Genomic DNA, 56,128 nt, shown 5'->3' on the forward strand with positions numbered 1-56,128 from the left:
AACACTTGGAAGATGCCTGCTCGCAAGCGCTGGCTGATGCGGAAAAACTGCTGGCCAAGTTGGAAAAGCAGCGTGGCAAGGCTCAGGAGAAACTGCACAACGGTCGCCTGAAACTGCAAGACGCGGCCAAGGCAGGTAAAGCCAAGGCGCAGACCAAGGCGCAAAAAGCCATTGGCGAACTTGAAGAGCTGCTCGACTCCCTCAAGGAACGTCAAACCCAGACCCGTTCTTATATCCAGCAACTCAAGCGCGATGCCCAGGACAGCCTCAAGCTGGCCCAAGGTGTAGGCAAGGTTCGTGAAGCTGCAGCCAAGGCGCTTGACCAGCGTGCTGCCAAGACTTCCAAACCGGCAGCCGCCAAACTCGTCACCAAGGCTGCTGCAGCCAAGCCAGTTGCCAAGGCCACCGCTGCAGCCAAGCCTGCAGCCAAGCCTGCGGCCAAACCAGTTGCCAAAGCCACTGCTGCTGCCAAGCCGGCTGCCAAGGGCACTGCTGCTGCCAAACCTGCGGCCAAACCAGCTGCCAAAGCCACTGCTGCTGCTAAACCTGCAGCCAAGCCAGCCGCCAAGGCCACTGCTGCAGCCAAGCCAGCCGCCAAGGCCACTGCTGCAGCCAAGCCGGCTGCCAAGGGCACTGCTGCTGCCAAGCCTGCAGCCAAACCAGCTGCCAAAGCCACTGCTGCTAAACCTGCAGCCAAGCCAGCCGCCAAAGCCACTGCTGCTGCCAAACCTGCAGCCAAGCCAGCCGCCAAGGCCACTGCTGCTGCCAAACCTGCAGCCAAGCCAGCCGCCAAGGCCACTACCGCTGCCAAGCCTGCAGCCAAGCCAGCCGCCAAGGCCACTACCGCTGCCAAGCCAGCTGCCGCCAAGGCTCCAACACGTGCGGCCGTCAAGCCCGCAGCTGCCAAGCCTGTTGCCAGCAAGCCAGCCGAAGCCAAACCGGCTACGCCAGCCGCCAGCACTCCGGCCGCCGCGACCAACTCGGCCACCCCGGCAGCCTCGGTAGCATCATCGGCACCTGCCAGCACCCCGGCTCAGGCACCGTCTTCGGCGTCCTGAAGTGCTGCCGCCGCGACGCGCAAATTAACTAGCGCGTCGTGGTGGCGGGCCTGGTCCGGCGCCAGCCGGTCCAGCCAGTCTTCCATGGGTTCATGGGCGCCCACCGGCCACTGTCGCGAACGCTCCTGCAAGCGTTCCAGCAAGGCCTTCTCAGCCTGCAATTCCAATCCCTTCACTTGCTCCCGCAGCACCGCCAGCTGCGCATCACCTTGCGCTGCTGCTCGCCACTGTTGGCGCAAGCTGCGCAACGGGTTGACCACGTCGCGCTGCCAGGGCTCGGCAATCTCGCGCAATGCTGTTACGCGTCCCTCTCGCACGGCCACGCCACGCGCCTGCAGCCAGGTTGCGCACAGCAGCAGACAGACATCGCCACCCAGTGTCTGCAGGTCAAGGCAGGCGGCTTCCACGCCGGGCCTGGCGTACAGGGCCAGGGCGTGATTCCACAGGTCGGTGTGCATGGTTCCACTCGCGCTATGGGCCGAGGAAGCTGGTAGACTCCGCGACCATCATGATCAGACTATCCAACCTCACTTTACAGCGTGGTCCGCAGCGCTTGCTAGAAGGCGCCGAGATGACCCTGCACACCGGTCACAAGGCCGGCCTGATCGGCGCCAACGGCGCCGGAAAATCCAGCCTGTTCGCCTTGCTGCGCGGTGAGCTGTCGCCCGATGCCGGCGATTGTCAGTTGCCTGGTGACTGGCGCATCGCCCACATGCGCCAGGAGGTCGACACCCTTGACCGCCTGGCCGTGGACTATGTGCTCGACGGTGACGTGCGCCTGCGCAAGGTCCAGGCTGAACTGGCCGCAGCCGAGCAGGCTCACGACGGTACCGCCCTGGCGCGCCTGCACATTGAGCTGGATAGCGCCGACGGCTATACCGCCGACGCCCGCGCACGCAAGTTGCTGGCCGGCCTTGGCTTCACCAACGAACAGATGGGCCGTCGCGTCGGCGACTTCTCCGGTGGCTGGCGGATGCGCCTGAACCTGGCCCAGGCCCTGATGTGCCCGTCCGATCTGCTGCTGCTCGACGAGCCCACCAACCACCTGGACCTGGACGCTATCCTGTGGCTGGAGGACTGGCTCAAGGGCTACCCCGGCACGCTGTTGCTGATCTCCCACGACCGCGACTTCCTCGATGCCGTGGTCGACCATGTGCTGCATGTCGAGCAACGCAAGCTGAACCTGTACAAGGGCGGTTACACCGCCTTCGAGCGCACCCGTGCCGAGCGCCTGGCGCAACAGCAGCAGGCCTACGAGAAGCAGCAGGCCCAGCGTGCGCACATGGAAAAGTACATTGCCCGCTTCAAGGCCCAGGCCACCAAGGCCCGCCAGGCCCAGAGCCGGATCAAGGCCCTGGAGCGCATGGAAGAACTGTCGGCGGCGCATGTCGATTCGCCGTTCGATTTCGTCTTCCGCGAGTCGCAGAAAATCTCCAGCCCGCTGCTGAGCCTGTCCGAAGGCCGCCTGGGCTACGGTGACAAGGCAATTCTCGACAAGGTAAAGCTGCAGCTCACCCCCGGTGCGCGCATTGGCCTGCTCGGCCCCAACGGTGCCGGCAAGTCGACCCTGATCAAGAACCTCGCAGGCGAGCTCGAGCCACTGTCGGGCCGCCTGGTGCGGGGAGAGAACCTGGCCGTGGGCTACTTTGCCCAGCACCAGCTGGACTCGCTGGACGACAAGGCCAGCCCGCTGCTGCATCTGCAGCGCATTGCCCCCACCGAGCGTGAGCAGACCCTGCGCGACTTCCTGGGCGGTTTCGACTTCCATGGCGACCGCGTCGACGAGCCGGTGGTGAACTTCTCTGGTGGTGAAAAGGCACGCCTGGCGCTGGCCCTGATTGCCTGGGAGCGGCCGAACCTGCTGCTGCTCGACGAACCGACCAACCACCTCGACCTGGAAATGCGCCTGGCGCTGACCATGGCCCTGCAGGAGTTTGCCGGTGCCGTGGTGGTGGTGTCGCACGACCGTCACCTGCTCAAGAGCACCACCGACGACTTCTTGTTGGTGGCCGACGGCAAGGTCGACATCTTCGATGGTGACCTGGACGACTACAGCCGCTGGCTGGTCGAGTACCGCCAGCGCAGCGCGCCGGCCAGTACCGCCCCGGTCAACCCGGACAAGACCGACAAGAAAGCCCAGCGCCAGGCCGCCGCAGCCTTGCGCCAGCAACTGGCCCCGCACAAGAAGGCCGCCGACAAGCTGGAAGCCGAGCTCAACCAGGTGCATGCGCAACTGGCCGAGATCGAGACCGCGCTAGGTGATGGTGGCCTCTACGACGCGTCGCGCAAGGACGAGTTGCGTGATCTGCTGGCGCGCCAGACCAAGCTGAAGCAGCGCGAAGGGGAACTGGAAGAGGCCTGGATGGAAGCGCTGGAAACTCTTGAAAGCATGCAGGCCGAGCTCGAGGCGCTGTCCTGATGGAGGAACTGCGTTCGCTGCTGCCAGGGCAATGGATGGACACCTTCTGGCTGGGCTTGCAGATCCTGTTGATCCTGGTCGCGGCCTTCGTCCTGCAGCGCATCGTTGCGCGCGGGTTGAGCCGCCTGGGCCAGCGTTACCCGTTGCCAGCGGAGCTGCTGGTGCCGGTGCGTGGCGGCTTGCGCTGGCTGATCATGGGCAGCGCGTTGCTGTTCGTGCTGGAACGCCTGGGTGTCTCGGCGACAGTGCTGTGGACAGCACTGTCCGGCTTCGTCGCGGTGGCGGCAGTGGCCTTCTTCGCCATGTGGAGCGTGCTGTCCAACCTGCTGTGCGCGGTGCTGATCTTCACCGTCGGGCCGTTTCGCATCGGTGACGTGGTCGAACTGGTCGACACCCTGGACAAGCCGGGCGTGAAAGGCCGGGTGATTGCCATCAACCTGCTGTTCACCACGTTGATGGAAATGCCCGAGACGGGCGGGGCGCTGGTGCAGGTGCCCAATAGCCAGTTCTTCCAGAAGTCGGTGCGGCGCTGGCGGGGGGCTGAGGTGCAGTCCATGCACAAAGAGTCGTCCGCCGAGGCTGACTGAACCTGCACCGGCCTCTTCGCGGGTAAACCCGCTCCCACAGGAATTCCACAGCCCTTGGGGACAGCGCGATACCTGTGGGAGCGGGTTTACCCGCGAAGAGGCCGGTACAGGCAGAACAAATCCTGCAGAATTTACTGGTTATTTTTTCACCAAAACCTTAGCTTAACGTTTTGCAACATATGTTCGAGCGAGGTGTGTGATGTCGATGGAAGTGTGGCTGGGCTTCTTTGCCGCCTGTTGGGTTATCAGCCTTTCACCCGGTGCCGGGGCGATTGCCTCGATGTCCAGCGGCCTGCAATACGGCTTCTGGCGTGGCTACTGGAACGCCCTGGGCCTGCAACTGGGTCTGATCCTGCAGATCGCCATCATCGCCGCCGGTGTCGGCGCCGTCCTTGCCGCCTCGGCCACGGCCTTCCAGGTCATCAAATGGTTCGGCGTCGCCTACCTTGTCTATCTGGCCTACAAGCAATGGCGCGCCTTGCCGATGGACATGAGCGACGAATCCGCCGTGCGCCCGATTGGCAAACCGCTGAGCCTGGTGTTCCGTGGCTTCCTGGTCAACGTCAGCAACCCCAAGGCGCTGGTGTTCATGCTGGCGGTGCTGCCGCAGTTCATCAACCCGCATGAACCGCTGTTGCCGCAGTATGTGGCGATCACCGTGACCATGGTCACCGTGGACATGCTGGTAATGGCGGGGTACACCGGGTTGGCGGCGCGGGTTTTGCGCTTGCTGCGTACGCCCAAGCAGCAGAAGCGTTTGAATCGGACGTTCGCCGGGTTGTTCATTGGTGCGGCTACCTTCCTGGCGACTCTGCGCCGCGCGCCTGTCTGATAGGTCCGGGGGCTGCTTTGCAGCCCATCGCGACACAAGGCCGCTCCTACAGGGATTGTGTAGCGGCCACCGCTATTTTTGCTTGTCCACCAACCCCTTGAGCAAATCCACCGGCAGCGGAAAGACGATGGTCGAGCTCTTGTCCCCGGCAATCGTCCCCAGCGTCTGCATATAACGCAACTGCATCGCCCCCGGCTCCTTGCTCAGCATCTGCGCCGCCTGCATCAGCTTCTCCGACGCCTGCAACTCACCCTCGGCATGGATCACCTTGGCCCGCCGTTCACGCTCGGCCTCGGCCTGGCGGGCAATGGCGCGCACCATCGATTCGTTGAGGTCGACGTGCTTGATCTCGACGTTGGCCACCTTGATGCCCCAGGCATCGGTCTGTGCATCCAGCACCTGGCGAATGTCCGAGTTCAGCTGCTCGCGTTCGGCCAACAGTTCATCCAGCTCGTGCTTGCCGAGCACTGCGCGCAGCGTGGTCTGGGCCAGCTGGCTGGTCGCCACGAGGAAATCCTCGACCTGGATGATCGCCTTCTGCGGGTCGAGCACGCGGAAGTAGACCACGGCGTTGACCTTGACCGAGACGTTGTCGCGGGTGATCACATCCTGTGGTGGTACATCCAGCACCACGGTGCGCAGGTCGACCCGCACCATTTGCTGGATCACCGGGATCAACAGGATCAGCCCCGGCCCCTTCACCTGCCAGAAGCGCCCCAGCTGGAACACCACGCCGCGCTCGTATTCACGCAGGATGCGAAACGCCGACAGCAACAGCATCGCCAGCACGATCAGTACCGCGCCGAAGCCCAATTGCATGAACATGGTCATTCTCCTTGCGCCGCGGGCGCGGCGGCGCTCACTTCCAGCATGACGCCATGGCGCGCGGTCACCCGCACGTTCTGGCCCGCTTGCAGTGGCGTTGCACACTGCGCCTGCCATTGCTCGCCCTGGGCTAGCACAAAGCCACAGAACGGGTTGCCCGCCTTCACCTGGGTGACGGTGACCAGGCTGCCGACCAGGCCGGCGTCACCGCTGACCAGGGCCCGTCGGCGGGCCTTGAGGGCCATGCCCAGCACACCGCCGATCAGCAGCGCCGAGAGCAGCGCCAGGGTGCCGATCAGGGCCAGCGGGATGCCGAAACCGGGGGCATCGGTGTCGATCAGGATCAGCGCGCCGACCACGAAAGCGACAATGCCGCCAAAGCCGACCACGCCGAAACTGGGCAGGAAGGCTTCGGCGATCATGAAGGCGATGCCGAGCAATATCAGCGCCACCCCGGCGAAGCTCACCGGCAACAGCTGCAGGGCATACAGCGCCAGCAGCAGGCAGATGCCGCCGACCACGCCGCCCACCGTCGAGCCGGGGTTCATGAACTCGAACAGCAGGCCGTACACACCGATCATGATCAGGATCAGCGCCACGCTGGGGTTGGTGATGACCGCCAGCACCCGGGTGCGCCAGTCCGGCAGGTGCTCGACCAGGCTGGCACCGGCAGTCTGCAGCTGCCGGGGCTGGCCAGCGACATTGAGCGTTTTGCCATCGAGCTTGCGCAACAGGTCGGGTACGTCATCGGCCACCAGGTCGATCACATCGAGCTGCAAGGCCTCGCTGGCGGACAGGCTGACCGCCTCGCGCACAGCCTTTTCCGCCCAGTCGGCATTGCGCCCGCGCAGCAGCGCCAGGCCACGTATGTAGGCCGCCGCATCGTTGACCTGTTTGCGCGCAAGGGTTTCGTCATCGCTGCCTTCGGCCTTGTCGTCCTTGGGCGTGCCTGGCGTGGTGCCTATCTGCACGGGGGTTGCGGCACCCAGGTTGGTACCGGGCGCCATGGCTGCGACATGGCTGGCATAGAGGATATAAGTGCCGGCGCTGGCGGCGCGGGCACCACTGGGGGCGACGAAGGTGGCGACCGGCACGGGGCTGGCGAGAATCGCCTTGATCATCTGGCGCATGGCGCTGTCCAGCCCGCCCGGGGTGTCCATGCGGATCACCACCAGTTGCGCGCCCTGCGCCTGGGCCTGGCTGAGGCTGCGCACCAGGTAGTCGGCGCTGGCAGGGCCGATGGCATCATCGATGCCCAGCACCCACACTGCACCGGGCGCTGCCTGACCGCCTGGCGTCATACCAAGCAGCAACAGCAGCAACAGCCAGCGCCAGCAGCGGGCGATCACCTGTCGTCACCTCGTTTGCCTCTATTGCACAAGTTTAGCCCTGCCTGCTGGTACCCGGCCTAAAATTGGAAATTGGGGGACGAAACCGGAGGTGCATCATGCGTATGGCAAAGACCCTGCAGGATCGCCTGGACAAGGCCAACTGCGACTACGACATCATTCCCCATCCACATTCGGCCACCAGCCTGGAGTCGGCCCGCACGGCCGGCGTGCCCGCCGAGCGGGTCGCCAAGTCGGTGATGCTCGATGACCGTCATGGCAACTACATCATGGCCGTACTACCGGCCAACCGGCATCTGGACATGACCAAGGTGCGCATGTCCGGGGCATGGCAACTGACCCGTGAAAGCGGCCTGCCGAGCCTGTTCGGCGACTGCGAGCGCGGTGCCGTACCGGCGCTGGGCGATGCCTATCAGATAAAGATGCTGCTTGATTCGAGTCTTACCCGCCAAGGCGATGTCTATCTGGAGGCGGGTGATCACGATCATCTGATTCACATGAGCATGGAGCAGTACCTGAAGCTGGTGCCGCGCGCCGAAGTGCGTGAGCTCAGCTGATGCTCTCAACCCATGCCGGGCCGGCATCGTCGACGACCGGTCTGGCGACGAGGAGGAACCATGGATAAGCCGATTCATCCTTTGTCCGAGATTTTCCAACAGCTGGGGTTGCCAGACGATCCGGTCGAAATCGACCGTTTCATCACCACCCATTCGCCGCTCGACGACGATATAAAGCTGGTTGATGCACCTTTCTGGAACGATTCCCAGCGTGCCTTCCTGAAAGAGAAGTACATTGCCGATGACGACTGGATTCCGATGATCGACCAACTGAACGAGGCGCTGCACCCACGCAAAAAATAAAGCGCCGAGTGGTGCCTGACGAGTGATTGGCCGTTGCTATGCTCAGGAAAACAACAAGGGGATAGCGCGATGAAAGATCCCTACGCACCGGGTTTCTGGTGCTCCGTGACGATCCTGGGCACGTTGACGGCCAGTTATTTCTACGGCATCAGGCAAACGCAACAGATGAACCAGGCAGTGCACTTCCTGTATGCCGCTGCCGCCGTCACTGTGGCAGTTGCACTGGTGGCGCTGACCTGGATCGCCTGGCAGCAGCTGCACCTGAACAAGCGTGAGGTGGTGCAGGGGCGAACGTTGCTGACCATCTGGAACACCAAGGTTGCGCTACGCCGCGTCGAGACGGTGTTCGACCGCTATTTCTGGGGCAGCTACTGGCATTCGGGGCGCACCTTCGAAGAGGTCATGGGCGAACTCAAGGGCACGCCGCTGGAGCAGAGCCTGGATGCGTTGAAACGCCAGTGCCGCTTGCTCGACCGCGAAATTCATGACCACCATCACCACTGGCTGGCCAATGCCCGCGACCTGTCCAGCGTGGCCCAGGCCATGGCTCGTGAACGCTACCAGCTGGACCTGGGTGAGCCGACCCGCAGCGGCCATGGCAACACCGCTGTGCTCAACCGGGACCTGGAAGTGCTGGTGTACACCTGGTCGGCGCGCCTGCGCAGCTTTGACCATCAGCTGGACGAACTGGAGCGCGCCTACCATTGAGACGCTTTATTCACCGCGGATGTATTGCTCCAGTTTCAGGATCAGGTTTGCCTGTTCTGCGATGGTTTCCTTGACCAGGTCACCGATCGACAGCAGGCCAAGCAGTTCGCCATTGCTGACCACCGGTAGGTGGCGCAGGTGGCGGTTGGTCATCAGGTTCATGCAGTACTCGAGGTTCTGCTTCGGTTCCACGGTAACCACCGGCGCACTCATGATGTCGCGCACGGGGGTAGCGGCGGACGAACGGCCCTTGAGCACCAGCTTGCGCGCATAGTCCCGTTCACTGACGATACCCACGACCTGGTTACCCTCGACCACCGGTAGCGCACCGACGTTTTTCTCCGCCAGCAGCTTCAGTGCGTCGAGTACCGAGTCATCCGGGCCGATGGTGTACACGGTCTGGTGCTGGGACTTGGTCTTGAGGATTTGTTCGACGGTCTTCATACGGGCCTCTGCGGGTGGAAAAAGCGATGTCTCGGAGTAAATAAAGCATCCGGCACGGCGCTCTGCACGGCAATGCAGGAAACGGCATCGAGTCGATTGAAAAACGTCATGAGTGGTCGCCTGTGCTGGCCTCTTCGCGGCTGAAGCCGCTCCCACAGGGAGCGCACAGCTTTCAAAGGCGGTGCAGTCCCTGTGGGAGCGGCTTCAGCCGCGAAGAGGCCAGCAGAGTTGGCTCAGAGCTTCGGCATCTGCCCGATCCGCGCCACCATCTCGCTCACTACCTGCAAGTCCAGCATGAACTGCTCCACGGTCTTGAACTCGTTGTCGTTGTGCCCGGTGTACTTCACATCCGGCATGGCCAGGCCGAACTGCACGCCGTTAGGCAGGTCGTGTACCGAGGTGGCGCCCGCCGAGGTACCGAACTCGTGCTTCATGCCCAGGTTCTCGGTGGCCACATCAAGCAAGGCTTTGACCCATTCGCCCTCGGGGTTGCGGTACATCGGCTCGTCCAGGCTGTAGTCGAAGGCCACCGAGGTATGGCTCTGCCGGGTCCATTTGCCCAGCTTGTCGGCCAGTTCGTCCTTGATCGTGGCAATTGGCTTGCCTTTCGGAATGCGCAGGTTCACCGCCAGCTTCAGGCCTTTTTCATCCACCCCGACAAAGGTCAGCGAGGCGGTCAGCGGGCCCATGAACGGGTCCTTGAAGGCCACGCCGAGCTTGTTGCCCAGGTAGTCCAGGCCCCAGTTGTCGGCGGCGTAGCGGGCGGCGTCGGTGAAGTGGTTGTGCTTGAGCGGCACATCCTGGCCCAGGCCGTTGATGAAGCCGAGCATGCGCGCTACCGGGTTGACCCCGGATTCCGGCTCCGAAGAGTGGGCGGAAACGCCGGTCACGGTGAGCAATACCTGCTTGCCATCGGCTTTGGCCACGATGCTGAAGTCGCCGCCATTGCGCTTCACGTAATCGGCACCGGCTTTTTCCAGCTGGCTGGCCAGCTTCGCCGGGTTGTCGGTGACCAGGGTCGCAACCGAGGTAGTCGGAATCTGGTTGGTGGCCAGGCCGCCAGTCAGGTTGACGATCTCGGCACCCTTGCCACTGGCCGGGCGCTTGCTGAAGCTTGCCATGATCGTGCCGTAGCCTTTCTCGGCGATGACCACCGGGTAGCCGCCATCGAGGGCCAGGTTGTAGTCGGGCGTGGGGTTGCGCTCGAAGTAGTAGGGGATGGCATCGCCGCTGGTTTCTTCAGTGGTGTCGATCAGCAGCTTGAACTGGCGGGCCAGCGGCAGGTTCTCGTCCTTGGCCACTTTCAGCGCGTACATCGCCACGACAATGCCGTTCTTGTCGTCTTCGGTGCCGCGGCCATACATGCGGTCACCGACCAGGGTGACCTTGAACGGGTCCAGGCGCGTGCCATCGGCCAGCTTCCAGTTGTCCGGGTTGACTGGCACTACGTCGGCGTGAGCATGGATGCCGACCACTTCCTTGCCGCTGCCCAGCGAGATCTCGTACACCCGGTTGTCGATATTGCGGAAAGCCAGGCCGAAGCTGTCAGCCAAGGCCTTGATCTTGTCGGCGATCCTGAGGAACTCGGGGTTCTCGTGCTGCGGCGTGCCCTCGACATTGAAGGTGGGGATGGCCACCAGCTCACGCAGGGTTTCGCTGGCAGCCTTGCCGTACTTGATGCGGGTATACAGGCCGAGCAGGCGGTTGATCTCGTTCTGCTGCTCGGCCGCCAATGGCTTGCCGCCCAGGTAGGCATCCAGGGTTGCCGCAAGGTTGTCGGCCTTGGCCAGGTCGCTGCCTTTGAGCTTGCCGAGGAACTGCTTGAAGTCGCTTGGGTCGCTGCCGTCGAACGCTTTGACGATGGCCGCGGACTGCTGCTGGGTAAGGTTGGCCTGGGCCGGTTGGGTGAACAGGCCGATGCTGGCCAGCAGCAGGGTGGTGGCGGTGAGTTTTTTCAGGTGCATGGTTGTGCGCATTCCTTCGCCAGTCATTGTTGTGGGTTACCCGTCGGGAAACGGGAAGACGCCCACGCTAACACCAATGACCCGTGGCACGGGAGTGCCAGAAACGCGACATGTCGCACAAACGAAAAAGCCCCGGGCAAGTTGCCGGGGCCTTTTCAGTGCTTCGAACGGTGATTACAGCCCGTTGGGCAGGAACCTCGTGGCACCGCTGACATCATCGATCTTCTTGATGCGGAAGGCCTTGATGCAGGTTTCGTTGCGGGTGTTGCTGTCCGGGCAGTACTGCTGGACGAAATCGTTGAAGGCCATGTCCTGGCCATTCACGTTGAGGACGCGCTTGAAGTACTCGCCCTGTATGCCCTGCGCCTGACGCGAGGCGGTCATTTCCTGATCGACGACCAGGCGACCGTGCAGGTCGACGGTGGGGAACTTGGCTTCTTCCTGCAGGCAGCCGCTCAGCAGCAGGCCGGCCGTGGCCAGCATGATCAGACGTAGCATGATGTTGTCTCTGCAACGGGCGGCCCCGGCCGGCGGGCCGGGACTGCACCTGGATGGTTACTCGCCGAACAGGCTGCCGGCGCGTTTCACTTCTGCCTTGCCGGCATCTTCGAGCAGCGACTTGGCGCCCGAGGTGACGTTGCGTGCGGAGTCGGCATTGGACTGGATCACATCGGTGCGTGCTGCGCTGTCGCGCAGTTCGGCGTCGATGTAGTCGTTGGCGCGGGCGACCTTTGCCTTTTTCGCTTGCAGGGCCAGGCGACGCTCTTCCAGCTCCAGCGCGCGAAGGTCGTCCTCGTAGGCTTCTTCACGGGTCTGCACGCGCTTGCGCTCGGCTGCTTGCGCCTGTTGTTTCTCGGCGGCACGCTGCGCGGAGGCACGTTGGGCCGCTGCGCGCTGCTGGCGGGCAGCAGCTTCACGGGCTTCGGCGCGCTGCTCGGCGGCGGCGGCCTGGCGCAGGCGTTCGGCTTCCAGTGCCGCTTCGGATTGCTTGGTCTGCTGTTCGATCTGGTAGAGCTGATCGAACTGGCCCGCAGTGGCAGTGGCCGCAGACAATGCGAGGGCGGTGCCCAGAACAAAGTGTTTCATGTGCTCAGGCCTCAGCTCTTTTTCGGATCTGGGCAGGTCGCATTTGGCTGGATGCGTGTTTCGTTGGAGATGGTCATGACCATCAGCGAGATGCCACCCACTTCGAAATCGCACGGGCGGCCAACCTGGGCGGAGGTGTAGATCTTGCCGTTTTCCGAGTAGCCGATCAGCACACCAGGCACCAGCGAGGTATCGCTGACCAAGGAGCCGGCCAGGGCGCCGGCGCCACCGCCTGCCACGCCGCCAATGATCGCGGTGTCCTTGTTGTGGCCTGCACCCAGCGCCGCGCCACCCAGGGCACCCAGTACACCGCCTACCATCATTGCGGCTTTCTGGTTCTTCTCGTTGCTGACCTTGATCCTGGTCGGCGAGACCGTGATGATTTTCACGGTCTTGGCTTCCTGCTGGGTGTTTACCTGGCTGGCATCGAACACATCGGATTGGTATTGCTCACCGGTCGCCTGGCAACCCACGAGGGTGGCGGCGATAGTCAAGGCCAGACAGTGTTTCAGCGTTTTCATTCCTGATTCCCTGGAGGGTATGGTTAACCTTGCGACGATCCATCTGAAGGATGAGGCATAATGCCACTATTCTAGACAGATGGATCCAATCAGGTAAAGCCATCAGGACTAAAGCCGGCTGCAATAAGCGCCAAACGAAATAACGCGAGCAGGCCGCCACTGGGTTGCAGAAACGACAAAGCCCGCGCAAGGCGGGCTTTGTAAGAGGTATGGCGCACTCGGCGGGATTCGAACCCACGACCCCTGCCTTCGGAGGGCAGTACTCTATCCAGCTGAGCTACGAGTGCAACGCGCACGCATGATACCCATCTGATCCGATGGCGTCCATCGCCTTGATCTGTAGCCGTTTTTACTCCTCTACAGGGGAGGCGGGCAGAGACAATCACAAAACGCATCTATTCATATGCGATATCGATATTTCCATGGCAGTTATTATGCCCTCTATCCTCTGGTCACAACTTGTTATAACAAGTACTCGATCAGCGAAGAGATCCCATGGCCGAACTGCTTCCCCTTTCCCCGGTACCGCTTTACACCCAGCTCAAGGAATTGCTGCGCGAGCGCATCCTCGACGGCACTTATCCATCGCATAGCCGCATGCCCTCTGAAAGCGAACTGGGCAAGGCTTTCGAAGTCAGCCGCATCACCGTGCGCCAGGCGCTGGGCGACCTGCAGAAGGAAGGGCTGATTTTCAAGATCCATGGCAAGGGCACCTTTGTCGCCAAGCCCAAGGCGTTCCAGAACGTCAGCACCCTGCAGGGGTTGGGCGAGTCGATGACGCAAATGGGTTACGAGGTGATCAACCGCCTGCGCAGCTTCCGCCATGTGCCGGCCAATGCACTGGTGGCCGCGCGGCTGCAGGTTGGGGAGGGCAGCTTGGTCACCGAGATCCGCCGGGTGCGGTTGATCAACCGCGAGCCGGTGTCGCTGGAGCTGACCTGGTTGCCCAAGGCCGTCGGCGAGAAGCTGGAAAAGGCCGACCTCGTCACCCGCGACATTTTCCTGCTTCTGGAAAACGACTGCGGCATTGCCCTTGGCCACGCCGACCTGGCCATCGATGCCGTGCTGGCCGACAGCGACCTGACCCAGACCCTGGATGTTGAAGAAGGCTCGCCGATCATGCGCATCGAGCGCCTGACCCATGCCGCTGACGGTACTCCGTTGGACTTCGAACACCTTTACTACCGCGGCGATGCTTTCCAGTACCGCCTGCGCATCGACCGCCAGAAGGGGAGCAAGGCATGAGCATCCAGACTCAGGACTACGACATCATCGTTATCGGTGGCGGTACCGCCGGGCCGATGGCTGCGATCAAGGCCAAGGAGCAGGACAAAAGCCTGCGCGTGCTGCTGCTGGACAAGGCCAACGTCAAGCGCAGCGGTGCCATCAGCATGGGCATGGATGGCCTGAACAACGCGATCATCCCAGGCCACGCCACCCCCGAGCAGTACACCAAGGAAATCACCGTGGCCAATGACGGTATCGTCAACCAGGCCACGGTGCATGCCTACGCTACCCACAGCTTCGAAACCATCGAGCAACTCGACCGCTGGGGCGTGAAATTCGAGAAGGACGAGACCGGCGACTACGCCGTGAAAAAGGTTCACCACATGGGCGCCTACGTGCTGCCCATGCCCGAAGGCCACGACATCAAGAAGGTGTTGTACCGCCAGCTCAAGCGTGCCCGGGTCGAGATCAGCAACCGTATGGTCTGCACCCGTGTGCTGCTCGATGGTGAAGGCGCGGCCGCTGGCGTGCTGGGTTTCGACTGCCGTAGCGGCGAGTTCCGGGTGGTGCGGGCCAAGGCGGTGATCCTTGCCTGCGGCGCGGCCGGGCGCCTGGGCTTGCCGTCGTCGGGTTACTTGATGGGCACCTACGAGAACCCGACCAACGCCGGTGATGGATACGCCATGGCCTACCATGCCGGTGCCGAACTGGCCAACCTCGAGTGCTTCCAGATCAACCCGCTGATCAAGGACTACAACGGCCCGGCCTGCGCCTACGTCACCGGCCCACTGGGTGGATATACCGCCAACAGCAAGGGTGAGCGCTTTATCGAGTGCGACTACTGGAGCGGCCAGATGATGTGGGAGTTCCATCAGGAACTCGAGGGCGGCAATGGCCCGGTGTTCCTCAAGCTCGATCACTTGGCCGAGGAAACCATCCAGAACATCGAAGAAATCTTGCACAGCAACGAGCGCCCCAGTCGTGGCCAGTTCCACGCCGGGCGTGGCACCGATTATCGCCAGCACATGGTCGAGATGCATATCTCGGAGATCGGTTTCTGCTCGGGGCATTCGGCGTCGGGGGTGTGGGTCAATGAAAAGGCCGAGACCAGCGTCAAAGGGCTGTATGCCGCAGGCGATATGGCAGCGGTGCCGCACAACTACATGCTGGGGGCCTTCACCTACGGCTGGTTTGCCGGTGTGAACGCTGCGCATTACGTGACCGGGCGCGAATTCGCCGAGGTTGATGCCGAACAGGTCGAGCGCGAGCGCGCGCGGGTGTTTGCTCCGCTGCAGCGTCAGCATGGCCTGCCGCCAGCGCAGGTCGAGTACAAGCTCAGACGCATGGTCAACGATTACCTGCAGCCGCCGAAGGTGACCAGGAAAATGGAAATCGGCCTGGAGCGCTTTGCCGAGATCGAACGTGACCTGGACCAGATGAAAGCCAGCAACCCTCATGAACTGATGCGTGCGATGGAAGTTTCGGTGATTCGCGATTGCGCCGAGATGGCGGCGCGGGCCTCGCTGTTCCGCGAGGAAAGCCGTTGGGGGTTGTACCACCACCGAGTGGACTTCCCCGAGCGCAACGATGGCGAGTGGTTCTGCCATTGCCATCTGAAAAAGGGCGAGAACGGTGAAATGACCAGCTTCAAGAAGGCCGTCGAACCCTACCTGGTCGCCCTGGATACAGAAGAGCAGACCGCTTATGACCGGTTGCGTGTCAAAGCCGATGCCGCCTAAGCGACACCTCACCTTGTGGGAGCGGGTTTACTCGCGAACACCGGCGAAGCCGGTGCCATCCACCGTGTTGGATTCTTCGCGGGTAAACCCGCTCCCACAGGGAAACGTGCAAGCCTCTAGATAGAAGGGAGCCAATGAAGGCCCCGAGGACTCCGTGAAATGGCCTACCAGCCGCAAGAAATCTTCTTCCGCAGCAGTGCCCCCGTCACCATCGACGAAGACAAGTGCATCGCCGACAAAGGCTGCACCGTATGCGTCGAGGTTTGCCCCATGGACCTGCTGGCGATCAACCCGGCCACGCAGAAGGCCTACATGGCCTTCGACGAATGCTGGTACTGCATGCCCTGCGAAAAGGACTGCCCCACTGGTGCGGTGAAGGTCGATATCCCGTACCTGCTGCGCTGATTCATCCCGCCATCCGGCGCACCACCGGACGCCCTCCTGCTTTGCCCCTCGTTTCCCACCACCCAAGCCGGGCGGCGGAGACGACCCAATTCTTATAACGACTCGAGGGGAAACACCCATGCGCCTTGTTGCAACCGTGGCCGGCCTCGCGCTGGCGCTCACTGGCCTGAATGCCAGTGCCGAAACCATCCGCATCGCCATCGGCACCCAGGACACCACCATCAACTGCGCCACCGGCGGCCTGCTGATACGCGAGCTTGGCCTGTTGGACAAGTACCTGCCGCATGACGGCAAATACAAAGATGCCAAGTATCAGGTTGAGTGGAAGAACTTCACCAGCGGTGCGCCACTGACCAACGAAATGGTCGCTGGCAAGCTCGACTTCGGCGCCATGGCCGACTTCCCCGGCTCGTTCAACGGCGTTGCTCACCTGGATGCCGGCAAACGCAGCCTGTTCATAAGCGTGCTGTCGGGCAGCGTGCACGGCAGCGGCAATGGCATCGTCGTACCTGCGGCGTCCAGCGTGCAATCGTTGGCTGAACTCAAGGGCAGGACCATTTCCGTGCCGTTCGCCTCCACCGCCCATGGCATGCTGCTACGTGCCGTGGCAGCCCAGGGCTGGGACCCGCAGAAGGATGTGCGCATCATCGCCCAGGCGCCGGAAATCGCCGGTTCCGCCCTGCGTAGCAACCGCATCGAAGCCCATGCCGACTTTGTGCCGTTCGCCGAACTGTTCCCCAACCGCGGCTTCGCCCGCAAGATCTATGACGGCGCCCAGGCCAACGCACCGACCTTCCATGGCGCCTTGGTCGATGCCGAATATGCGAAGAAGTACCCGGAAGTGGTCACCGCCTACCTGCGCGCCAGCCTCGAAGCCGATCGGCTGATCGCTGCGGAACCTGAGAAGTACAGCGAGTTGATCGAGAAAGTCACCGGCATCGAAGCCGAGGTCAATTACCTGTTCCACGGCCCGCTCGGCCTGCAGACCCGCGACCTGACCTGGAAGCCTGAATACCGTCAGGCAGTCGCAACCTCCATCGATACGCTCAAGCTGCTCAAAAAGACCGATCGCGGTCTCGACACCGACAAGTTCATCGACGACCAGTACATCCGTGCGGCCTTCAAGGAGGCTGGCCTGGACTACGACAAGGCGCTGAAAGACTACGACCCGCAGCCACTCAAGGCCAATGACGCGCTGACAGGCAAACCGATTACCGACTTCAGCCGCCTGGCACAGATCTGGGTGCGCGGTGAAGGCAAGGTCCGCCACTACGCTTCGCCGGAGGCCGCGCTTGGCGCCTTGGCCCAGCTGGAGCAGGAGGGCAAGGACATCCGCGCCATCTACGCCCAGGCCGCCGACAGCGGAATCAAGTTGCTGGCGAACCAGGCCTGGTTCGTGCGCAACGCCAAGGGTGAACTCGCGGCGTTCCTGCTCAAGGACCAGGCCGAGCAGTATGCCAAGGCCCACGGCGGTGAAGCGCTGGACTTTGTCAGCGCCAACCAGAAGCTGGTCGCCCAGCGCTGACCGGGAGGCACCGACATGACCCGTAACCTCAAGCGCTGGCCGGTGCGCCTGGCTTCGCTGCTGGCCTGCCTGCTGTTCTGGCAGGCAGCGGCGAGCGTGAAGCTGGACCTCGGGCTGCTGACGTTCACCTATGTCCCCACACCCAAGGCGGTGCTGGAAGCTGCCTGGCAGTTGCTGACCTCCAGCGCCCTGCTGGCGCACCTGGGCAGCAGCCTGTCGCGGGTGTTTGCCGGTTATGCCGCCGCAGCGCTGACTGGCGTGGCCCTGGGGTTGTTGATCGGCCGCTCGCAATGGGCCGAGGACACCCTGCTGCCGCCACTGGAAGTACTGCGGCCGATTCCGGCGGTGGCGTGGATCCCGCTGGCGATCCTGATGTTCCCGTCGTCGGAGCTGTCGATGGTGTTCATAACGTTCACTGGCGCGTTGTTCCCGATCCTGCTGAACACCGTGCACGGCGTCGAGGCCGTCGACCCGCGCCTGGTTGCATCGGCGCGCAGCCTCGGGGCAGAGCGGTGGTCGATTCTGCGTGAAGTGGTGTTGCCGGGAGCGTTGCCAAGCATCGTCACGGGCCTGGCCATCGGCATGGGTACATCATGGTTCTGCCTGGTCACCGCCGAGATGATTTCCGGGCAGTTCGGTATCGGCTACTACACCTGGGAGTCGTACACCTTGCAAAACTACCCCGACATCATCGTCGGCATGCTGCTGATCGGCGTGCTGGGCATGGGTAGCAGTGCCCTGGTCAAGCGCCTTGGGGAGTTGGCCACGCCTTGGTACCGCACGCGGAGGGCCAGCTGATGAACAGTTATCAACCAGCCCCAGGGCGTATTGACGGGCGTGGCCTGTCGATACGCCTGGGGCACGGTAGCGAAGCATTCGAAGCGGTGCAGCGGCTGGACTTTGCCGTAGAGCCTGGCGAGTTCGTCTGCATCCTTGGCCCTTCCGGTTGTGGCAAGTCGACGTTGCTCGGTGCCCTGGCCGGGCACCTGGTACCCAGCAGCGGCCAGTTGAGCGTGGACGGCCAGGCTGTTGCCGGGCCGTCACCGCAGCGTGGCATGGTGTTTCAGCACCATACCTTGCTGCCCTGGCGTAGCGTGCTCGACAACGTGGCCTTCGGCCTGAAGATGCAGGGCCAGGGCCGCGCCGAACGTCGCCGGCAGGCTCGCGAAATGCTGCAACTGGTGGGGCTGGATGACTTTGCCGGGCGCTGGCCCAGCCAGCTTTCCGGCGGTATGCAGCAACGGGCCGAGATTGCCCGGGTGCTGATCAACCGCCCGCGCCTTTTGCTGATGGACGAACCTTTCGGTGCCCTGGATGCGCAAACCCGTGCACGCATGCAGGAGCTGTTGCTGGATATCTGGGCAAGTATCCGCACCACCGTGGTATTCGTCACACACGACATCGACGAGGCGCTGTTCCTGGCCGACCGTATCTTGGTGATGAGCCCGCGACCTGGCCGCTTTATCGAAGACCTGCACCTGGACTTTCCGCGCCCACGCCGCGCCAGCCTGCTGACCAGCCCTGAATTCACTCACCTCAAGCGTCACTGTCTGGCCTTGCTCCGTCACGAGGAGGGCCGCGAACTTCCGCGCCTGACCCCGCTGGGCCTGCCGGACACTGAGCACCCACCGCTACGGATCGCGCTATGACTGAACGAACGACTGACAACCCCGACATCCTTGCCCTCCTGCCTCGCCTTGGGGCCGCTGACGCGGGGGTACGCCGTATCGGCCTGATCGAACTGGCCGACCTGGAAGACCCCGATGGCTTGCCATGGCTCACCGATGCGCTGCTGGTGGATGCCGCCGACGAGGTGCGCGCCGAGGCCGCGCGCCTGCTCGAGGCCTGGGAAGAGCCCGAAGTCGTGCAGGCCCTGTGCGCTGCGCTGGCCGATGCTGCCGAGCCGGTACGGCTGGCGGCCGCCCAGAGCCTCAGCGAGCTCAAGAGCCTGGAAGCCGGGCAGTTGATCCTGCCATGGGTCAAGCATGCCGATGCCTTCGTCCGTGCCAGCGCCCTGCGCGCCTTGCGCGAGCTGCGCCTGGAAGATGCCGCGGAGCCTGCACTGCTTGCCCTGGCCGATGACGACGCTGCGGTCCGGCGTGAGGCCGTGGGTATTCTTGGCTGGCTCAAGCACCAGCCGGCTTTGCCAGCTTTGGCAAAGCTTGCCGAAGACGAGCCGGACACCGAGGTGCGCCGCGCGGCCATCGGTGCGCTGGGGCTCGCGCGCGACAGCGCGGTGGTGCCAGCCTTGGTGGCGGCATTGAGTGACAAGGCCTGGCAAGTGCGCGAAGAAGCCGCCACCACGCTAGGCAAGGTGGGCTTGGCCCCTGCAGGCCCGGCACTGGTAAATGCCCTTGCCGATGACTTCTGGCAAGTACGTCTGCGTGCGGCGCGGTCTCTGGGGCGGCTACGTCATGCTGCGGCACTGGACGCGCTTGGCGAGTTGCTTGGCCACGGCATGGCCAACCTGCGCAAGGAGGCCGCTCTGGCCCTGGGGGAGCTGGGCCAGGCGCGTGCCTTGCCGGTGCTGCAGGCTGCCGAGGCCGATAGCGACCCCGAGGTGCGCAAGGCTGTGCGGATTGCCATGGCACAACTGCGCGGGGCCTCCTGATGAACGCCCCGCAAGCTCTTCGCAACATGCGCGGCCCCGGGCAACTGATGCTGCAATGGCAAGACGGCGAACATAGCCTCAGCCATGCCCGCCTGCGCGGTGCTTGCCCCTGCTCGCAATGCCGAGCGGCACGGCTGCAGGGGAACATCAGCCTGGTTCGCGATGATGTGCGCGTGGTGCACATCGAGCCGCAAGGATATGGCGTGCAACTGGTGTTCAGCGATGGGCATGAACGGGGTATCTACCCTTGGGCTTACCTGCGAGACCTGAGTGCCCGGTGAGTTTTCTTCGCGGGCATTCGCTGTCGCATGGAGACCTGAATTCGCAGGCGGTCCGCGTACCCTGTGGGAGCGGTTTTAGCCGCGAAAAATCCAACGCGGTGCATGGCACCGGCTGCGCCGGTGTTCGCGGCTGAAGCCGCTCCCACAGGGTTCCTGTTAATTCAAAAGTCATGTGCAGTCCTGTGAGAGCGGGCACGCCCGCTCCCACAGGCTCAGAGCGCAATCAGCTCCGGCCTCAGCCCTTCGACCCGTCGCACCGGCGGTGTCAGGTAGCCGCCATCCCCAGTGATCTGGTGCAGTACCTTCTCGCGCAGCCCGTGAAGTGCTACGCCCGTACGCAACCGTGGGTGTGGCAGGTCGATTTCCACCACCGACTTGATCCGCCCCGGGCGTGGCTCCAGAACCACCACCCGGTCGGCCAGGTAGGTAGCCTCTTCGGCGTCATGGGTGACCAGTAATGTGGTGATGCCGGCACGTTCGCGAATGGCCAGCAGCTCGTCCTGCAGTTGCTGGCGGGTCAGCGCATCCAGCGCGCCGAACGGCTCGTCGAGCAGCAGGATACGCGGGCTGGCTACCAGGCCTCGGGCGATCGCCACGCGCTGGGCCATGCCGCCGGACAGCTGGTGTGGGTAGGCCGACTCGAAACCGACCAGCCCCACCAGTTGCACGAACTCGTGTACCCGTCGCGCGCGTTCACCCTGGATGAGCGGCTCGTTGACCAGGCCCAGAGCAATGTTCTGTTCCACGCTCAGCCAAGGGAACAGCCGGTGTTCCTGAAACACGATGCCGCGCTCGCTACCAATGCCGCTGACAGTGTGGCCGTCGACGCGGATACTGCCGCTGTAGTCGGTATCCAGCCCGACCAGCAGGCGCAGCAGGGTGGATTTGCCGCAGCCGGAAGCACCGACGATGGCGATGAATTCGCCTTGGTTGATCGACAGGTTGAAGTTGCGGATGGCTTCCAGCGGCTGGCCATCGACGCTGAACACTTTGCCGACCCCCTCGAAGCTGACCAGGGGAGGAGTGACGTCGGGCTGGTTGGCCGCGTGCAGGTGTGAGGTATTGAAGGCGTTCATGCGGTTCTCCAGCGCGTGGCGCGCGATTCGAGGCGTTGTCCAAGGGTGCCGAGCAGGGCGCCGACCAGGCCGATCAACAGCATGGCGGCCATTACCTGGTCCATGCGGAACAGTTGCTGCGCGCCGACCATCAGGCTGGCGATACCGCCGTCCGAGGGCATGAAGTATTCGGCACCAATGGTGCCCAGCCAGGCGTAGATCAGCGACAGGCGCAGGCCGGCGAAAATGGCCGGGGCTGCGCCGGGCAGCACCAGCAGGCGCAGGCGTTGCCACAGGTTCAGGCGCAGGGTGCGCGCCGCTTCGCCCAGCTGCGGCGACAGGCTGGCGATACCGCGCTGGGTGGCGATCAGCAGCGGGAAGAACGCGGCCATGCCGACGAATACCTGCTTGGCCCCTTCACCAAGGCCGAACCAGGCTGTGAGCAGCGGCACCCAGGCAAACAGCGCCACCTGACGCAGGGCCGACAGGCTTGGCCCGAAGATACGTTCGGCATTGGCCGAAAGCCCCAACAGCAAACCGACCAGCAGGCCAGCGCCACCGCCGAGTAGCAAGCCGGCCAGGGCGCGCTGCAGGCTCAGCAGCAAGGCCTGAGGCAGCGAACCATCGGCCAGGCCGGTCAGCAGGGTGCGCAACACTTCAAGTGGCGAGGTCAGGATGTTGCTGTCGACCCAGCCAAAGCTGCTGCTGGCCTGCCACAGTGCCAACAGTGCCAGTGGCAGCAGCAGGCTTTGCCAACCCCGCGGCACGGGGCCACGGTGCTGCTCCCCTGTGGCCGCTTGCGGCCAGTACAGCAAGCGCTTTTCCAGGGCCGAGAAGCCGCGCTCCAGCAGTGCGCCGACCAGGCCGATCACCAGGATGCACAGCAGCACCAGGTCGAGCATGAACAGTTGCCGCCCCCACACCATCAGGTAGCCAATCCCTTCGCTGGAGGCCAGCAGTTCGACCGCCAGCAGCGAGGTCCAGCCGGTGGCCAGGGCCAGGCGTACGCCAGTTAGAAAGGCGGGCAGTGCAGCCGGCAGCAGCAGCCGCAGAAAAAGCAGATGGCGAGGCAGGCGCAGCACTGCAGCGGCCTCTCGCAGCTTGGGCTGGGCATCACGTACACCGACCAGCGTGTGCAAGGTAACGGGGACCACCACGGCTTTTACCAGCACCACCAGCTTGAGCAATTCGCCGATCCCGAAGAACAGCATGAACAACGGGATCCAGGCCAGGGTAGGAATCTGTGCCAGCGCCACGAAAGTAGGCAGCACCAGCGTCTGCGCCCGCCGCGAAGCCCCCAGCCAGACTCCCAGCAGCAAGCCGCTGCCGATGCCGACCGCCAACCCCCAGAACAACCGCTGCAAGCTTATCCACAGGTGCCCCCACAGCTCGCCGGAGCCAAACTCCACCGCGCTCTGCCACACCAATGCCGGCGCTGGCAGGATCTGCTCGCTCATCCAGTGCTCCCGGCTGGCCACTACCCACAGCAGCGCAATAACCACAGGCAACAACCAGGGCAGCAAGCTGGCGCGATCTTTGTGGGAGCGGCCTTGCGTCGCGAATGGGCCGCGCAGCGGCCCTCGAAACCAATCCCGACCTCTGCTCAGAATTCCATTCATCGGCCATCTCTCGAAGCATTGTTAGATTATTCATTTATGGAATTAAAAATTCTCAAAAACGACTCTCAAGAGATAAGAGCATGCACTTCCTGCATACGGAAGCCCCTCGCCGTTGCGTTTTCCTCATATTTTCCATGCGTTTTCCGCAAGCCCGCCGCAGGCCCGCATGTCGCCTGATTTATGCTTTCCAGTTACTGAAGAATGAAGTTTTGATCTTTGTAGGTTCTAACAAGACCTGCCTAGCTTCTGGCCAAAGCGCCGGCCATCGCCGGTGGCAGCCTGCCAAGGAGCCTTGCCATGAAAACCCCGCTGCGTCACCTGATCACCGCCCTTGGGCTGGCCTTTACCCTCAGCGCCCACGCAGCTGAACCGGCCAAGCCAGCAAGCATCCGCATCGCCGTACCCGACCTCAGCGCGGGCAGCAAGCCCAGCGCCGGTGGCGTGGTCGATGTGCTGCGTGACCAGCAACTGCTGGAGAAGGAATTCGCCAAAGACAACATTCGCATCGATTGGCACTTCTTCAAGGGCGCCGGGCCGGTGGTGAACGAAGCGTTGGCCAACGGCCAGGCCGATTTCGCCTACCTCGGCGACCTGGCCGCCATTGTCGGCAAGGCCAATGGCCTGGACACCCGCGTACTGTCGGCGGGCGTACGTGGGGTGAAGAGCTACCTGGGCGTGGTGCCCGGTTCCGGCATCAAGACCCTGCACGACCTCAAGGGCAAGCGCGTGGCGGTGTTCCGTGGCACCGCCAACCAGCTGTCGTTCGCCAGCGCCCTGGCCAGCCAGGGGCTGAGCGAGCGCGATCTGAAGGTGATCAACCTGGACTTCAACGCCGCCAACGCCGCACTGGCCGCCAAGCAGATCGACGCCACCTGGGGCCTGTCCAACCTGCTGTCGCTGCGCGAACGCGGGCTGGTCGAACTACCGGTCAACTCACGTGACCTGGAAGGCGCCGGCAGTACCCAGGCGGTGCTGCTGGGCACTGGCAACTTCATCCGCAAATACCCCGAGCTGGTGCAGCGCCTGGTCAATGCCCAGCAACAGGCCAGCGCCTGGCTGCGCGACGAACACAACCGCGAGGCCTACGTCGAGCTGGTGGCCAGCAATGCCAACTGGCCGCGCAGCATCCTTACCGACGACCTGGCCAAGGAAGGCCTGGCCCATTACTTCGATCCACGGCTGGACGCCGAATTTGTCGGCCAGCTGCAGCAGGGCGTGGACCTGGCTGCCAAGGAGCGCCTGATCCGCCGTGGCTTCCAGGTGGCCGACTGGATCGAACCACGCTTCCTCGAAGCCGCCCTGCAACAGAAACAGGCCGTGCAGGCCGCCCGCTGAAACCCGAAAACCCGACAATGACCGCAAGGACACGACCATGAGCAACGCCGCCCTGGCCACTGCGCCACAAACCCTCGAACTCGACATACACCCGGTTGCCGGCCGCATCGGCGCCGAAATTCGCGGGGTGCAATTGTCCGCCGACCTTGATGCCGCCACCCTCGACGCCATCCAGGCCGCGCTGGTGAAGCACAAGGTGATCTTCTTCCGTGGCCAGACCCACCTGGATGACCAAAGCCAGGAAGCCTTCGCCAAGTTGCTCGGCGAGCCGGTCGCCCACCCCACCGTGCCAGTGGTGGATGGCACCAGCTACCTGTTGCAGCTCGATGGTGCCGAAGGCCAGCGGGCCAACTCCTGGCACACCGACGTGACCTTCGTCGACGCCTACCCCAAAGCCTCGATCCTGCGTAGCGTGGTGGCGCCGGCATCCGGTGGCGACACCGTGTGGGCCAACACCGCCACGGCCTACCAGGAGCTGCCCGAGCCGTTGCGCGAGCTGGCCGACAAGTTGTGGGCGGTGCACAGCAACGAATATGACTACGCGAGCCTCAAGCCCGATGTCGACCCGGCGAAGCTTGAGCGTTACCGCAAGGTGTTCACCTCCACCGTGTACGAGACCGAGCACCCGGTGGTGCGCGTGCACCCGATCAGTGGCGAGCGGGTGCTGCAGTTGGGGCATTTCGTGAAGCGCATCAAAGGTTATTCGCTGGCGGATTCGCAACACCTGTTCGCAGTGCTGCAAGGGCATGTGACACGCCTGGAGAACACCGTTCGCTGGCGCTGGCAGGCTGGGGATGTGGCCATCTGGGATAACCGCGCGACGCAGCATTATGCGGTGGATGATTACGGGACCCAGCCGCGGGTGGTGCGGCGGGTGACCCTGGCGGGTGAGGTGCCGGTCGGGGTGGATGGGCAACTCAGCCGTACTACGCGTAAAGGCTGATATTGCCGGGGCCGCTTTGCGGCCCATCGCCGGCAAGCCAGCTCCCACAGGTACTGCACATGGCTTGAACTCGGCGCGGTCGGTGTGGGAGCTGGCTTGCCGGCGATTCGGGGGCACAGCCCCCGCCAGCTACAACTCGGTATCGCAGGCAATCAGTTGCCTGACCAGCCCCTGAGCCAGCGGCGATAGCCCATACCCCACCCGGCTCACCACCCCATAACGGGTGTAGAACGCTTCCTCCTGCTCCACTGTCAGGTCGGCCAGCTGCAATGCCACCAATCCCCCGTCACGCTGATACGGCCGCAAGTTGGCATTGCAGGCAATGCCGATGGTGTCCGAATGCATCACCACATTCAGCAGCGCATAGCCATGCTCGCACTCCACCGTCGGCAGAAAATCCTGCCGCCCGCTGAGGTCGCTGAGGATCTTGCGGATATTCGGCGGGCGGAAGGTGGTGGCCAGGGGATAGTCGAACAGGTCACGCGCCTGCACATTCTCGCGCTCGGTCAAAGGGTGCCCGACGCGGCAGCAGAAATGCCAGCGCTGCGGCGCCAGCTTGTGCACCTGATAGTCCGGATCAGATTCGAACTGGCGGGTGTCGGCGACGAAGAACTCGATCTCCTCGGCAACCAGCTTGCGGTTCAGCGCCTGCCAGTTATCTACCTGGAAGCAGGTACGGGCCGCGGGGTATTCGGCGACGAAGCGTGCCACCGCCCGCGGTACCAAACCCCCTGCCGGCGCGGGGCCGGAGCCGAAGCGCACCACGCCGGTAGTGGCACCGTTGAACTGGTGAATCTCGTTAACCAGGTTGTGTGCCCCATGCACCAGCCGCCGCGAATGTTCCAGCACCAACAGGCCCTGGCGAGTCGGCGCCAGCTCCTTGCTGGCGCGGTCCACCAGGCGGCAGCCGATGTTGTGTTCGAGGGTCTGGATGCTGCGGCTGAATGCTGATTGCGACAGGTTCACCGCAGCCGCCGCAGCAACGAAGCTGCGGTGCTCGACAAGGGCAATGTAGTGGCGCAGCTGACGGAGATCGATATGCATTTTTTACATTGAAACTTTCGGTCGAATGCAATTGCTGACAAGGGTTAGCCACCTTATAAAGGGTGTCACTTATTCCACAAAATATGAATTGCAAATATTTATATCACTTAAAAGAATATAAGCCCGACTGACCGCGATTCGGTTCCGCCAACGGAAATGCTCGCCAGGGCCCATGCCTCAAGGAGCATTTGCATGTCCGGAGTTTCCCGTTGGCCTGCGCGCGCGTCGCGTTTCACCTTGCAACCCTTGGCTGCTGGCGTGCTGCTGGCCGCATCCTCTACCAGCTTCGCCGAAGAGCCAGTCAACGCCACCCCGGCGGTGGAGCAGGAAGCCAAGCTCGGTACCGTCACGGTCAATGCACGCCGCCGCGAAGAAACCGCGCAAAGCGTGCCCACGCCGATCAGCGTGCTCGACAGCGAAACCCTGGAAAGCCAACGCATCTACCGCGTGCAGGACCTGCAGCAACTGGTGCCAAGCACCAACGTCGCCTACGTTCATGCCCGCCAGTCGAGCATTTCGATCCGTGGCCTGGGCAACAACCCCGCCAGCGATGGCCTGGAAGGCAGCGTCGGCATCTACCTCGACAACGTCTACCTCGGCCGCCCCGGCATGGCCGTGTTCGACCTGCTGGACGTGGAGCAGCTGGAGGTGCTGCGCGGCCCGCAAGGTACGCTGTTCGGCAAGAACACCACCGCCGGCGTGCTCAACATCACCACGCGCAAGCCCACCTTCCACCGCGAAGGCAGCATCCAGCAGTCGATAGGTGAAGACGGCTACCTGCAGACCCAAGGCAGCTTCTCCGGGCCGATCAGCGACACACTGGCCGGGCGCATCAGCGCCTACCGCACCGAGGACGACGGCTATGTGAAGAACATCCACAACGGCGACGACCTCAATGGCGGCAAGCGCCAAGGCTTTCGTACCCAGCTGCTGTTCAAGCCGAGCGAAACCTTCAACCTGCGCTGGATCGGCGAATACAACGAAGAAGACTCCGACAACGGCATCCTCAGCCTGTACAGCACCGGCCCGACCATCAATGGCGTCAACCGCTACGAAAGCCTGGCCGCGCAGGCCGGCGCGACGTTGGTGTCGGGCAAGGACCGCAAGGTCAACTTCGACGCCGACCAGCAAGTGACGGTGTTCCAGGGCGGTACCTCGGTGGAGGCCAACTGGACCCTGCCCAACGACTTCACCCTGACCTCGATCACCGCCTACCGCTGGTGGGACTTCACCCCGCGCAATGACGACGGCCTCAACGTGCCGGTGTTCTACAGCGCCGGGGTATCGGTGCGCGACAAGCAGTACTCGCAGGAAATCCGCCTGGCTTCGCCCACCGGGGGCGCCTTCGACTACGTGCTTGGCGCGTACTACTTCAAGCAGGACCTGGACAACAAATCCTTCACTTACTACGGGCCGCAGGCGGATATCTGGAACCTCACCCCGGCTGGCGCCCTGGCCAACGTCGACACCATTGGCAACGGGCACATCGACACGGACAGCTACGCGCTGTTCGCCCAGGGTACCTGGCACATCACCGACCGCCTGGACTTCACCGCCGGCGTTCGCGGCACCTATGAAGAAAAGAGCGCCTGGGTGACCCGCGATGCACCAACCGGCGGCGCAGCAGTAACCGGGGCCGCCGCAGCAGCGCGCCAGGCTCGGGTAGGCGCCTACGATTCAGGCGACCTCAACCAGTACAGCTTCAGCCCCTCTGGCCTGCTGGGCCTGAGCTACCGCTTCAACGAGCAGTTGCTGGGCTACGCCACCCTGACCCACGGCGAGAAGTCTGGCGGCATCAACCTTACCGTTGGCGCTGCGCCTCGGTTGGGCACCGACTCGCTGCTGGTTGGCACCGAGCGGGTCAACAACGCCGAAGTCGGCTTGAAAAGCTCGCTGTTCGACGACCGCCTGCAGCTCAATACCAACCTGTTCTGGGCCGAAGTGCATGGCTACCAGGCCAACGTCTACGACCAGGTCAACCGCGTGCAGTACCTGGCCAACGCCGGCAAGGTGCGCTCGCGTGGCCTGGAGTTCGAAGCCACGGCGCTGCCGCTGCGCGGCCTCACGGTCAACTTCAACGGCTCGTGGAACGATGTGCGCTACACCGAGTACAAGGACGCCCCATGCCCGCCGGAGGTGAGCCTGGCCAACGCCACCGCCACTTGCGACTTGTCCGGCCACCAGGTTGTCGGCGCCTCCAAGTACATCGCCAACCTCAACACCCAGTACAAGTGGCAGGCCAGCGAGCACATCGAACCCTATGTCACCGCCAGCTACGCCTTCCGCTCCAAGGCGGTGGGCACCATCGACGACTCCGATTTCGGCCAGATCCCCAGCTACGCGCTGGTCAACCTTTCCGCCGGTGTGCGCCTGGACCAGGGCGACGGCGTGGTCGACCTGTCGCTGTGGGTGAAGAACGCCGGCGACAAGACCTACTTCACCAGCCTTTGGAACTCCGCCAACGGTGGCTATGCCGGCGTGCTCGGCACCCCGCGCACCTTTGGCGCCACCGCCCGTTACGACTTCTGAGCACAAGGAGCTATGCCATGAATGCCAAGACCGAAACCCCTGCATTGCCTGAAGGCGCCTGCCTGACCGCCAAGGTCCCCGAACCTGACGGTGCCCTGCTCGGCGACGTGGTGGTCAACCCGTATCGCCTGGCGCCGCTGACCGCGATCATTCGCGACGGTGGGCGCAGCCTGAGTGCCGCGCACGTGCGCGTGCTGGGGCGGGGCGAGCGGGGTGTGGACATCGCCTACGAGGTATCCGACCGCTCGTTGTGGACCTACGGCGGCATCCCGGTATTCGGCCTGTACCCGGATCACGTCAACCAGGTGGAAGTGACCTACAAGCTTGACGGCGAGCGCATCCGCGAGCAGTACCAGATCTACGCCCCGGCCGTGCGCTTGCCGGTGGTGGCCAAGCAGACCGCTGCCTTGCCTGAAGTACAGCCGGTCAAGGTAGCGCCAGGTTTTGAAAAGCGCCTGTACCTGTTCAACCACCTGCAGGGTGACATCCCGGGCGGGCGCGCCTTCAAGTGGAATGCCTTGGGCGGCGCGGCAGAATGGGACCAGGTGGGCAACAACTGGATCGCCGACAGCAATGGTGACGTGCGCTGGTACCTGGACATCGAGCAGATCCACGACTCCAACCGCCGCGATGGCCTGGGCGGCACCATGGGCTTCCAGCAGACCCGCGACGGCAAGCTGATCTGGGGCCAGGGCCAGACCTATTCCAAATACGACCTGCTGGGCCGGCGCATCTGGCAACGCACGCTGCCCGACAAGTTTGCCGATTTCTCCCATGAAATCCGCGAAACCGCCAATGGCACCTACCTGCTGCGGGTGGGCACCAGCGACTATCGCCGGCCCGACGGCAAGCGCGTGCGCTCGATTCGCGACCACATCATCGAGGTCAACGAGGCCGGTGATGTACTGGACTTTTGGGACCTCAACCAGATCCTCGACCCGTACCGTGGCGACCTGCTGGAAACCCTGGGCAAGGCAGCCATCCAGTTGCCGCCCGGGGTGCAGAAACAGGACGAGCGGCTGGCCAACGAGTTGGCCGAGGGTGAACTGCCCTTTGGTGACACCCCGGGAGTGGGCACCGGGCGTAACTGGGCACACGTAAATGCCATCGACTACGACGCCGAAGACGACAGCATCATCGTTTCAGCACGGCACCAGGGCGTGGTGAAGATAGGCCGCGACAAACAGGTGAAATGGATTCTCGCCTCGCCCCAAGGCTGGCCTGAGCGCCTGCGCGAAAAAGTGCTGAAGCCGGTGGCGAGCGAAGGCTTCGACTGGTCGTGGACCCAGCACACCGCCTGGCTGACCGGCAAAGGCACGCTGACCGTGTTCGACAACGGCTGGGGCCGCGACTTTGCGCCAACCAGGCTGACCGGCAACTACAGCCGGGCGGTGGAGTACCGCATCGACGAGGCCAAGGGCACGGTCGAGCAGGTGTGGGAATACGGCAAGGAGCGCGGCGACGAGTGGTACAGCCCGGTGACTTCGGTGGTGGCCTACCGGCCAGAGACCGACACCCAGTTCATCTACTCGGCGTCGGTGAACTTCCTGACCCCGGAGAAACTGACAACCACCGTGCTCAACGAGGTGCGGCGCGGGACCCAGGAGGTGCTGGTGGAGCTGAAGGTGCACAGCCGGCAGCCGGGCAGCGTGGGTTACCGGGCCCTGGTGATCGACCTGGCCAAGGCGTTCTGATCAACCCCTTCCGGGAGGGCCGTCGGTCCTCCCATCACATTTCCTTCAGCTCCTTCGTCTAACCTGTACTGGCCTCTTCGCGGGTAAACCCGCTCCCACAGGTACTGCACAAATTCTGGATGCTGTGCAGATCCTGTGGGAGCGGGTTTACCCGCGAAGAGGCCGGTTGCCATTATGCAAATCATGAATTTTCCGCCAGGGTGTTCAACCATTCGTTCTTTTTTTCGAACAGCCTATTGTCCAACACCCCAGCAGCCGCTTAGCATTCGTTTGAGATTTCAAACGCTCGATGCCCTGCCTTGGGCGCTTTTCAACAATCAACAATTCGGGAAGCCGACATGCAGCTCAAAGACGCTCAGTTGTTCCGCCAGCAAGCCTACATCAATGGTGAGTGGCTGGATGCGGACAACGGCCAGACCATCAAGGTCACCAACCCGGCCACTGGTGAAGTCATCGGTACCGTGCCGAAGATGGGCACCGCGGAAACCCGCCGCGCCATCGAAGCCGCCGACAAGGCCCTGCCGGCCTGGCGTGCCCTGACCGCCAAGGAGCGTTCGGCCAAGCTGCGTCGCTGGTTCGAACTGATGATCGAGAACCAGGACGACCTGGCTCGCCTGATGACCACCGAACAAGGCAAGCCGCTGGCCGAAGCCAAGGGCGAAATCGCCTACGCTGCCTCGTTCATCGAGTGGTTCGCCGAAGAAGCCAAGCGCGTCTATGGCGACACCATCCCGGGCCACCAGCCAGACAAGCGCCTGATCGTCATCAAGCAGCCAATCGGCGTTACCGCGGCCATCACCCCGTGGAACTTCCCGGCCGCCATGATCACCCGTAAAGCCGGCCCGGCCCTGGCCGCTGGCTGCACCATGGTGCTCAAGCCTGCCTCGCAGACCCCTTACTCCGCCCTGGCCCTGGTCGAACTGGCTCACCGTGCCGGCATCCCGGCTGGCGTGCTGAGCGTGGTTACCGGCAGCGCTGGCGAAGTTGGCGGCGAACTGACCGGCAACTCCCTGGTCCGCAAGCTGTCCTTCACCGGCTCGACCGAAATCGGTCGCCAGCTGATGGAAGAATGCGCCAAGGACATCAAGAAGGTTTCTCTGGAGCTGGGTGGCAACGCCCCGTTCATCGTGTTCGACGACGCCGACCTGGACAAGGCGGTCGAGGGCGCGATCATCTCCAAGTACCGCAACAACGGCCAGACCTGCGTCTGCGCCAACCGTATCTACGTGCAGGACGGCGTTTACGACGCGTTCGCCCAGAAGCTGGCCGCCGCTGTTGCCAAGCTGAAGATCGGTAACGGCCTGGAAGAAGGCACCACCACTGGTCCGCTGATCGACGGCAAGGCTGTCGCCAAGGTCCAGGAACACATCGAAGACGCCGTTGGCAAAGGCGCCAAGGTACTGTCCGGTGGCAAGATCATCGAAGGCAACTTCTTCGAACCGACCATTCTGGTCGACGTACCGAAGACCGCTGCCGTCGCCAAGGAAGAGACCTTCGGCCCACTGGCGCCGCTGTTCCGCTTCAAGGACGAGGCCGAAGTCATCGCCATGTCCAACGACACCGAGTTCGGCCTGGCCTCGTACTTCTACGCCCGCGACATGAGCCGTGTGTTCCGTGTTGCCGAAGCCCTGGAATACGGCATGGTAGGTATCAACACCGGCCTGATCTCCAACGAAGTGGCACCGTTCGGTGGCATCAAGGCCTCGGGCCTGGGCCGCGAAGGTTCCAAGTACGGTATCGAGGACTACCTCGAAATCAAATACCTGTGCATCAGCGTCTGATCGCACGGTAACGGCTTTACCTCTGCCAGCGGGGCGCGAGAGCGACGTCTCGCTGGCCTTTTTTACATCGCAGTACCTGGTGGCCAGGGCGTTCATGGCAGTCGATCAACGAATACTGTTCGCGAGCACTCCCAGCCACCCCCGAATAAAAGCGCCACTCCAGACCGGCGCAATGAGGGCATTATGAGCAAGACCAACGAATCCTTGATGCAACGTCGTGTAGCCGCCGTCCCACGTGGCGTTGGCCAGATCCACCCGATCTTCGTCGATACCGCGAAGAACTCGACCGTGATCGACGTTGAAGGCCGCGAACTGATCGACTTCGCCGGCGGCATCGCAGTATTGAACACCGGCCACCTGCACCCGAAAGTGGTTGCGGCCGTGCAAGAGCAGCTGACCAAGGTCAGCCACACCTGCTTCCAGGTGCTGGCCTACGAGCCTTACGTAGAGCTGTGCGAGAAGATCAACAAGCTGGTCCCAGGCGACTTCGACAAGAAGACCCTGCTGGTCACCACCGGCTCCGAAGCCGTTGAAAACGCCGTCAAGATCGCCCGTGCCGCCACTGGCCGCGCTGGTGTCATCGCCTTCACCGGCGGCTACCACGGCCGTACCATGATGACCCTGGGCCTGACCGGCAAGGTCGTGCCGTACTCCGCTGGCATGGGCCTGATGCCAGGTGGCATCTTCCGCGCCCTGTTCCCGAGCGAACTGCACGGCATCAGCGTTGACGACGCCATCGCCTCGGTCGAGCGCATCTTCAAGAACGACGCCGAGCCGCGTGACATCGCCGCGATCATCCTCGAGCCGGTACAGGGCGAAGGCGGCTTCCTGCCAGCGCCGAAAGAGCTGATGAAGCGCCTGCGCGCCCTGTGCGACCAGCACGGCATCCTGCTGATCGCCGACGAAGTACAGACCGGCGCTGGCCGTACTGGCACCTTCTTCGCCATGGAGCAGATGGGCGTTGCGCCTGACCTGACCACCTTCGCCAAATCCATCGCTGGCGGCTTCCCGCTGGCCGGTGTGTGCGGCAAGGCCGAGTACATGGACGCCATCGCTCCTGGCGGCCTGGGCGGCACCTACGCCGGCTCGCCAATCGCTTGCGCCGCGGCCCTGGCCGTGATCGAAGTGTTCGAAGAAGAGAAACTGCTGGACCGCAGCAAAGCTGTGGGTGAGCGCCTGACCACTGGCCTGCGCGAAATCCAGAAGAAGTACCCGATCATCGGCGACGTCCGTGGTCTGGGCTCGATGATCGCTGTCGAAGTCTTCGAGAAAGGCACTCACACCCCGAACGCTGCTGCCGTTGGCCAGGTTGTCGCCAAGGCCCGCGAGAAGGGCCTGATCCTGCTGTCCTGCGGTACCTACGGCAACGTCCTGCGTATCCTGGTTCCGCTGACCGCCGAAGACGCACTGCTGGACAAAGGCCTGGCTATCATCGAAGAGTGCTTCGCTGAACTCGCCTGATGTGACGCGCTTCAGAAAAAACCCGCTTCGGCGGGTTTTTTTTTGTGCCCAGGAAAGCCATGGAGCGCTATCGTTGTCGGAGGATTTGCTCAGGAAGCTGCGATGGACTGTGTGTCAGGGCTATTCAGGAGTTGGCGATGAACGCTGCAGACCCCACCCCACCAAGCGTGCTGATTGTCGAGGGCGACCCCTGGGTACGCGACATGCTCAGCGAAATGCTGCTGAGCGTGCGCTGTGATGCCCGCCTGCAGGTCTGCGCCGACGGCTCGCAGGCCTTGAGCGCGCTGTCCAGCAAGCCCGACCTGATCATCGCCGCGCGCGAACTGGCTGGTGTCGATGGCCTCGACCTGTTGCGCAAGGTGCGCGCCAAAGGCTCGGGGTTGCCGTTCATCCTCATGAGCAACCGCAGCGACAGTGCCAGTGTGCGCGAAGCATTGCCCCTGCACCCCACGGCCTACCTGAGCAAGCCGCTGAACCTGGACACCCTGCGCAAGCGCCTGGAAGAGCTGCTGCTGGCGGTTGGCGAAGAAATCGCCTGCCCAGTGCCGGCCTTGCAGGCAGGTGCGAGCCTGCCGGCCTACCTCGAGCAGCGTCGCGCTACCGCCGATGGCGGGCCGTTGCTGGCCGATGTGCAGGTGGCGATCAAGCGCGCGCTCAACCCCCATGGCCTGAACCTGAGAGTGCTTGAAGAGCAAGTGCAGGGCGACCCGCAGATCACCGCCGTGCTGATCGCTGCGGCCAACAGCGCAGCACTGCACCGCGAAGCACCGGTGCAGACGTTGCTGCAGGCCTTGAACAAGCTTGGCAGCACCCAGAGCATGAACCTTATCCTGGGCATGACCCTCAAGCGCAGTGCGCGTCTCAGTGACCCGCTGCTGGCGGAGCATGCAGCCCGTTACTGGGATTTGTCGCTGCACGCTGCCGAATATGGCCGCACCTTGGCACGCATGCTCGAGCTGGACGAAGGGCTTTGTTATTGCGCGGGGTTGCTGCATTGCCTGGGCGACCTGGCGGTGCTGCGCTGCCTGCAGGAGTGGCGGCTGGCCGGGGGCGAGCTGGATGAGGACCAGGTGCAGCTGTCGCTCAATGAGTTCGGTGCGGCGTTCGGCTCGGCGCTGCGTACGCGCTGGCGGTTGCCGCTGGGGTTGCGCGAGTTGATCGCGGCAATCTACCAACTGGGCGGCGGGGTGTATTCGCGGGAGATCCTGGCCATGAACCTGGCCGGGCAGTTGTCGCGGCTGCCGGCCGAGCAGGGGCTGGAGAAGGTGGCCAGCAGCAAGACTGCGCGGCTGCTCAAGCTTGGCCTGCCGGAACTGAGGCGGTTGCGCAAGGTGGAGAACCCGGAGGTGAAGCCGCAGCAGGAAGAACCGCCTTTAGCTGAGGGTGAAGTTTCGGGCTGAGATCTTGGGGCCGCTTTGCAGCCCATCGCGACACAAGGCCGCTCCTACACGGGTACGCGGTTGCCTGTAGGAGCGGCCTTGTGTCGCGAAAGGGGGGCAAAGCCCCCCCAAAGGCTCAGCCGCGGACGATCTGGTTCTTGCCCTGGCGCTTGGCCTGGTACATCGCCGCATCGGCCCTGGCATACAGGCTGTCCAGCGCCGCATCCTCGTCAGTCAGCCCGGTCACTCCCTGGCTTACCGTCACGCCGTAGGTCTGCTCCCCATGGCTGAAGCTCAGCCGCTGGATATGCCGCTGCAAGCGCTCGGCAATCTGTTCCGCCACCTGGGCAGTACAGCCCGGAAACACCGCCGCGAACTCCTCACCGCCAATACGCCCGAACACGTCGCCCCGGCGTAGCACGGCCTTGCCGCTGTCGGCGATCTGCTGCAACACCTGGTCGCCTTCCTGGTGGCCATAGCTGTCGTTGATGCGCTTGAAATCGTCGATGTCCAAGAGCAGGAAGGCCAGTGGCGTACCGTCTTCGCGGGCGCTGTCGAAAGCTTGCTGGGCGCATTCGAAGAAGTGCCGGCGGTTGCTGCTCTGGGTCAGCACGTCGGTGGTGGCCAGGCGCTGCAGCTCGCCTTCGAGCTGCTTCTTCTCGGTGATGTCTTCGGCGATGCCAACGATGATCACCCGGTCGCCATCGCGTTGCTGGTTGATGTAGCACTTGTCGCTCAGCCAGCGTAGCTGGCCGTCGGCATTGAGGATGCGGTACTCGCGGTCTTCCACCGAGCCCTTGAGCAGTACCTGGGCCAGGCTGCGCTCGGCGAACTCCAGGTCGTCGGGGTAGATGCTGTCGCGCCACTCGTTGTAGTCGGCCAGCACCAGGCTGGCCGGGCGGCCGAAGATGCGCTCGTAAGCGGGGCTGACGTACAGCACCTGACGGGTTTCCCAGTCGAAGGCCCATAGCACCGCGTTGACGCTGTCGAGCAGCGAGCTGAACAGCTGCTCGCGCTCGCTCAGGCGGGCAACCTCACCCTGGGCGTGGAACAGCGCAAGCAAGGTCTGGGCGGCTTCGGGAGGCGGGGTGCCGGGCAGTATCGTTGGAATGTTCTTGGCCATGTGCACGGAGCAGATCTCGGCGTGAAAGCGTGCGGCCAGCATCTGGCCCGCCACGCGGGCGATGTGCCAGATATGAGTGTAAACGAGAGGGCGAAGTTCCGGTCGGCACGCCCCGCCAGAGGGGCGTGCCGATCAACGGCGGTCAGGCGCCGGTCGGGCGCAGGGAGTAGGTCTTGAGCTGTGCCGCGAAGTCGCGCAGAGCCTGGATGCCGCTGGTTTCCGCGTCGTGTACCCAGTCCTTCATGGCGGCCAGCATGTCGTGGCCGTTGGCGCTGGTGCGCGCCCAGATCTGCTGCAGGGCCAGGCGTTTTTCGTAGATGGTCTTCAGCGCCTGGCTGTGGGCGAGCATCGACTCGATGCGCACGTGGTGGCGGTCTTCCAGCAGGCTGGTCTCGCGCGACAACAGGCGCTTGGCACGGCGGAAGTGGTGGCGCAGCGAGGCATCGACGCGGGCCAGTTCCTGGGTGACCAGCGGGCCGATCACCAGCTTGCGGTACTGGGCCATGATCTGGAAGCGGTTGTTGAGAATGGCCATGGCGGTGTCCATGTCCAGGTTGCCTTTGCCTTCGACCCGGTGGGCGATCGGCGCCACGCGCTGCACCTTGGCCAGGCGCAGCAGGCAGAACAGGCGGATCCACGCCCAACCCATGTCGAACTCCCAGCGCCTGACCGACAGCTTGGCCGAGTTGGGGTAGGTATGGTGGTTGTTGTGCAGCTCTTCGCCACCGATGACGATGCCCCACGGCACCAGGTTGGTGGCGGCATCGCGGCATTCGAAGTTGCGGTAGCCGAGCGCGTGGCCCAGGCCGTTGACCACCCCGGCGGCCCAGAACGGAATCCACATCATCTGCACTGCCCAGATGGTGATGCCGATGGTGCCGAACAGCAGCAGGTCGATCACCGCCATCAGCGCGATGCCGCCCAGCTTGTAGCGGGAGTAGAGGTTGCGCTCGATCCAGTCATCCGGGCAGTTCTTGCCGTAGATGCGCAGGGTTTCCGGGTTGCGCGCCTCCTCACGATAGAGCTCGGCACCTTTGCGCAGCACTGTACTGAGGCCCTTGTGTACGGGGCTGTGCGGGTCCTCGGGGGTTTCACACTTGGCGTGATGCTTGCGGTGGACGGCAGTCCACTCGCGCGTGTTCTGCGCCGTGGTCAGCCACAGCCAGAAACGGAAGAAGTGCTTGAGCGCGCCATTGAGCTCAAGGGCCCGGTGCGCGGAGTAGCGATGCAGGTAGACCGTGACGCTGACAATGGTCACGTGGGTCATCAACAAAGTGATGCCGACCAGTTGCCAGGCCGACAAGTCGAGCAGGCCGTTGTACCACATAGGTGTAGATACCCTCGAAATGCAGGGGGAAGGGCCGATTATCCCTTGACCGGGAAATAAAACCAGTCAACCGTTCAGATAGGAAGTCACGGCATGTTTCAGCCTTTATAATGCCCCATCATTTTCTATGGGCAATTGCACCCGACATGTCTGTTTCAGTTCGCGACGCCTTGCGCATGGCTGCGCTGTATGTGGTGCTCTCGGTCCTCTGCCTGACGCTGGCCGAGGTGGTGTTGCACGGTATGACCGACGACCCTCTTGCACTGAACGTGGGCCGGCAGATCAACCTGGTGGTCTGGGTGCTGCTCAGCGCTGTGCTGATCTATGTGTCGCGGGTACGGCTGCTCGACTTCATCGGGGTTGGCGCGCGTATGCGTGGCGAAGACCGTGAACGCCTGCGCATGGCTGCGGCGGTGTTCGACAGCACCCTCGAAGGCGTGCTGGTGACCGATCGCGATGGCCTGATCGTGCACGTCAACCGTGCCTTCATGCGCATCACCGGCTACCAGCAGGACGAGGTCATCGGCCAGCGCCCGAACAAGTTCAAGTCGGGTCGCCATGGCCTGGCGTTCTACCAGCAGATCTTCGCCACCCTGGCGGAAAAGGGCGAGTGGAGCGGCGAAATCTGGAACCGGCGCAAGAGCGGTGAAATCTACCCGCAGTGGCAGACCATTTGCGCCATCCGTGACGATGAAGGCGAGCTCAGCCACTACGTGGCGGTGTTCAGCGACATCAGCGCGATCAAGCATTCGGAACAGGAACTGGCCTACCTGGCCCACCACGACCCACTGACCGGCCTGCCCAACCGCTTGCTGTTCAACGACCGGGCCGAGCAGGCCCTGGCCGCAGCCCAGGCCAACAAGCGCGGTTGCGCCTTGCTGCTGCTGGACCTGGATCACTTCCAGAGCATCAACGACGGCCTTGGCCACACCATCGGCGACCAGTTGCTGAAGCTGGTTGGCGAGCGTCTGGGCGAGGTGCTGGGCAGCGGCGTGACCCTGGCGCGCCTGGGGGGCGACGAATTCGGCGTGCTGGCGGAAAACTGCCATGAGGTCGGCCAGGCGGGCAAGCTGGCGCAGGGCATCATCGAGCGCATGCGCGAGCCGTTCGTGTTCGACGGCCACCGCCTGTTCATCAGCGTCAGTGTGGGCATCAGCCTGTTCCCCAGCGATGCCTTGAGTGCCGAGCAGTTGCTGCGCAATGCCGACTCGGCGTTGTACAAAGCCAAGAGCAACGGGCGAGCCTGCTATGCGCTGTATACCGAAGAGCTGACCGCTCACGCCCAGCACCGGGTCGAAACCGCCGGCGAGCTGCGCCGGGCCCTGGAGCAGGACGAATTGCGGGTGTTCTACCAGCCGGTGCACGACCTGGCGAGCGGCCGCCAGGTCGGCGTCGAAGCCCTGGTGCGTTGGCAGCATCCCCAGCGCGGCCTGGTGCCACCGGGTGAGTTCATCCCGATTGCCGAGCGCACCGGGCTGATTGCCGAGATCGACGCTTGGGTACTGCGCCAGGCATGTCGGCAGATGGTGCGATGGCAGGGTGAAGGGCGGCAGTTGGCGTTCGTGGCGGTGAACATCTCCAGCCGCCTGTTTGGCCAGCCCGAGCTGTACCAGCAGGTGGCCGAGGTGCTGCACGACACCGGCCTGGACCCGGCCGTGCTGGAACTGGAGGTGACCGAGAGTGCGGTGATGGAGGACCCGGAGGTGGCGCTGGAGCAGCTGCACCGCTTGCGCGAGCTGGGGGTGACCCTGGCTATCGACGACTTCGGCACCGGTTATTCATCGCTGCTGCGGCTGAAACGCTTGCCGGTGCAGAAGCTGAAGATCGACCAGGGCTTCGTTGCCGGGTTGCCGCTGGATGAGGACGACATCGCGATAGTCCGGGTGATCATAGCCCTGGCCCGTAGCATGGGCATGCAGGTGCATGCCGAAGGTATCGAGCAGGCGGAGCAGGCCAGCTTCCTGCTGCAGGAGCTGTGTCAGCTGGGGCAGGGGTACTGGTTCGGGCGGCCGGTGCCTGCCGAGGATCTGCACTGGGGTTGAGGGCCTCTTCGCGGGTAAACCCGCTCCCACAGGTACTGCACAGGGTTTGATGGCTGTGATATCCCTGTGGGAGCGGGTTTACCCGCGAAGAATTCAACGCTTGTTCAAGCCTTTCGCCAAGCGGTCCCCACCCAGCTGGATCAACGCCACCAGCGCCACCAGCATGGCAATCACGGTCAGCATGATCTGGCTATCGAAACGCTGGTAGCCATACCGGTAGGCAATATCCCCCAAGCCCCCGGCACCGATCGCTCCGGCCATGGCCGAGGAGTTGATCAGGGTCACCAGGGTAATGGTGAAGCCCCCCACTATCCCCGGCAGCGCCTCCGGCAGCAGCACATGCCAGACGATGTGCCAGCGTCGGCAACCCATGGCCTGCGCAGCTTCCACCAGACCGTGGTCGACTTCGCGCAGGCTGACCTCGGCAATCCTCGCGAAGAACGGCGTGGCGGCAATGGTCAGCGGCACCACCGCGGCCCACACGCCATAGGTGGTACCCACCACCAGGCGGGTGAAGGGGATCAGCGCGACCATCAGGATCAGGAACGGAATCGAGCGGAACAGGTTGACGAAGGCACCCAGCACCCGGTTCAACAGCGGCGCCTCGAAAATCCCGCCCTTGTCGCTGGTGACCAGCAGCACCGCCATCGGTACCCCCACCAGCAGCGCGATCAGCGACGACACGCCAACCATCAGCAGGGTATCGAGCAAGCCTTCCAGCAGGCGATCAAACCACATGGCCCAGTACCTCCACGTCCTCGGCCCAGCGGCGGGCGCGTTCCAGCAATTGATGGGTGTCGTGCGACGAGTGCTGCACTGACAGGATCAACTGCCCCAGAGCATGCTCGCCTATGGTCTCCACACCGCCCTGCAGCAGGCGCACGCGGCCGCCAAGGTCGTTGAACAGGGCAGACAGTTCGGGCTCGCCGAGCAGGGTCAGCCTCAGCACCACGGCACTGTCGCGGCTTGCCGGGCTGGCCCGCAGGCTGGCTTGCAGCGCAGCTGGCAACCTGGCTTGCAACGGTGCCAGCAGGGTACGGGTGACCTCGTGGCGTGGTGAGCCAAATACCCGCCAGACTTCACCTTGCTCCACCACTTCGCCACGTTCCAGCACCACCACCCGGTGGCAGATATCGCGAATTACCGCCATCTCGTGGGTGATCAGCACGATGGTCAGGCCCAGGCGCTGGTTGATATCGCGCAGCAGTTCCAGAATGGAAGCGGTGGTTTCCGGGTCCAGCGCCGAGGTGGCCTCGTCGCACAGCAGGATCTCGGGGTCATGCACCAATGCCCGGGCAATGCCCACGCGCTGCTTCTGCCCGCCGGACAGCTGCGCCGGGTACACGTGGTGCTTTTCCTGCAGGCCGACCAGCTCCAGCAGTTCGCGCACCTTGCGCTGGCGTTCGGCCTTGGCCACGCTGGCCACCTTCAGGGGCAGCTCGACGTTCTGCCACACGGTCTTGGCCGACATCAGGTTGAAGTGCTGGAAGATCATGCCGATGCGCCGGCGCAGGGCTACCAGGTGGTCCTCGTCGAAGGGCGCGATGTCCACCTGATCTATCAGCACCCGGCCCTGGCTGGGTTGCTCCAGACGGTTGATGGTGCGCAGCAGCGATGACTTGCCGGCGCCACTGCGGCCGATGATGCCGAAGATTTCGCCATGGCGGATGTTCAGGTCGATGCCTTGCAAGGCCGGTTGCGCCTGGCCCGGGTAGGTCTTGCCCAGGCCGATGAAGCGCACATGGGCTTCATTGACCTCCGGGCGCAAGGCCTGCTCCCTGGCCGTTGGCGGCAGTGGTTGTATGGTAGGCGCCCGGAGCGCGCTGGCCTGGTTCATGTCAGCCCTCCCAACCGGCCTGGTAGAGCTTGCCGTGGGCTTTGTCCAGGGCTGCGCGCACCACCGGCGAGTGCTGGTAGATGTCGACGAACCTGGCCAGGCGAGGGTCATCCTTGCTTTGCGGGCGAATGACGAACTGGATCACGTATTCCTTGTTCTCCAGGCCGTCGAACAGCAGTGCGGAGCCGGCGTCGAAGCTGTTGGCCAGGCGGATGTAGGCCGGGTAGCCCTGCACCAGGTCGGCGTCGTCATAGGCACGTACCAGCTGCACAGCCTCTACCTGAAGGATCTTCAGTTTTTTCGGGTTGGCGACGATGTCGTCCTCGGTGGCCTTGTAGCCCACTCCAGGCTTGAGGGTGATCAGCCCGGCCTTGGCCAGCAGCTGCAGGCCACGGCCGCTGTTGATCGGGTCGTTGGCGATGGCCACGCTGGCGCCTTCGGGCAGGTCGGCGAAGCTCTTGTACTTTTTCGAGTACAGGCCGACGTTGTTGATGATACCGGGGGCGTAAGGCACCAGGTTGAAGCCTGCAGCTGCCTTGGCGTTCTCCAGGAACGGGATGTGCTGGAAGTAGTTCACGTCGATGTCGCCGCTGTTGAGGCTGACATTGGGGGCGATCCAGTCGCTGAACTCGACCAGCTTCACTTCCAGGCCTTGCTTGTGCGCTTCTTCCACTGCGGCTTCCAGCGGGATGGCAAAGGCCGAGGTGGTGCCGATCTTCAGCGGTTCGGCAGCCAACGCGCTGGCGGACAGGCCAAGGGTGAGAGCAATGGCCGCGACGGGCCGGAACAGTTTATCAAGCATGGTGCAGGGCTCCAGTCGGGGCAGGGGTAGAGGCAAAGCGGTAAGCCGAGCCAGGGTGGTCGGCGGGCAGGTGCGGGTGGTCGGCCTGGAACAGTTTTTCGCGCAGGGTGCCTTCGGCGTAGGCGGTCTTGTAGCGGCCACGCTGTTGCAACTGCGGGATGACCAGGTCGATGAAGTCCTCGAAGCTTTCCGGGGTTACGGTGCGGGTCAGGTTGAAACCGTCCAGGCCGGTTTCATCGATCCAGGCGATCAGCTGCTCGGCCACCTGCTCGGGCGCGCCGACCAGGGTCACGTAACGGCCACCCAGGGCGTGCTGCTGCAGCAGGCGCCGGCGGGTCCACGCGTTGTCCTGCAACTGGCGCGTGGCCGACTGAATGGCGTTGCCCTGGCTGAAGGCAATAGGCTCGTCCAGGGCGTAGGCGGCGAAATCGATACCGGTGGACGCTGCGAAATGCGCGACCCCGGCCTCGGCGCTGGCATGGCGCAGGTACTCGGCATGCTTGGCCTGGGCCTGCTGCTCGGTGGCGGCGACGATCACCGTGATACCCATGAACACCTTGACCGCCTGCGGGTTGCGGCCAGCGGCCTGGGTGGCGGCGCGCACCTTGTCGACCTGGGCGCGCGTGGCGGCCTTGTCCTGGCCACTGATGAACACGCATTCGGCATGGTTACCGGCGAAGGCCAGGCCACGCTGCGAGCTGCCGGCCTGGAACAGTACCGGTGTACGCTGTGGCGAGGGCTCGCACAGGTGGTAGCCGTCGACCTTGTAGAACTCGCCCTGGTGGTTGACCTTGCGCACCTTTTCGGGCCTGGCATAGACGCGCTGCTGGCGGTCGGCGACCACGGCATCGTCGGCCCAGCTGCCTTCCAGCAGTTTGTACAGCACCTGCAGGTATTCGTCGGCCTGGTCGTAGCGACGGTCATGCTCGGGTTGCTGCGTCAGGCCCATGGCTCGAGCGGCGCTGTCGAGGTAGCCGGTGACGATGTTCCAGCCCACCCGGCCATTGCTCAGGTGGTCCAGGGTGGAAAGGCGCCGGGCGAACAGGTATGGCGCCTCGTAGGTGAGGTTGGCGGTAAGGCCGAAGCCCAGGTGGCGGGTAACGGCGGCCATGGCCGAGACCAGCAGCAGCGGGTCGTTTACCGGCAGCTGGATGGACTCCTTGAGGGTGACGTCCAGCGACTGACCGTAGATGTCGTAGGTGCCGACGATGTCGGCGATGAACAGCCCGTCGAACAGGCCGCGCTCCAGCAGGCGCGCCAGGCTGGTCCAGTAGTCCAGGGTCTTGTACTGGGTCGAGGTGTCCCGTGGGTGGGTCCACAGGCCGTGGTTGATGTGCCCGATGCAGTTCATGTTGAAGGCATTGAGCAGGATCTGCTTGGCCATCAGATGGTCCCCCGACGTGGTGGGTTGGCATCGTTCAGGTAGTAGTTGCCGATGGCGTGGTACTTCCAGCGCACCGGGTCGTGCAAAGTGTGCACGCGGGCGTTGCGCCAGTGGCGGTCGAGGTTGTGTTCGGCCAGGGTGGCCTGGCTACCGCCCAGTTCGAACAGCGTGGTGCCGGCCGCGAGGGAAATCTCGGTGCTGATGGCGCGGGCCTCGGCCACCGCGATGGATGCGGCAGCCACGTTGTCGGCAGTGCTGTCGTCACGGGCGCGGTCCAGGTATTCGCCGGCGCGCTCCAGCAAGGCTTCGGCGGCGTGCAGGCGGATCGCCAGGTGGCCGAAGCTCTTCAGCGTCAGCGGGTCATCGCTGGCCTCGTCCAGGCCGGAGTCGACCCAAGGGCGGCTGCGGGTGCGCACGAAGTGCAGGGCATCTTCGTATGCGGCGCGAGCGATGCCGGTGTCGATGGCCGCATGAAGGATCTGCGCCAGCGGGCCGACCGGGGTGGGGCGTTCGAAGGCGCTCTGGAACGGCACCACATCGTTGGCGTTGACATAAACGTTGTCGAACACCACCGAGCCGCTGCCTGTGGTGCGCTGGCCAAAACCGCTCCAGTCGTCGATAACCTTCAGGCCCTGGCTGTCGGCCGGGACGAAGGCCAGCTGCTGCACGCCCTGTTCATCGACTACCGAAGTGGGAATGCGCTGGGCGTAGATGGCGCCGGTGGAGTAGAACTTGCGGCCGTTGATGCGAAAGCCATCGCCGTCGCGGGTCAGGCGGGTGGTGCGCTCGTTGGCGGTCTTGGTGCCCAGTTCGGCCAGGGCGTTGCCGAAGCGCTTGCCCGCCAGTACTTCGGCGTACAGGCGTTGTTGCTGTTCAGGCGTGCCGTTTACCCGCAGCACTTCCAGTGCATAGAAATGGTTTTGCGGGATCTGCCCGAGCGAGCCGTCGGCCTGAGCGATGCGGGCGATGACCTTGGCCAGGGTGATGTTGGACACGCCGGCCCCGCCAAAGGCCTTGGGCACGCTGATGGCCCACAGGCCGGAGCGGGTGAACAGTTCCAGTTCGGCGTGCGGCAGGCGGCGCTCGCGGTCGCGCAGGGCGCTGTCGCGGCGTAGTTGTTGGGCGACTTCTTCGGCGACCGCCAGGGCTTCGGTGTCGCTGGTGATGATGTTTGTAGTCATGGTGTGTCTCCGGGGCCTTGGGGCCGCTTTGCGGCCCTTTCGCGACACAAGGCCGCTCCCACAGGGAACCGCGCACTACTTTTGGGAGCGGCCTTGTGTCGCGAAAGGGCTGCGCAGCAGCCCCAAAGGCTACAAATCAGATCCAGGAATGCCGCGCGGGCAAGGTGCCGTTGAGGTGGTAAGCGCCAACCGCGTGGTATTTCCAGCGCACCGGGTCATGCAGGGTGTGCACCCGGGCATTGCGCCAGTGGCGGTCGAGGTTGAACTCGGCAAGGGTGGCGCGGCTGCCGGCCAGTTCGAACAGCTTTTCGCTGGCCTGCAGGGCAATTTCGGTCGTTAGTACCTTGGCCTCGGCCACCGCGATCGACGCCCGTGCTGCGCTGGCGGCATCCACCGGTGCTGCATTGACCTCGTCGAGCACCCGCGCGGCCTTGCGCAGCAGGGCTTCGGCGGCGTGCAGTTCGAGCTTCAGGCGGCCGATATCGGCGATCACATAGGGGTCGTCGCTGGCGCGGTCGACCTTGGCCTCGATCCATGGCCGGGCTTTTTCGCGCACGAAGCTGATGGCGTCTTCGATCGCCGCTTCGGCAATGCCGGCATCGATCGCCGCCTGGATCAGCTGCGAGGCCGCGCCCTGGATGTTGGGAGTGTCGCGCTGGCGCCAGTTGTCGATCACCAGGTCGGCATCCACCGGTACCTGGTCGAGCAGCACGGTGCCGCTGGCAGTGGTGCGCTGGCCGAACCCGGACCAGTCATCGACGATGCGCAGCCCCGGGCTGCCTCGGCGTACGAATGCCAGGCGCTGGCGACCTTCGTCGTCGAGTGCCTTGACCGCCACCCAGTGGGCGAACAGGGCGCCGGTGGAATAGAACTTCTCGCCGCTGATGCGATAGCTGTCGCCGACGCGGGTGATCCTGGCCTTGAGGGTCAGGGTGTCCTTGGTGCCGCGTTCTGGGCCTGCATTGCCGATGCGCCAGCCGTCGAGCACGCTGCGGAAGATAACCGCCTGCTGTGCCTCTGTGGCGGTCAGGCGCAGCAGTTGCAGCATGCCGAACTGGTTCTGCGGGATCTGCCCCAAGGCCGGGTCGGCGGCGCTGATCACGCGGAATACTTCGGCCACGGTCTCGAACGAAACATCCGGGCCGCCATGGGCCTTGGGTACGCTGATGCTGCCCAGGCCGCTGCGGGTGAACAGTTCGATCTCGGCCCATGGCAGTTTGCGTTGCTGGTCGCGGCGGGCGGCCTGCTCGCGAGCGACCTCGGCCAGTTCGCGGGCTGCTTGCAGGGCTTCGGCGTCGTTGCGCAGTACCTTGGCCGGCAGCAGCAGTGGCGAACTGTCGAGATCGCTGTGGAGTTGGGTATTGGGTTGGCTGGACATCAGTACCGCTCCTTGGCTGCACTCAATGCCCTGGCGTTACGCACTGGGGTGATTGTGATCCTGACCATTCCTGACCTCACAAAAAATGAATGCCGCTACAGCTGATCGCGACAGATATGTGCTGGTCCGGTGGTCCGGTTCATATACCCTAATGCTTTATAAAAAGTTTATGAACTAACACTTTGGAATATGTATAGAAGGAGGGATTTGCTACAGATGTGCCGGCCTCTTCGCGGGTAAACCCGCTCCCACAGGGGCCTCCACAGGTTTTGAGAGCTGTGGAGGTTCTCTGTGGGAGCGGGTTTACCCGCGAAGAGGCCAGTGCAGGCTTACTCGGAGGCAGCAGTACCGAGGAACTTGCGCAGGAACTGCCGGGTACGCTCTTGCTTCGGCGCCGCAAACAGCGCCTTGGCCTCGCCCTGTTCCACGATCACGCCCTTGTCGAAGAAGATCACCCTGTTCGCCACATCCCGGGCAAAGCTCATCTCGTGGGTAACGATGATCATGGTGCGCTTTTCCTCGGCCAGGCCGCGGATGGTCGCCAGCACTTCACCTACCAGTTCGGGGTCCAGCGCCGAGGTTGGCTCGTCGAACAGGATCACCTCCGGCTCCATGGCCAGGGCGCGGGCGATGGCCACCCGTTGCTGCTGGCCACCGGACAGGCGCCGCGGGTAGGCGTCTTCCTTGCCCGCCAGGCCGACCTTGGCCAGCAGGCGCCGGCCCAGTTCCATGGCCTGCTCGCGGGGCGTCTTCTTGACGATAACAGGCCCCTCGATCACGTTTTCCAGGGCGGTGCGATGAGGGAACAGGTTGAAGTTCTGGAACACGAACCCGGCCTGCTGGCGCAAGCGGCGAATCGCACTTTGCTGCCCTCCCAGCGGGCGGTTGGCGTCGATGCTGATGTCGCCGATCTGGATCTGCCCGGCATCGGGTGTTTCCAGCAGGTTCAGGCAACGCAGGAAGGTGGTCTTGCCCGAGCCGCTGGGGCCGATGATGGCCACCACTTCGCCGGGTTGCACGGTCAGGTCGATACCGTCGAGCACGGTCTGGCCCTTGAACTGCTTGGTCAGGCCTTTGACTTCAATCATGCTCAGTGCTCCTGGTCATGCTGGTTGACTCGCGCTTCCATGCGGTTCTGGAAGTGCGCGAGGATGCTGCACAGCACCCAGTAGATGACCGCCACCGCCACGTACATGGTGAACACTTCGAAGGTGCGCGCGGTAATCAGCTGGGCCTGGCGGAACAGTTCGGGCACCTGGATGGTCGCCGCCAGGGCGGTGTCCTTGACCAGCGAGATGAAGCTGTTGCCCAACGGCGGCAGTGCGGTGCGCAATGCCTGGGGAAGGATCGCCCGGCGCATGGCCTGGACGCGGGTCATGCCGATACTGGCGGCAGCCTCCCACTGGCCACGGTCGATCGAGGAAATCGCCGCACGCAGGATTTCGCAGATGTAGGCGGCCATGTTCAGCGACAGGCCGATCAGCGATGCCGGGATCGGGTCGAGCTCGATGCCGATCTGCGGCATGCCGAAGTAGATGACGAACAGCTGCACCAGCAGCGGCGTGCCGCGGAAGAACGACACGTAGACCCGCGCCAGCCAGTTCAGCGGCAAGATCTTCGACAGCCGCATCAGTGCCAGGGCAAAACCCAGCAGCAGGCCGAAGAACATGCCGCCAACACTGAGCAGCACTGTATAACCCGCGCCCTTCAGCAAGAAGGGCGTGGAGTCGACAACGAGTTGCAGGCTTTCAGCAATCATTTGGTGACATCGGCACCGAAGTATTTCGTGGACAGCTTGGCCAGCGTGCCGTCAGCCTTGAGCTTGTCCAGCGCCTTGTTGATCGCCGCCAGCAGTTCTGGCTCGCCCTTGCGCAGGGCCACGCCGCTTTCCAGGCGCGAGAAGGCATCGCCGGCCAGTTCGGTGTCCTTGGCTTTTTGCGCGTATTCCAGCGCAGCAAGGCGGTCGATCAGGATGGCGTCGATGCGGCCGTTGCGCAGGTCGGCAAACTTGCTAGGGTCGTCTTCATAGGTGCGCACATCGGCTTGCGGCACATCCTGCTTGACCCATTGCTCGTAGTTGGTGCCCAGGCCTACACCGACCTTCTTGCCTGCCAGGTCTGCGGCCTTGTGGATATTCAGCTGCTCGGCCTTCTTCTTCAGGATCAGCGCCTGGATGCCGGAGATGGTGTAAGGCTCGGAGAAGTCATACTTCTTCTTGCGCTCTTCGGAAATGGTCACCTGGTTGATCACTACGTCCAGGCGCTTGGACTCCAGTGCGGCGAGGATGCCGTCCCACTTGGTCGGCTGCACCTTGGCCTTTACCCCGAGTTCCTTGGCCAGCAGTTCGGACAGTTCCACTTCGAAGCCGGTCAGCTTGCCGTTTTCGTCCTGGAAGCTGAACGGTGGGTAGGTGCCTTCGAGGCCGACGTTGATCACGCCTTTTTCCTGGATGGTCTTCAGTTGCTCGCCGGCGAAGGCCTGGCTGAGCAGGCCGGCACCCAGCAAGAGAGCCAGGCTGGCGTTGAGTAGCGGTTTGGCGAATTTCGACATTTCAGAGCCCCGCGCTTGTTGTGGAAGTAGTGGGTGGCGACTATAGGTGCGGCTGCTTAGGCCAGGAAATACTAAAAAATTATTTTGTTATTCCCTTTTTTGTTTTTGCCAGGTGCTGGCTGCTTTGAGGGTAGGCGAGGTTGCCTGCTTCGTCATCGCGGCTTATGCCTGACTTAGCGCAGGATGGAATAAAGCGTTGTTTTTTCCAAGGGACGGATTGCCGTAGAGTGGTTTTATGTAGGCAGGCATGGCCCTTTCGCGGGTAAACCCGCTCCCACAGGGACTCCACAGATCTTGTGCCTCCTGGGGTCCCTGTGGGAGCGGGTTTACCCGCGAAAGGGCCGGCCCTGCCGATAAAAATAGTTGGCCTCTTCAGGCAGGAGAAAACCGTGAGCGAACAACCTTCATCCGGGCACTGGCAGTTGCAGAGCATCGTCACCGGCCTGCGCGGCGCGCGTGAACAATGGCGTACCCGCAACGGCCGCAGCATTGGCGAGCAAGGCGGGCGTGAGCTGCCTTCGCGCGAGGCGATGCGGCAGGTTCTGGAGCAACTGTGCGGCGCGCTGTTCCCGATGCGCCTTGGCCCGGTCGACCTGCGCGAAGAAAGCGAAGACTTCTACGTCGGCCATACCCTGGATGCCGCGCTGACCGCCTTGCTGGCCCAGGCCCGCCTGGAGCTGCGCTACGCCGCACGGCAAAGCAAAGGCGAGCTGGCCGGCGTCGATGCCCATGCGCTGAGCTTGGTGCAGGGCTTCGCCGCCGCTCTGCCGGGCCTGCGCGTGCTGCTCGACACCGACGTGCTGGCCGCCTACCACGGCGACCCGGCGGCGCGCAGTGTCGATGAAGTGCTGCTGTGCTACCCGGGCATCCTGGCGATCATTCATCACCGCCTGGCGCACCACCTGTACCAGGCCGGCCTGCCGCTGCTGGCGCGGATCAGCTCGGAGCTGGCGCATTCGGCCACGGGGATCGACATCCACCCCGGGGCGCAGATCGGCCCGAGTTTCTTCATCGACCACGGTACCGGCGTGGTGATCGGCGAAACCGCGATCATCGGCGAGCGCGTGCGCATCTATCAGGCGGTGACCCTGGGCGCCAAGCGCTTCCCCAGCGATGAGTCGGGCACCCTGCACAAGGGCTTGCCACGCCACCCGATCGTCGAGGACGATGTGGTTATCTATGCCGGGGCCACGGTGCTGGGGCGAATCACCATCGGCAAAGGCTCGACCATTGGCGGTAATGTGTGGCTGACCCGCAGCGTGCCGGCCGAGAGCAACATCACCCAGGCCAACCTGCAGCTGGATTGCCAGGACAAGAATTGATCTAGCATCTCTTCAGCCTGTACCGGCCTCTTCGCGGGCTTGCCCGCTCCCACAGAACCCCCACAGATTTTGAATTCTGTGCAGTATCTGTGGGAGCGGGTTTACCCGCGAAAGGGCCGGAACAGGAGGACACCAATCAGCGCCCCAATTCGCATTGAAATCCGATCCATGTTTAACTTGAACGCTTGTTCAATGAAAAACGCTGGTCCGCTGCCGGTGTTCAACAGGAGGATTCCTTTGCTGAACCCGTTCATTCCGAGCCTTACGTCATTCGACGAGGTGCGCCCCCAATGAGTGCACCGACCCCTTCCCTTGCCAATGGCAAGATCCGCATGAACCCTCCGGTGTTCTATTTCGCGGCAAGTTTCATCCTCATCTTCGGCCTGGTGGTCATTTCCTTTCCGCAAGCAGCAGGTGACTGGTTGCTGGCGGCGCAGAACTGGGCTGCCAACACGGTCGGCTGGTACTACATGCTGGCGATGACGCTGTACCTGGTCTTCGTGGTGGTCACCGCCTTGTCCGGCTACGGCAAGATCAAGCTCGGTGCCGACCACGACGAGCCCGAGTTCAGTTACCTGTCGTGGGCCGGCATGCTGTTCGCCGCCGGTATCAGCATCACCTTGTTCTTCTTCTGCGTCTCCGAACCCCTGACGCACATGCTGCAGCCGCCCCAGGGCGAAGCGGGCACGGCCGAGGCCGGGCGCCAGGCGATGCAGATCCTGTTCCTGCACTGGGGCCTGCATGGCTGGGGCGTGTTCGCCTTCGTCGGCATGGCCCTCGCCTATTTCGCCTACCGGCACAACCTGCCGCTGGCCTTGCGTTCGGCGTTGTACCCGCTGATCGGCAAGCGCATCAACGGGCCGATCGGCTATGCGGTGGACGGCTTCGGCATCATCGCCACGGTGTTCGGCCTGGGTGCCGACATGGGGTTTGGCGTGCTGCACCTGAACGCCGGCCTCGACTACCTGTTCGGCATCGACCACAGCCAGTGGGTGCAGGTGCTGCTCATCACCCTGATGATGGGCGCGGCGGTGGCCGTGGCCGTCGCCGGGGTGGAGAAGGGCGTGCGGGTGATGAGCGACATCAACCTGTTCCTGGCCTGCGCGCTGTTGCTGTTCGTGTTGTTCGCCGGGCCTACCCAGCATTTGTTCAACACGCTGATCCAGAACCTCGGCGACTACCTGGGTGCCTTGCCGCGCAAGAGCTTCGACGTCTATGCCTATGGCGAAAATCGCGACTGGCTGGGCGGCTGGACGGTGTTCTACTGGGCCTGGTGGATTGCCTGGGCGCCGTTCGTGGGCCTGTTCATCGCCCGCATCTCCCGTGGCCGCACAATCCGCGAGTTCGTCTTTGGCGTGCTGTTGATTCCGCTGGGCTTCACCTTGGCGTGGATGTCCATCTTCGGCAACAGCGCCCTGGACCAGGTCATCAACCACGGCATGACAGCGCTGGGCCAGTCGGCGCTGGATAATCCGTCGATGAGCCTGTACCTGCTGCTGGAGACCTACCCCTGGAGCAAGACGGTGATCGCCATGACGGTGTTCATCAGTTTCGTGTTCTTCGTCACCTCTGCCGACTCGGGTACCGTGGTGCTGTCGACCTTGTCGGCCAAGGGTGGCGATGCCGACGAGGACGGGCCGAACTGGCTGCGTATCTTCTGGGGGGCGATGACGGCGCTGATCACCAGTGCGCTGCTGTTCGCTGGCAGCATCGATTCGCTGAAATCGGCGGTGGTGCTGACCTCATTGCCGTTCTCGCTTATCTTGCTGTGCATGATGTGGGGGCTGCACAAGGCGTTCTACCTGGAGTCGCAACGGCAGATCGCACAGATGCATTCGCTGGCCCCGTTCGCCCAGTCACGCCGCGGCCGTGGCGGCTGGCGCCAGCGCCTGAGCCAGGCGGTGCACTTCCCGTCGCGTGATGAGGTGTACCGCTTCATGGACGACGTGGTGCGCCCGGCAATTGCCGATGTGCGTGAAGTGTTCGAACAGAAGGGCCTGGTGCTGATTACCCAGGACGACCCGAGCCATGACAACGTCAGCCTGAAGATTGGCCATGGCGAGGAACAGCCGTTCATTTACCAGGTGCAGATGCGTGGCTACTTCACGCCATCGTTCGCCCTGGGTGGGCTGGGTACGCAGGAGTTGAAGAACCGCCGTTACTACCGGGCGGAGGTGCACCTGAGCGAAGGCAGCCAGAACTATGACCTGGTGGGCTACAGCAAAGAGCAGATCATCAACGACATCCTCGACCAGTACGAGCGGCACATGCAGTTCCTGCATCTGGTCAGGTAATAACCTGTACCGGCCTCTTCGCGGGTAAACCCGCTCCCACAGGTACGGCGCTGGTTTTGAAGCCTGTGTAGCACCTGTGGGAGCGGGTTTACCCGCGAAGAGGCCGGTACAGGCAAAAACTAGAAGGGCGCATCCCCGAGGATGGTCGCCCGATGCATCACCCGCCGGTTCGGTCGGTAGTCATCCACGGCAAAATGCTGGGTCACGCGGTTGTCCCAGAACGCCACGTCATTCTCCTGCCACCGCCAGCGAATGCTGAACTCCGGCCGCGTCGCATGGGCGAACAGCAGTTTCAGCAGCGCCTCGCTTTCCAGCTCGCTCAGCTCATTGATGCGCGTGGTGAACCCCTCATTGACGAACAGCGCCTTGCGCCCGCTCACCGGATGCGTGCGCACCACCGGGTGCGACAGCGGCGGGTTGTTGCGCCGGGTTGCTTCCCAGCGCGCCAGGTCTTCCGGCGTGGTACCAAAGCGCTCCAGCGGGAACGACTTGGTGAAGTCATGGGTGGCGGTCAGCCCGTCGAGCATCTCGCGCAGCGGTGCCGACAAGGCTTCGAAGGCAGCGATGCCGCTGGCCCACAAGGTATCGCCACCGTAGGCCGGCAACTGCTTGGCGCTGAGCACCGCGCCCAGGGCCGGGGTCGGCAGGAAGGTCACATCGGTGTGCCACACCGCGTTGTCGCGCACATCGGTCACCGCTGTGTCGAGGATCAGTACCTGCGGGGTTTCCGGAACGTTGGGGTAGATCGGGTGGATATGCAGGTCGCCGAAGCGGGCGGCAAAACGCGCCTGCTGCTGCGGGTTGATCGGCTGGTCGCGGAAGAACAGCACCTGGTGTTGCAGCAGTGCCTGCTCGATGGCGTCACGTTCTTCGACGGTGATATCACGGCTGATGTCCACGCCGCTGATCTGGGCGCCAAGCGCCGGGCTGAGGGGGGTGATGGTCAGGCTCATGTCGGTCTCTTCAATCAGGCGCCAGGCTGCTGGCGTGGTCAACAGGGTTCAGTGGCTCTGCCCGTGCCAAGGCACCAGCTTGCGTTGCAGGGCACGCAGGCCCATTTCCAGGGCGAAGGCGATCAGGGCGATCAGCAGGATGCCCAGCACCACCACATCGGTAACCAGGAACTGTGCCGCCGACTGCACCATGAAGCCCAGGCCGCTGGTGGCGGCGATCAGTTCGGCGGCCACCAGGGTCGACCAGCCGACCCCAAGGCCAATTCGGATGCCGGTGAGGATGTCGGGCAGGGCGCTGGGCAGGATCACATGACGGATCAGCTGGGCCTTGGTCGCGCCCAGCGACTGCGCGGCACGCAGCTTGGCCGGGTCGACCGTGCGCACACCGGTGGCGGTGGCAATGGCGATGGGGGCGAAGATTGCCAGGTAGATCAGCAGCACCTTGGACAGCTCGCCGATGCCGCACCAGATGACGATCAGCGGCAAGTAGGCCAACGGCGGGATCGGCCGGTAGAACTCGATCAGCGGGTCGAGAATGCCGCGGGCCACGCGGTTGTAGCCGATGGCGATACCCACCGGGATGGCGGTGAGGGTGGCCGCCAGCAGGGCCACGCCGATGCGCCCCAGGCTGGCACCCAGGTGCTGCCACAGGCTGGCATCCATGTAGCCTTGGGTCAGCAAGGTCCCGGCCTTGGCCAGGATGTCGGCGGGCGAGGGCAGGAACAGCGGCTCGATCCAGCCGGCCGCTGTCACCAGCCACCAGGCCAACAGCAAGCTGGCCAGGGTCAGGGTGCTGATCCAGCGGGTGGGCAGGGTGCGGCGCAGCTTGGTGGCTGGCCGGGGTTGGGGGTTGTGTTTGCCGGCGACCGGCAGGTCCAGGCTGCTCATGCGCGCTCCTGCAGGTTTTGACGTTGGGAGAACACCCGCGCCAGTACGTGTTCGCGAGTTTCGATGAAGGCCGGGTCGGACTTGATCGCCCGCGCCGGTTCACCGGCTGCATACCGCTGGCCGAAGTCCAGTTGCAGGCGCTCCACCACGCGCCCCGGGTTGGGCGCCAGCAGCACCAGCTCGCTGGCAAGGAACACTGCTTCTTCGATGTCGTGGGTAATCAGGAACACCGGCTTGGCGGTGCGCTGCCATACCTGCAGCAACAGCTCCTGCATCTGCTCGCGGGTGAAGGCATCAAGTGCGCCGAACGGTTCGTCCATCAGCAGCACCCGTGGGTTGGCTGCCAACGCCCGAGCCAGGCCGACGCGCTGCTTCTGGCCACCGGACAATTGCCAGATACGCCGTTCGCCAAAGCCTTCGAGGTCGACCAGGGCCAGCATTTCACGGGCCTTGGCTTCACGCTCGGCGCGCGGCACGCCGGCCAGTTCCAGGCCGAATGCGACGTTGCCCAGCACGTTCTGCCAGGGCAGCAGCGCATCGTCCTGGAACACTACGCCGCGCTCGGCACCGGGGCCCTGGACGGGCACGCCGTCCAGGGTGATGCGCCCGCCGCTGGGGGCGACGAAGCCGGCGATCAGGTTGAGCAGCGAGGTCTTGCCGCTGCCGGAAGGCCCCAGGGCCACCAGCAGTTGGCGTGGCCCCAGGCTCAGGTTGATGTCGGCCAGTACCGGGGTTTCGGCACCGGGGTACTGTGCGCTGATGCGCTCCAGTTCGAGCAAGGCCATGGCAGGCTCCGGTCGGTTTTCTACAGGCTTAGTTGGGGAGGTACTGGGCGCTGACGTACGGTGAGTAGTCCGGCAGTACCGCGTCGACCTTGCCTTGCTGCTTGAGGAAGGTGGCCGTGTCGGTCAGCGCCTGGGTGGTCGGCGCGCCCAGTGCGTTGGCCTGGTCGGCGGCCAGCGGGTAGACGTTGCCCTGCAGCAGCACCGGGATGTCAGCAGGCTTGGCGCCCGACAGTTTGGCCAGCTTGCTCACGTTGTCGGGGTTGGCCAGCCAGGCTTGCGGGTTTTTGCGGTAGTCGGCGTAGGCGTCAAGGGTGACCTTGGCAAAGGCCTTGACCACGTCGGGGTGCTTGGCGGCGAAGTCCTTGCGCACGATCCATGCGTCGAAGGTCGGCGCACCTTTCTTGGCCAGCTCGCCGGAGGTGATCAGCACCTTGCCGTTTTCCTTGGCCACGCCCAGGGCCGGGTCCCAGACGTAGGTGGCGTCGATATCGCCGCGCTTCCAGGCAGCAATGATTGCCGGCGGCGCCAGGTTGAGGATCTGCACCTTGGACGGGTCGATGTTCCAGGTCTTCAGCGCAGCCAGCAGGCTGTAGTGGCCGGTGGAGACGAACGGCACGGCGACCTTCTTGCCGACCAGGTCTTGCGGAGTCTTGATGCTGTCGCGGGCGACCAGTGCTTCACCGGCGCCAATCTGCGTGGCAATCAGGAAGGTCTCGACCGGCAGCTTGCGGGTGGCTGCGGCGGCCAACGGGCTGGAGCCCAGGTAGCCGATCTGCACATCGCCGCTGGCTACGGCGGTGATCACGTCGGCGCCGTTGTCGAACTTGCGCCAGTCGATGCTGGCCTTGCTGGCTTTTTCGTAGTTGCCATCGACCTGCGCCACCTTGGCTGGGTCGACGGTGGTCTGGTAGGCCACGGTGAGGTCTGCGGCCTGGGCCAACCAGCTGGCGCTGGCGAGGGTCAGGGCGGCGAACAGGCGCA

Annotated in this window: 51 protein-coding genes and 1 tRNA gene (2 of these 52 only partly in view); 25 read left to right on the top strand and 27 right to left on the bottom strand. The window is 63.7% G+C overall.

The window, feature by feature from the left end:
- Positions 1-1,058: the 3' portion of an AlgP family protein gene (locus R9B85_RS13430; protein ID WP_423770289.1), read on the top strand. The gene continues 70 nt to the left of window position 1, outside the view; the window shows 1,058 of its 1,128 coding nt (coding positions 71-1,128); its start codon lies off the left edge, out of view; it ends in the stop codon at positions 1,056-1,058.
- Here the strand turns inward: R9B85_RS13430 and R9B85_RS13435 are convergent.
- Positions 1,034-1,516 (bottom strand): TIGR02444 family protein, encoded by a 483-nt coding sequence (locus R9B85_RS13435; protein WP_112251200.1) that lies wholly within the window; start codon positions 1,514-1,516, stop codon positions 1,034-1,036. The genes R9B85_RS13430 and R9B85_RS13435 overlap by 25 nt on opposite strands.
- 50 nt (positions 1,517-1,566) lie before the next feature.
- Here R9B85_RS13435 and abc-f point away from each other — a divergent pair, with 50 nt between their 5' ends.
- The 3 genes from abc-f to R9B85_RS13450 all read left to right on the top strand — a co-directional run bounded on the left by abc-f (position 1,567) and on the right by R9B85_RS13450 (position 4,896).
- A complete protein-coding gene (abc-f, locus tag R9B85_RS13440; RefSeq protein ID WP_112251202.1) occupies positions 1,567-3,477 on the top strand; it encodes a ribosomal protection-like ABC-F family protein in 1,911 nt (636 codons plus the stop codon).
- Positions 3,477-4,064: a mechanosensitive ion channel family protein gene (locus tag R9B85_RS13445; protein WP_112251204.1), complete on the top strand. Its 588-nt coding sequence runs from the start codon at positions 3,477-3,479 to the stop codon at positions 4,062-4,064. The genes abc-f and R9B85_RS13445 overlap by 1 nt, the downstream gene beginning before the upstream one ends.
- Before the next feature lie 199 nt (positions 4,065-4,263).
- The gene (locus R9B85_RS13450; RefSeq protein WP_133969897.1) at positions 4,264-4,896 is read left to right on the top strand and encodes a LysE family transporter; all 633 of its coding nucleotides are present in this window, start codon (positions 4,264-4,266) and stop codon (positions 4,894-4,896) included.
- Positions 4,897-4,968: 72 nt separating this feature from the next.
- Here the strand turns inward: R9B85_RS13450 and R9B85_RS13455 are convergent, their stop codons facing one another.
- Positions 4,969-5,721 carry a slipin family protein gene (locus tag R9B85_RS13455; protein ID WP_025337287.1) on the bottom strand — a complete coding sequence of 251 codons (753 nt, stop codon included), beginning with the start codon at positions 5,719-5,721 and terminating at the stop codon, positions 4,969-4,971.
- A gap of 2 nt (positions 5,722-5,723) precedes the next feature.
- The gene (locus R9B85_RS13460) at positions 5,724-7,070 is read right to left on the bottom strand and encodes an NfeD family protein (RefSeq protein ID WP_423770290.1); all 1,347 of its coding nucleotides are present in this window, start codon (positions 7,068-7,070) and stop codon (positions 5,724-5,726) included.
- A gap of 98 nt (positions 7,071-7,168) precedes the next feature.
- Between R9B85_RS13460 and R9B85_RS13465 the strand changes: the two genes are divergently transcribed.
- The 3 genes from R9B85_RS13465 to R9B85_RS13475 all read left to right on the top strand — a co-directional run bounded on the left by R9B85_RS13465 (position 7,169) and on the right by R9B85_RS13475 (position 8,638).
- The gene (locus R9B85_RS13465; RefSeq protein WP_003260230.1) at positions 7,169-7,627 is read left to right on the top strand and encodes an aminoacyl-tRNA deacylase; all 459 of its coding nucleotides are present in this window, start codon (positions 7,169-7,171) and stop codon (positions 7,625-7,627) included.
- Positions 7,628-7,687: 60 nt separating this feature from the next.
- Complete coding sequence (locus R9B85_RS13470) at positions 7,688-7,930, top strand: DUF2789 domain-containing protein (protein WP_112251210.1); 243 nt, start codon at positions 7,688-7,690, stop codon at positions 7,928-7,930.
- A gap of 69 nt (positions 7,931-7,999) precedes the next feature.
- On the top strand, positions 8,000-8,638 hold the full coding sequence (locus R9B85_RS13475; RefSeq protein WP_112251212.1) for an NADH:ubiquinone oxidoreductase subunit N: 639 nt from the start codon (positions 8,000-8,002) through the stop codon (positions 8,636-8,638).
- Between the two features lie 6 nt (positions 8,639-8,644).
- Here the strand turns inward: R9B85_RS13475 and R9B85_RS13480 are convergent, their stop codons facing one another.
- The 6 genes from R9B85_RS13480 to R9B85_RS13505 all read right to left on the bottom strand — a co-directional run bounded on the left by R9B85_RS13480 (position 8,645) and on the right by R9B85_RS13505 (position 12,940).
- Positions 8,645-9,082, bottom strand: a complete 438-nt coding sequence (locus R9B85_RS13480) for a CBS domain-containing protein (RefSeq protein WP_112251214.1) — start codon at positions 9,080-9,082, stop codon at positions 8,645-8,647.
- Between the two features lie 233 nt (positions 9,083-9,315).
- A complete protein-coding gene (locus tag R9B85_RS13485; RefSeq protein ID WP_112251216.1) occupies positions 9,316-11,046 on the bottom strand; it encodes a dipeptidase in 1,731 nt (576 codons plus the stop codon).
- Positions 11,047-11,220: 174 nt separating this feature from the next.
- Positions 11,221-11,544 carry a hypothetical protein gene (locus R9B85_RS13490; protein WP_423770291.1) on the bottom strand — a complete coding sequence of 108 codons (324 nt, stop codon included), beginning with the start codon at positions 11,542-11,544 and terminating at the stop codon, positions 11,221-11,223.
- 57 nt (positions 11,545-11,601) lie between these two features.
- The gene (locus tag R9B85_RS13495; protein WP_133969900.1) at positions 11,602-12,132 is read right to left on the bottom strand and encodes a DUF5384 family protein; all 531 of its coding nucleotides are present in this window, start codon (positions 12,130-12,132) and stop codon (positions 11,602-11,604) included.
- Between the two features lie 11 nt (positions 12,133-12,143).
- Positions 12,144-12,653 carry a hypothetical protein gene (locus R9B85_RS13500; protein WP_326433918.1) on the bottom strand — a complete coding sequence of 170 codons (510 nt, stop codon included), beginning with the start codon at positions 12,651-12,653 and terminating at the stop codon, positions 12,144-12,146.
- 210 nt (positions 12,654-12,863) lie between these two features.
- Positions 12,864-12,940: transfer RNA gene (locus R9B85_RS13505), tRNA-Arg, on the bottom strand.
- Between the two features lie 208 nt (positions 12,941-13,148).
- On the opposite strand from R9B85_RS13505, the gene R9B85_RS13510 reads away from it, so the two are divergent.
- The 8 genes from R9B85_RS13510 to R9B85_RS13545 all read left to right on the top strand — a co-directional run bounded on the left by R9B85_RS13510 (position 13,149) and on the right by R9B85_RS13545 (position 20,441).
- Entirely contained in the window at positions 13,149-13,898 is a 750-nt protein-coding gene (locus R9B85_RS13510; protein ID WP_423770292.1) for a GntR family transcriptional regulator, read from the top strand.
- The gene (locus R9B85_RS13515; RefSeq protein WP_112251244.1) at positions 13,895-15,619 is read left to right on the top strand and encodes a fumarate reductase/succinate dehydrogenase flavoprotein subunit; all 1,725 of its coding nucleotides are present in this window, start codon (positions 13,895-13,897) and stop codon (positions 15,617-15,619) included. Before R9B85_RS13510 ends, R9B85_RS13515 begins: the two co-directional genes overlap by 4 nt.
- Positions 15,620-15,778: 159 nt before the next feature.
- Positions 15,779-16,024, top strand: coding sequence for a 4Fe-4S dicluster domain-containing protein (locus R9B85_RS13520; protein WP_046616397.1), 246 nt, complete (start codon positions 15,779-15,781; stop codon positions 16,022-16,024).
- A 118-nt stretch (positions 16,025-16,142) separates the two neighbouring features.
- On the top strand, positions 16,143-17,549 hold the full coding sequence (locus tag R9B85_RS13525) for an ABC transporter substrate-binding protein (RefSeq protein ID WP_207877612.1): 1,407 nt from the start codon (positions 16,143-16,145) through the stop codon (positions 17,547-17,549).
- A gap of 15 nt (positions 17,550-17,564) precedes the next feature.
- A complete protein-coding gene (locus R9B85_RS13530) occupies positions 17,565-18,347 on the top strand; it encodes an ABC transporter permease (RefSeq protein ID WP_112251248.1) in 783 nt (260 codons plus the stop codon).
- Complete coding sequence (locus R9B85_RS13535; RefSeq protein ID WP_112251250.1) at positions 18,347-19,198, top strand: ABC transporter ATP-binding protein; 852 nt, start codon at positions 18,347-18,349, stop codon at positions 19,196-19,198. The genes R9B85_RS13530 and R9B85_RS13535 overlap by 1 nt, the downstream gene beginning before the upstream one ends.
- On the top strand, positions 19,195-20,160 hold the full coding sequence (locus R9B85_RS13540) for a HEAT repeat domain-containing protein (protein WP_252378453.1): 966 nt from the start codon (positions 19,195-19,197) through the stop codon (positions 20,158-20,160). The genes R9B85_RS13535 and R9B85_RS13540 overlap by 4 nt, the downstream gene beginning before the upstream one ends.
- Positions 20,160-20,441: a DUF971 domain-containing protein gene (locus tag R9B85_RS13545; RefSeq protein ID WP_112251254.1), complete on the top strand. Its 282-nt coding sequence runs from the start codon at positions 20,160-20,162 to the stop codon at positions 20,439-20,441. The genes R9B85_RS13540 and R9B85_RS13545 overlap by 1 nt, the downstream gene beginning before the upstream one ends.
- Positions 20,442-20,653: 212 nt before the next feature.
- Here the strand turns inward: R9B85_RS13545 and R9B85_RS13550 are convergent, their stop codons facing one another.
- Positions 20,654-21,517 (bottom strand): ABC transporter ATP-binding protein, encoded by an 864-nt coding sequence (locus tag R9B85_RS13550; RefSeq protein WP_112251256.1) that lies wholly within the window; start codon positions 21,515-21,517, stop codon positions 20,654-20,656.
- The gene (locus R9B85_RS13555; RefSeq protein ID WP_243432227.1) at positions 21,514-23,115 is read right to left on the bottom strand and encodes an ABC transporter permease; all 1,602 of its coding nucleotides are present in this window, start codon (positions 23,113-23,115) and stop codon (positions 21,514-21,516) included. The genes R9B85_RS13550 and R9B85_RS13555 overlap by 4 nt, the downstream gene beginning before the upstream one ends.
- Positions 23,116-23,412: 297 nt before the next feature.
- Between R9B85_RS13555 and R9B85_RS13560 the strand changes: the two genes are divergently transcribed.
- Entirely contained in the window at positions 23,413-24,450 is a 1,038-nt protein-coding gene (locus tag R9B85_RS13560) for an ABC transporter substrate-binding protein (RefSeq protein WP_423770293.1), read from the top strand.
- A gap of 37 nt (positions 24,451-24,487) precedes the next feature.
- Positions 24,488-25,393, top strand: a complete 906-nt coding sequence (locus R9B85_RS13565) for a TauD/TfdA dioxygenase family protein (RefSeq protein ID WP_423770294.1) — start codon at positions 24,488-24,490, stop codon at positions 25,391-25,393.
- A gap of 129 nt (positions 25,394-25,522) precedes the next feature.
- Here the strand turns inward: R9B85_RS13565 and R9B85_RS13570 are convergent, their stop codons facing one another.
- Complete coding sequence (locus tag R9B85_RS13570) at positions 25,523-26,437, bottom strand: LysR family transcriptional regulator (protein ID WP_207877606.1); 915 nt, start codon at positions 26,435-26,437, stop codon at positions 25,523-25,525.
- Between the two features lie 192 nt (positions 26,438-26,629).
- Between R9B85_RS13570 and R9B85_RS13575 the strand changes: the two genes are divergently transcribed.
- The 5 genes from R9B85_RS13575 (at position 26,630) to R9B85_RS13595 (ending at position 35,302) form a co-directional block, all read left to right on the top strand.
- Complete coding sequence (locus tag R9B85_RS13575) at positions 26,630-28,966, top strand: TonB-dependent receptor (protein ID WP_112251262.1); 2,337 nt, start codon at positions 26,630-26,632, stop codon at positions 28,964-28,966.
- Between the two features lie 17 nt (positions 28,967-28,983).
- Positions 28,984-30,660: an aryl-sulfate sulfotransferase gene (locus R9B85_RS13580; RefSeq protein ID WP_375149254.1), complete on the top strand. Its 1,677-nt coding sequence runs from the start codon at positions 28,984-28,986 to the stop codon at positions 30,658-30,660.
- Between the two features lie 338 nt (positions 30,661-30,998).
- Entirely contained in the window at positions 30,999-32,441 is a 1,443-nt protein-coding gene (gabD, locus tag R9B85_RS13585; RefSeq protein WP_015268576.1) for an NADP-dependent succinate-semialdehyde dehydrogenase, read from the top strand.
- Between the two features lie 183 nt (positions 32,442-32,624).
- On the top strand, positions 32,625-33,902 hold the full coding sequence (gene gabT / locus R9B85_RS13590; RefSeq protein ID WP_085721683.1) for a 4-aminobutyrate--2-oxoglutarate transaminase: 1,278 nt from the start codon (positions 32,625-32,627) through the stop codon (positions 33,900-33,902).
- A gap of 137 nt (positions 33,903-34,039) precedes the next feature.
- The gene (locus tag R9B85_RS13595; protein ID WP_112251268.1) at positions 34,040-35,302 is read left to right on the top strand and encodes a response regulator; all 1,263 of its coding nucleotides are present in this window, start codon (positions 34,040-34,042) and stop codon (positions 35,300-35,302) included.
- Between the two features lie 115 nt (positions 35,303-35,417).
- Here the strand turns inward: R9B85_RS13595 and R9B85_RS13600 are convergent, their stop codons facing one another.
- Both R9B85_RS13600 and desA read right to left on the bottom strand, forming a co-directional pair.
- Positions 35,418-36,446, bottom strand: coding sequence for a GGDEF domain-containing protein (locus tag R9B85_RS13600; protein WP_112251270.1), 1,029 nt, complete (start codon positions 36,444-36,446; stop codon positions 35,418-35,420).
- A 100-nt stretch (positions 36,447-36,546) separates the two neighbouring features.
- Positions 36,547-37,731: a delta-9 fatty acid desaturase DesA gene (desA, locus tag R9B85_RS13605; RefSeq protein WP_112251272.1), complete on the bottom strand. Its 1,185-nt coding sequence runs from the start codon at positions 37,729-37,731 to the stop codon at positions 36,547-36,549.
- 146 nt (positions 37,732-37,877) lie between these two features.
- Here desA and dibA point away from each other — a divergent pair, with 146 nt between their 5' ends.
- A complete protein-coding gene (dibA, locus tag R9B85_RS13610; RefSeq protein ID WP_112251274.1) occupies positions 37,878-39,773 on the top strand; it encodes a phosphodiesterase DibA in 1,896 nt (631 codons plus the stop codon).
- Between the two features lie 93 nt (positions 39,774-39,866).
- Here dibA and R9B85_RS13615 read toward each other — a convergent pair whose 3' ends face one another.
- The 9 genes from R9B85_RS13615 to tcyJ all read right to left on the bottom strand — a co-directional run bounded on the left by R9B85_RS13615 (position 39,867) and on the right by tcyJ (position 48,905).
- On the bottom strand, positions 39,867-40,511 hold the full coding sequence (locus R9B85_RS13615; RefSeq protein ID WP_008096606.1) for a methionine ABC transporter permease: 645 nt from the start codon (positions 40,509-40,511) through the stop codon (positions 39,867-39,869).
- Positions 40,501-41,610, bottom strand: coding sequence for a methionine ABC transporter ATP-binding protein (locus R9B85_RS13620; RefSeq protein ID WP_423770295.1), 1,110 nt, complete (start codon positions 41,608-41,610; stop codon positions 40,501-40,503). The genes R9B85_RS13615 and R9B85_RS13620 overlap by 11 nt, the downstream gene beginning before the upstream one ends.
- 1 nt (position 41,611) lies before the next feature.
- Positions 41,612-42,412, bottom strand: a complete 801-nt coding sequence (locus tag R9B85_RS13625) for a MetQ/NlpA family ABC transporter substrate-binding protein (protein WP_196181228.1) — start codon at positions 42,410-42,412, stop codon at positions 41,612-41,614.
- Positions 42,405-43,796, bottom strand: a complete 1,392-nt coding sequence (locus tag R9B85_RS13630) for an LLM class flavin-dependent oxidoreductase (RefSeq protein ID WP_423770296.1) — start codon at positions 43,794-43,796, stop codon at positions 42,405-42,407. Before R9B85_RS13630 ends, R9B85_RS13625 begins: the two co-directional genes overlap by 8 nt.
- A complete protein-coding gene (locus tag R9B85_RS13635; protein ID WP_423770297.1) occupies positions 43,796-44,977 on the bottom strand; it encodes an SfnB family sulfur acquisition oxidoreductase in 1,182 nt (393 codons plus the stop codon). Before R9B85_RS13635 ends, R9B85_RS13630 begins: the two co-directional genes overlap by 1 nt.
- A 136-nt stretch (positions 44,978-45,113) precedes the next feature.
- The gene (locus R9B85_RS13640; protein ID WP_112251284.1) at positions 45,114-46,355 is read right to left on the bottom strand and encodes an SfnB family sulfur acquisition oxidoreductase; all 1,242 of its coding nucleotides are present in this window, start codon (positions 46,353-46,355) and stop codon (positions 45,114-45,116) included.
- Positions 46,356-46,684: 329 nt separating this feature from the next.
- On the bottom strand, positions 46,685-47,443 hold the full coding sequence (tcyN, locus tag R9B85_RS13645; RefSeq protein WP_112251285.1) for an L-cystine ABC transporter ATP-binding protein TcyN: 759 nt from the start codon (positions 47,441-47,443) through the stop codon (positions 46,685-46,687).
- Between the two features lie 2 nt (positions 47,444-47,445).
- Entirely contained in the window at positions 47,446-48,114 is a 669-nt protein-coding gene (gene tcyL, locus R9B85_RS13650; protein ID WP_063914445.1) for a cystine ABC transporter permease, read from the bottom strand.
- Positions 48,111-48,905, bottom strand: a complete 795-nt coding sequence (gene tcyJ / locus R9B85_RS13655; protein ID WP_196181221.1) for a cystine ABC transporter substrate-binding protein — start codon at positions 48,903-48,905, stop codon at positions 48,111-48,113. Before tcyJ ends, tcyL begins: the two co-directional genes overlap by 4 nt.
- A 389-nt stretch (positions 48,906-49,294) precedes the next feature.
- On the opposite strand from tcyJ, the gene epsC reads away from it, so the two are divergent.
- Complete coding sequence (gene epsC / locus R9B85_RS13660; RefSeq protein WP_112251286.1) at positions 49,295-50,227, top strand: serine O-acetyltransferase EpsC; 933 nt, start codon at positions 49,295-49,297, stop codon at positions 50,225-50,227.
- A 332-nt stretch (positions 50,228-50,559) separates the two neighbouring features.
- On the top strand, positions 50,560-52,521 hold the full coding sequence (gene betT / locus R9B85_RS13665; RefSeq protein WP_166674205.1) for a choline transporter BetT: 1,962 nt from the start codon (positions 50,560-50,562) through the stop codon (positions 52,519-52,521).
- Between the two features lie 119 nt (positions 52,522-52,640).
- Here betT and tauD read toward each other — a convergent pair whose 3' ends face one another.
- The 4 genes in view from tauD to tauA are tightly spaced (at most 48 nt apart) and all read right to left on the bottom strand, a layout consistent with a single transcriptional unit that may run on beyond the window.
- The gene (gene tauD, locus R9B85_RS13670) at positions 52,641-53,474 is read right to left on the bottom strand and encodes a taurine dioxygenase (protein ID WP_112251288.1); all 834 of its coding nucleotides are present in this window, start codon (positions 53,472-53,474) and stop codon (positions 52,641-52,643) included.
- A gap of 48 nt (positions 53,475-53,522) precedes the next feature.
- Complete coding sequence (tauC, locus tag R9B85_RS13675; protein WP_112251289.1) at positions 53,523-54,362, bottom strand: taurine ABC transporter permease TauC; 840 nt, start codon at positions 54,360-54,362, stop codon at positions 53,523-53,525.
- On the bottom strand, positions 54,359-55,147 hold the full coding sequence (gene tauB / locus R9B85_RS13680; protein WP_112251290.1) for a taurine ABC transporter ATP-binding subunit: 789 nt from the start codon (positions 55,145-55,147) through the stop codon (positions 54,359-54,361). The genes tauC and tauB overlap by 4 nt, the downstream gene beginning before the upstream one ends.
- A gap of 28 nt (positions 55,148-55,175) precedes the next feature.
- On the bottom strand, positions 55,176-56,128 hold the 3' portion of the coding sequence (gene tauA / locus R9B85_RS13685) for a taurine ABC transporter substrate-binding protein (protein ID WP_112251292.1). The gene runs 19 nt beyond the window's last position; the window shows 953 of its 972 coding nt (coding positions 20-972); its start codon lies off the right edge, out of view; its stop codon occupies positions 55,176-55,178.

The sequence above is a fragment of the Pseudomonas sp. NLJ1 genome (assembly GCF_049486705.1).
Taxonomy (GTDB): domain Bacteria; phylum Pseudomonadota; class Gammaproteobacteria; order Pseudomonadales; family Pseudomonadaceae; genus Aquipseudomonas; species Aquipseudomonas inefficax.

What these genes read in the sequence shown, in the direction of transcription:
- R9B85_RS13435 (WP_112251200.1), bottom strand. Translation starts at nt 1,516, where the DNA reads ATGCACACCGACCTGTGGAATCACGCCCTGGCCCTGTACGCCAGGCCC.
- abc-f (WP_112251202.1), top strand. Translation starts at nt 1,567, where the DNA reads ATGATCAGACTATCCAACCTCACTTTACAGCGTGGTCCGCAGCGCTTG.
- R9B85_RS13445 (WP_112251204.1), top strand. Translation starts at nt 3,477, where the DNA reads ATGGAGGAACTGCGTTCGCTGCTGCCAGGGCAATGGATGGACACCTTC.
- R9B85_RS13450 (WP_133969897.1), top strand. Translation starts at nt 4,264, where the DNA reads ATGTCGATGGAAGTGTGGCTGGGCTTCTTTGCCGCCTGTTGGGTTATC.
- R9B85_RS13455 (WP_025337287.1), bottom strand. Translation starts at nt 5,721, where the DNA reads ATGTTCATGCAATTGGGCTTCGGCGCGGTACTGATCGTGCTGGCGATG.
- R9B85_RS13465 (WP_003260230.1), top strand. Translation starts at nt 7,169, where the DNA reads ATGCGTATGGCAAAGACCCTGCAGGATCGCCTGGACAAGGCCAACTGC.
- R9B85_RS13470 (WP_112251210.1), top strand. Translation starts at nt 7,688, where the DNA reads ATGGATAAGCCGATTCATCCTTTGTCCGAGATTTTCCAACAGCTGGGG.
- R9B85_RS13475 (WP_112251212.1), top strand. Translation starts at nt 8,000, where the DNA reads ATGAAAGATCCCTACGCACCGGGTTTCTGGTGCTCCGTGACGATCCTG.
- R9B85_RS13480 (WP_112251214.1), bottom strand. Translation starts at nt 9,082, where the DNA reads ATGAAGACCGTCGAACAAATCCTCAAGACCAAGTCCCAGCACCAGACC.
- R9B85_RS13485 (WP_112251216.1), bottom strand. Translation starts at nt 11,046, where the DNA reads ATGCACCTGAAAAAACTCACCGCCACCACCCTGCTGCTGGCCAGCATC.
- R9B85_RS13490 (WP_423770291.1), bottom strand. Translation starts at nt 11,544, where the DNA reads ATGCTACGTCTGATCATGCTGGCCACGGCCGGCCTGCTGCTGAGCGGC.
- R9B85_RS13495 (WP_133969900.1), bottom strand. Translation starts at nt 12,132, where the DNA reads ATGAAACACTTTGTTCTGGGCACCGCCCTCGCATTGTCTGCGGCCACT.
- R9B85_RS13500 (WP_326433918.1), bottom strand. Translation starts at nt 12,653, where the DNA reads ATGAAAACGCTGAAACACTGTCTGGCCTTGACTATCGCCGCCACCCTC.
- R9B85_RS13510 (WP_423770292.1), top strand. Translation starts at nt 13,149, where the DNA reads ATGGCCGAACTGCTTCCCCTTTCCCCGGTACCGCTTTACACCCAGCTC.
- R9B85_RS13515 (WP_112251244.1), top strand. Translation starts at nt 13,895, where the DNA reads ATGAGCATCCAGACTCAGGACTACGACATCATCGTTATCGGTGGCGGT.
- R9B85_RS13520 (WP_046616397.1), top strand. Translation starts at nt 15,779, where the DNA reads ATGGCCTACCAGCCGCAAGAAATCTTCTTCCGCAGCAGTGCCCCCGTC.
- R9B85_RS13525 (WP_207877612.1), top strand. Translation starts at nt 16,143, where the DNA reads ATGCGCCTTGTTGCAACCGTGGCCGGCCTCGCGCTGGCGCTCACTGGC.
- R9B85_RS13530 (WP_112251248.1), top strand. Translation starts at nt 17,565, where the DNA reads ATGACCCGTAACCTCAAGCGCTGGCCGGTGCGCCTGGCTTCGCTGCTG.
- R9B85_RS13535 (WP_112251250.1), top strand. Translation starts at nt 18,347, where the DNA reads ATGAACAGTTATCAACCAGCCCCAGGGCGTATTGACGGGCGTGGCCTG.
- R9B85_RS13540 (WP_252378453.1), top strand. Translation starts at nt 19,195, where the DNA reads ATGACTGAACGAACGACTGACAACCCCGACATCCTTGCCCTCCTGCCT.
- R9B85_RS13545 (WP_112251254.1), top strand. Translation starts at nt 20,160, where the DNA reads ATGAACGCCCCGCAAGCTCTTCGCAACATGCGCGGCCCCGGGCAACTG.
- R9B85_RS13550 (WP_112251256.1), bottom strand. Translation starts at nt 21,517, where the DNA reads ATGAACGCCTTCAATACCTCACACCTGCACGCGGCCAACCAGCCCGAC.
- R9B85_RS13555 (WP_243432227.1), bottom strand. Translation starts at nt 23,115, where the DNA reads ATGAATGGAATTCTGAGCAGAGGTCGGGATTGGTTTCGAGGGCCGCTG.
- R9B85_RS13560 (WP_423770293.1), top strand. Translation starts at nt 23,413, where the DNA reads ATGAAAACCCCGCTGCGTCACCTGATCACCGCCCTTGGGCTGGCCTTT.
- R9B85_RS13565 (WP_423770294.1), top strand. Translation starts at nt 24,488, where the DNA reads ATGAGCAACGCCGCCCTGGCCACTGCGCCACAAACCCTCGAACTCGAC.
- R9B85_RS13570 (WP_207877606.1), bottom strand. Translation starts at nt 26,437, where the DNA reads ATGCATATCGATCTCCGTCAGCTGCGCCACTACATTGCCCTTGTCGAG.
- R9B85_RS13575 (WP_112251262.1), top strand. Translation starts at nt 26,630, where the DNA reads ATGTCCGGAGTTTCCCGTTGGCCTGCGCGCGCGTCGCGTTTCACCTTG.
- R9B85_RS13580 (WP_375149254.1), top strand. Translation starts at nt 28,984, where the DNA reads ATGAATGCCAAGACCGAAACCCCTGCATTGCCTGAAGGCGCCTGCCTG.
- gabD (WP_015268576.1), top strand. Translation starts at nt 30,999, where the DNA reads ATGCAGCTCAAAGACGCTCAGTTGTTCCGCCAGCAAGCCTACATCAAT.
- gabT (WP_085721683.1), top strand. Translation starts at nt 32,625, where the DNA reads ATGAGCAAGACCAACGAATCCTTGATGCAACGTCGTGTAGCCGCCGTC.
- R9B85_RS13595 (WP_112251268.1), top strand. Translation starts at nt 34,040, where the DNA reads ATGAACGCTGCAGACCCCACCCCACCAAGCGTGCTGATTGTCGAGGGC.
- R9B85_RS13600 (WP_112251270.1), bottom strand. Translation starts at nt 36,446, where the DNA reads ATGCTGGCCGCACGCTTTCACGCCGAGATCTGCTCCGTGCACATGGCC.
- desA (WP_112251272.1), bottom strand. Translation starts at nt 37,731, where the DNA reads ATGTGGTACAACGGCCTGCTCGACTTGTCGGCCTGGCAACTGGTCGGC.
- dibA (WP_112251274.1), top strand. Translation starts at nt 37,878, where the DNA reads ATGTCTGTTTCAGTTCGCGACGCCTTGCGCATGGCTGCGCTGTATGTG.
- R9B85_RS13615 (WP_008096606.1), bottom strand. Translation starts at nt 40,511, where the DNA reads ATGTGGTTTGATCGCCTGCTGGAAGGCTTGCTCGATACCCTGCTGATG.
- R9B85_RS13620 (WP_423770295.1), bottom strand. Translation starts at nt 41,610, where the DNA reads ATGAACCAGGCCAGCGCGCTCCGGGCGCCTACCATACAACCACTGCCG.
- R9B85_RS13625 (WP_196181228.1), bottom strand. Translation starts at nt 42,412, where the DNA reads ATGCTTGATAAACTGTTCCGGCCCGTCGCGGCCATTGCTCTCACCCTT.
- R9B85_RS13630 (WP_423770296.1), bottom strand. Translation starts at nt 43,796, where the DNA reads ATGGCCAAGCAGATCCTGCTCAATGCCTTCAACATGAACTGCATCGGG.
- R9B85_RS13635 (WP_423770297.1), bottom strand. Translation starts at nt 44,977, where the DNA reads ATGACTACAAACATCATCACCAGCGACACCGAAGCCCTGGCGGTCGCC.
- R9B85_RS13640 (WP_112251284.1), bottom strand. Translation starts at nt 46,355, where the DNA reads ATGTCCAGCCAACCCAATACCCAACTCCACAGCGATCTCGACAGTTCG.
- tcyN (WP_112251285.1), bottom strand. Translation starts at nt 47,443, where the DNA reads ATGATTGAAGTCAAAGGCCTGACCAAGCAGTTCAAGGGCCAGACCGTG.
- tcyL (WP_063914445.1), bottom strand. Translation starts at nt 48,114, where the DNA reads ATGATTGCTGAAAGCCTGCAACTCGTTGTCGACTCCACGCCCTTCTTG.
- tcyJ (WP_196181221.1), bottom strand. Translation starts at nt 48,905, where the DNA reads ATGTCGAAATTCGCCAAACCGCTACTCAACGCCAGCCTGGCTCTCTTG.
- betT (WP_166674205.1), top strand. Translation starts at nt 50,560, where the DNA reads ATGAACCCTCCGGTGTTCTATTTCGCGGCAAGTTTCATCCTCATCTTC.
- tauD (WP_112251288.1), bottom strand. Translation starts at nt 53,474, where the DNA reads ATGAGCCTGACCATCACCCCCCTCAGCCCGGCGCTTGGCGCCCAGATC.
- tauC (WP_112251289.1), bottom strand. Translation starts at nt 54,362, where the DNA reads ATGAGCAGCCTGGACCTGCCGGTCGCCGGCAAACACAACCCCCAACCC.
- tauB (WP_112251290.1), bottom strand. Translation starts at nt 55,147, where the DNA reads ATGGCCTTGCTCGAACTGGAGCGCATCAGCGCACAGTACCCCGGTGCC.